Below are 45,026 nucleotides of genomic sequence, written 5' to 3' on the forward strand. Positions count from 1 at the left end.
TTACTTCTTTCCCGCTTGAAGAATACCTAATCGAACTGGGAGAGTTTTTTTAACAAACCACAAAGAACACAAAGGACACAAAGAAATAGGTAATTTTGGCGAGAAGGAACTAATTCCTATTAGAGATTAAAAACCACTAAAATCTATTAGCCATTAGCTATTAACCATTAACTATTAACCATTAACCTTTCAATTCATCCAAAAACGGCATAAACACAGACACCAAATCTGGACGACTGACAACTAAAGTAGGAAAAGAGCGATCGCTATAATCAACTCCTGATAATAATGGAAACGGTTCTGACTTGAGCGATACCCAGGTTCCGCCAGCAGCCTGAGCTATTACCCAAGCACCCGCCATATCCCAAACTTTTGGTGTCGCTTCTACACTGCCCAATACCGCCCCCGTACCCACTGTTAGAAAGTTATAGCTAGCAACACCCAACATTCTAATTTTGCAGGGAAAACCTTTTTGGATCACCGAGAGGCTGCGAGAACAGAGGTTAAAAAAGTGGTTATTGCTAGGAGCATCACTACTAGTGTAGATGGAATGGTGATTGCGAAAAGCACCTGTGGGTACTGCTAAACCCGATGAACCTTCCCAGAAGCCATAAAAAGCTTCGTCTGTTGGTGGTAAGTAAACATAACCAAATATTGGCACTCCTTGATACAGCAAACCCAAAGAAATCGCCCAAATGGGAATGCCGCGTGTAAAGTTGGTAGTGCCATCTAAAGGATCAATTACCCAGCACCATTCTGTACCAGGAAAAACCTTGTCACCCTCTTCACTCAAAATACCGTAACCGGGAAAAGTAGAAGCGATCGCATCCCGCAGTTCTTGATCCGCCCATTGATCGGCACGTGTTACCAAAGTACCATCAGCTTTCTGTAAAGCCTGCACTTGCCCAAAATCTTGCATTAACTGCTTACCCACTCTAGCGGTAGTGGATTGGGCAAATTCCAAAATTGTAGTCCAAAATTCTGTCATGTAAGGAGTAGGGACTAGGGACTAGGGACTGGGGACTAGGGACTAGGCATTAGAGGAATTTTAGATTTATTTCACATCCAATATTTCTAGCCCCCTAAATAATATCAATCTAATTCGCTTTCCAAAATAGATGCGATCGCAGCTTTGGCATTCTGCTGAAATTCTGTGATGTTAACGCGTGCTAATAGCCCCAACGCTATCAGCATACCCACAGCCTGTGTCGCAAACACTAACCCATAGGCTAATACTGGTGTTTCTAGTATGGTTTTACCCACATTTAAGACTGCACCACCAGATACCGTTGCCAGCGCCCGTGCTAGCGCCTGCGCCAATCCCCAAGCACCAATAAATGTCCCGGCGGTTTCCGCAGCCGTCAGATCCAGCATCAAACTGAGCGCTCCGGTTGTGGTAACACCAGAAGCAAAACCAAACAAGATTAAACTCCATTGCAAGAATTTGGGATTAGCAGTTGTCCCTGCCAAAATAATTATGAATAAACAAACTGCTACGCCAATGCATCCCAGCTTAGTTGTATTTTTCTTTCCCAAACGTGGGGCAATCAAAAAACCTGTCAAACTCAAGCCAAGCAGTGTACCTACACCAAAAAAAGCATTGAGAGTTGTGGTTTGAGCGATCGTCATTTTAAAGACTTCGCCGCCATAGGGTTCTAAAATTGCATCTTGCATAAACAAGCTGATACTCATAATCAGCAAAAAAGTGAAAAATATCCCTGTCTGGCGGCTAGCAGTTAACACCCGCATTGCCATGCCCAAAGTAATCTTATCTTCTCGGTCAATCACTGTGGAGCGTATACCATAGCGGGAATATTTCTTTTCCACACCGACTGTTGATAGTAAGCACAATCCAAAAGCGATCGCTGGAACAATCAAAAACAAGCGGTTGATTTGGGCTTGCACTTGCTCTAAAGGAGCATCCAAGGCAATTTGCTTGAGTAAACCGCTACTTATTATCGCTCCGATGATAATTCCTACCATCAGCATCGACCAAACAATTCCCACTAATTTTGAGCGATTATCTTCATCAGAAACGTCAACAAGCAATGCCGCAAAAGGTGTAGAACTGGCACTAATAGCAATGCCGTAGAGGGCAAACATCAAAGCTAAAAGCGCCACCCACCCTGAAGTTTGAGTTGTCCAATTTCCTGAGCGTAAGCTAAAACCAAGTTGCCAAACTACTTGAACGGCAAAGAAAGAAACGATCGCAAATAAAGCCGCACCCACCCAAACATAGCCAGTACGGTGATAACCCAACAAAGTTTTAGAGTCTGACATTTGCCCAAACCAGACTCGTACCGGAGCCACGAATTGATACATTGCGATCGTGCCAGCAGCAATCAAGGCTGGTACTTGCAATTCTTCAATCATGACTCGATTCAGCACTCCCAATGTCAGAATTGACATTATGCCTAATGCCATTTGAAATAAGCCCAGACGAAACATCACGGGCAGCTTAACCTTGGGAATAGATGAGTCAGGTACAGACTGGTTTGATTCAGAATTGGGTGACACATCGCTAGTTTCCATAGCCGCTCTCAACCAAAACAGCAAAATTACTTCACAATTATCAAGATAACTGTTAGTGAGGAGATAGGGAACAGGGGATAGGGGGACACGGAGATAAGGGGACGCAGTGACGCGGAGAGGATATTTCTCCTACTCTCCCTCTCTCCCCCTCTCCCACTCCTCTTCCTTCTACCCTCTGCCTTCTAGCGATCGCAATCTATTATGTGAAGTTAAACTAAGAAAGTAAACAAATGTAAACAAATATTTCTTGAAAGTGGAAAATATCACATTAGGACAAAACGGGCCAGTTGTGAAACCCTTGTGTATTGGTACTTGGGCTTGGGGCGATAAGCTATTTTGGAATTATGGCAATGATTATGGCCCACAAGAGTTGCAAGCTGCTTTTGATGCAGCTATTGAAGCTGGCATCACGTTTTTTGATACTGCTGAGGTATATGGATTTGGAGTCTCTGAACAATTGCTGGGGCAATTCATGCAAAAAACCGAACAGAAGATGCAGATTGCTACCAAATATGGCCCTTTTCCTTGGCGGATAACAAATCAATCTGTTGCCGATGCCTTAACAGAGAGCCTCAAGCGCTTGCAGGTTCAAAAAGTAGCCTTGTACCAAGTACATTGGCCTTTTACCTTTTTCATGAGCCAAGAAACCCTAATGAATGCCCTAGCAGATGAAGTGGAACAGGGCAGAATTGAGACAGTGGGTGTAAGTAATTACTCAGCACAGCAAATACGAGAAGCACACCAAATTTTAGCTCGTCGTGGTATACCCTTAGCTGTTAATCAAGTGCGCTATTCTTTACTGACTCGCCAAATCGAAACTAACGGCATTCTCGACACTGTCCGTGAATTGGGCATAACAATTTTGGCGTACAGCCCTTTGGCTCAAGGACTACTTACTGGCAAATACACTCCTAATAGCAGCGAAACTCCTAGTGGTGCCAGAAAAATAGATCCAAGATTTAATCAAGAGGGCTTGCAAAAAATAGAACCAGTAATATCTTTGCTACGTCAGTTAGGGGAAAAACACAAACGTACTCCTGCCCAAGTAGCTTTGAATTGGCTAATTGCCCAAGGCAACGTTATTCCTATTGCTGGAGCAAAAACAGCCCAGCAAGTACGAGATAACGCTGGCGCGCTGGGTTGGCAATTAACTGATGATGAAATCACCCAGCTAGAAAAACTTAGTCGTCCTTGGCTGAAGTAATAAGGTCAAGTCGCTACATACAACAACCATCCAAAGTCTATAGTCAACAGTCTAGTGTTTTTTCACCAATAATTAAGTTTTGGCTATGGACTATTGACTAACGACAAAATAATTACGAGGCTGATTCGCTAGCTGTAGGAGAACCTAACTTCTTCGGAGTGATTGAATGTTCACGCCGTGCCGTCCGTAATTTAGGCTTGGGAGTACCGTGTTTGTCTACATCGTTTGCACGTGTGTCTGAAGAACTCCAAGAGGAACGACGAGAGCGATTGTCGCCGTTTCCTTCGCGACGCCCATGCCGCAATTTAGGTTTGGATGAATGGTTGATTTCCTCTTCTAGAAAATCAGCTTCTGATTGTAGCCAAGCAGGGCGAGTTTGATCGTAAGCAATTTGTAATGCTGCTGCGGCGATCGCATGAGCATCATATTGCTCACTCAATTGACTAACAATGGTCAAAAATGAAGCCATCCGTTCACCAGCCAAAGCTTCTTGCACTTGAACTTGCAGTTTTTCTAACTGCCGTGCTTCTATTTGCGCCCGTGTCGGAATTGACAACACTTGCCAATTCTGACGCACGTGACGTTCAAACAATTGCTGTTTGCGCCGCTCAAATGGCTGTACTAGAGTAATTGCTGTACCTTCTTTTCCTGCACGTCCTGTACGACCGATACGGTGGACGTAAGTTTCTACACTATCAGGTAAATCAAAGTTGATCACGTGTGATAATTGGTCAACATCTAAACCCCGTGCAGCAATATCAGTAGCTACTACCCAACGCACTTGACGATTGCGGAACCGTGTCAATAACCGTTCCCGTGCCTGTTGTGACAAATCGCCGTGATATTCATCAACACTATGTCCAGCAGCTTGCAATTGGTTAGTCAGTTCAGCCGCAGTGCGTCTGGTGCGAACAAAGATGAGAGCTGACTCTGGATCTTCCATTTCCAAGATTGGCTGCAAAGCTTTGACTTTTGACCATTGGCGTGGCACTACGTAAGCTACTTGATTAATTTTGTTGGGAGCCGCTTTTGGTTGTTCAACAGTAACTGTTACAGGATCGTTGAGAAACTTATTAACCAACTGTCTAATTGACGGTGGCATCGTCGCTGAAAATAAAGCTGTCTGCCGCTCTCGTGGAGCCTGAGACAGAATTTTCTCAACATCATCAATAAAGCCCATGCTTAACATTTCATCGGCTTCATCTAACACAAACCATTTCACTCGATCTAATTTCAGGCTGCCCCGCTCTAGCAAATCAATCACCCGTCCTGGCGTACCCACAACAATGTGAACGCCACGTTTTAGTTGTAAAATTTGACGGTCAATTGATTGACCACCATAAATTGCTAAAACACGCAGTCCTTGGTTACTAATAAACTCACAGACAGCATTTTGGACTTGAATTGCCAACTCACGAGTTGGAGTCAAAATTAAGGCTTGTACCGCCTTTTGACTAACATCCAGCCGCTCCAAAATTGGCAGAGAAAAAGCTGCTGTTTTACCTGTACCAGTTTGGGATTGACCTACTACATCGCGACCAGCTAAAAGTTGTGGAATCGCTTGTGCTTGAATATTTGTTGGTGCGGTAAAACCAAGTTTTTCTAGTTGCTCAATGAGCTCTGGTGAAATGCCTAGTTCTTGAAATAAAAGGGTCATCAACTCTCCTATGTTTTAGATTGAATTTTTATCAGTTAGTAGGGGCGGATTTAAAGAGAAATTGTCGGTTTTAACTGAAAAATAATCAATGAAACCCGCCCTTATAGTGGATAGTAGTTAGTGGTAGATAACCAGCTAATAAATACTAACTACTAGCAATTCCATACAAGTCGTATGTATCAGCTTCTTTGATAGTTACTGGTACAATTGTTCCCAATCTTGCAGTTCCTTGAACGTAAACTTGCCCATCCACTTCTGGAGCAAATCTGGCAGAACGACCGACTAATTCCCCTGTTTGAGGATGTTCTTGCTCGATTAATACATCAACTACTTTGCCAACTTCCTGCTGATTTTTCTGATAAGAAATTGGCTGTTGTAATTCCATCAATACGTCTCGCCGCTCATCCTTTAATTCTTGCGGCAACTGATTGGGTAAGTTGTAAGCTGGTGTTCCTTCCTCTGCTGAAAACGCAAAAACACCAACGTGATCGAATTTATGGCGCTCTACGAACTGCAATAGATGCTCAAAATGCGCCTCTGTTTCACCAGGAAAACCGACAATAAAAGTAGTCCGTAGCACTGCTTGTGGTAGTGCTTTCTTGATGCGTTCAATAATCGCATCGTTCACCTGCCCTTGCCAAGGACGATTCATTGCCCGGAGAATCTCAGGGTGGGAATGTTGCAATGGCAGATCCAGATATGGTAGAACATTGGGCGTTTCTTGAATTGCCGCAATTACATCTGGAGTTAGGCCTGTAGGATAGGCGTAGTGCATCCGAATCCACGGTACATCTACTTTGCCCAAAACGCGGAGCAATTCGCCTAATTTAGGCTTCCCGTAGATATCTAGACCATAATTAGTCGTGATTTGGGAAATCAAAATGATTTCCTGCACTCCTTGATCCGCAAGCTGTTGTGCTTCGCCAACAATCGATTCTACCGTCCGCGATCGCTGATTTCCCCGCAGATACGGGATGATACAAAACGCACAACGATAATCACATCCTTCGGCTACCCTCAAATAGGCTACGCCTTCGGTTGTAGTACGATAACGCGGTGTATTTTCGTCACCTATGTAAGTTGGCTCGGCGCTAATCTGTTTAACGCGTTCACCTTGTTCTGCCCGCTCAATTACATCTACTATTTTGTGGTAGTCACCTGTCCCTACCACAGCCACAGCTTCGGGTAACTCCTCCAACAACTGCTCCTGGAAATGCTGCGCCATACAGCCGGTAATGACGATTTTTTTATTTGCTTCTGCCAGTTCCACCAAAATTCTGACAGATTCTTGACGAGCTGCTGCAATAAAACTACAAGTATTGACAATAACGTAATCTGCTAACTCTTCATTATTATCTACGCCATAGCCTGCTTCTACCAGCAGTCCAAGCATATGCTCTGTATCAATTCGATTCTTTTCGCAACCCAGGTGAGAAATTGCAATCGTTGGTTTGTCACCCATACTATAAAAAATTTTTTCAGTTTTGTTGTTTCGTCCAACGCTCAAACTCCAAATTCCAATTCCGGACATCTTTAAAATTGAAGAAACAGGCCTCTTCAACAATGCCCGCAAAAGTCATAAGCACTCACTGGAATGTCTAATCCCAATGAATATAAAGGATCAATAAGGATCGTGCTATGATATGTCTACAATTCTGTTTTCCAAGGGAAAAACATACGACCTTCAGGCAAAATAGACAGTTATAAGTTTTGTTAAGCAAATCGCCTTATGGTATTTTACATTACCGTGGCGCGTGCGTCGTGAATCTACTCTACCCTAAAGGGAGCCACTTTACCCTACAGGGTGTGTGGTGAGAAGTCGCTGCCATATTAGGAAAATACGCACAAAACCACGCCTTGTATGGCGGTAATGCTACCATTTTATTCAGAACCTCGTCTGACTAAATGATGACAGCTAGGTGATGAAAGGCTAGTTGCCTGTTCAACGTGAAACAGCCACCTTGTAGGAAGCGCCTTGGATTTGGGGGTTAACCATCAATGGAAACCACCAAAAACGCGACCACCTCACTGCTTGGCGTCGTGTGCGTCTTGTGAGTTGCAAACTCCTCTTGTAGCCAGTTTTTATCTTAACATATCTTATGGAAGGTTTGACGCCAATTTCCATCCCAAGGGGGAAGCAGTAAACCAACCAAATACAAAACAAATTTGAAGAGTTAGTCAAAAGTCAAGAGTCCAAAGTCCAAAATTAATATTCCAAAGGTCATAGTCTATAGGATTTTAACCATTGACTGTACCAACTTTAGATTGAAGAAAAGCCGATTTTAGATTTTTTTGGTTCATGCCCCGTCCCTAGTGGGCGGAAAAAATCCAAAATTTAAAATCCCCAAGCCCGTACCCTTATGATCGGGGTCAATCTAAAATCTAAAATCTAAAATCCAAAATTTTTTGACGAATGACGATTGATTATTGACGATTGGCTGTGGACTTTGTGTAGCTTTATTTAAAGACGTGGACTTATATCAGCTATTTAACACCCAAAAACCGATTATTGGTGTAGTTCATTTACTACCGCTACCAACCTCACCCCGTTGGGGAGGTAGCCTCAAAGTAGTGATTGATCGTGCCGAGCAGGAAGCAACAGCTTTGGCTAGTGGAGGAGTTAACGGCATCATAGTGGAAAATTTTTTCGATGCACCGTTTCCGAAGAACCAAGTTGATCCTGCTGTTGTGAGTGCAATGACTGTGGTGGTGCAGCGCATACAAAATTTGGTGACGTTGCCGATTGGAATTAATGTTTTACGTAACGATGCCAAAAGTGCAATGGCAATAGCCAGTTGTGTGAAAGCACAATTCATCCGCGTCAACGTGCTTACTGGTGCAATGGCAACCGATCAGGGTTTAATTGAAGGCGAAGCCCATCACCTGCTACGCTATCGACGGGAGTTGGGTAGTGATATCAAAATTTTCGCTGATGTTTTGGTCAAGCACGCCCGCCCTTTGAGTTCCCCAAATCTAACTGTCGCCGTACAAGATACTATTGAGCGTGGTTTAGCAGACGCTGTGATTTTGTCTGGATGGGCTACTGGCAGTCCACCAAATCTGGAAGATTTAGAATTGGCTTCACAAGCAGCAGCAGGTACGCCCGTATTTATTGGTAGTGGAGCTTCTTGGGAAAATATTGCTACATTAATGCAGGCAGCAGATGGGGCGATCGTGTCTAGTTCCTTGAAACGACAAGGTCGTCGCGAGCAACCGATTGATCCGATTCGCGTTAGTCAATTTGTGGATGCTGCACACCGTAGTTGGAACTCCAAAGGTGATAGCAAATCTATTTCTTCTATGAGCATACAATCATAAAACTGGCTAATGGCTAATTACTAATTGCGTTAGCCATTAGCAATCAGCAATCACTAATTTACCGATTCTTGCCTATGAGTCGCCGCCGTTCTATTCCTTGGATTCATCGCCGATCGCGTTTGTTAATTGCTGCGATCGCTGTTTGTGGTGCTTTAACAACAGCTTATTTGACAGTAGTAAAGTTTACTCAAAACTCTGCTGCGTGTCCTACCCAAAGTTGCGATCTTGTACTGCAAAGCGAATATGCTACTGTTTTTGGGCTGCCTTTAGCCTTATTCGGGTTTTTGGCTTATACCAGTATGGTGATTTTTGCTTTGGCTCCTTTGGCTGTTGATCCCATTAAACAGAAAGATACTCGTATCAAGGTAGAAAATTTGACTTGGTTACTGCTACTAGCAGGTGCGATCGCCATGTCGGTTTTCAGTGGTTACTTGATGTACCTGTTATTTTTCAAAATTCAAGCACTCTGTATTTACTGTCTTGGTTCAGCAATTTTCTCCCTAAGTATGTTGGTACTAACTATTATTGGTCGTACTTGGGAGGACTTAGGGCAAATCTTTTTTACTGCCGTGATTGTGGGCATGGTGACTTTGATTGGCACGTTGGGTGTTTATGCTAATGTCGGTCAAAGTAGCACTGATGTGATTCTTAACGAAAGACCCGGTCAAACAACAGAAGTCACCTTCAAACCAACCAAACAAGCTAAACCAGGAGTTGGTTGGGAAGTTACCACCACTTCTGGTGAAGCAGAAATCGCTTTAGCAAGTCATCTCTCGAAAATAGGTGCAAAGGAATATATCGCGTGGTGGTGTCCTCATTGTCACGAACAAAAACTACTTTTTGGTAAAGAGGCTTACAGCAAACTCAATTCTATAGATTGCGCTCCTGCTGATCATCCCAATCTTCAAAAAGATGAATGTAAAGCAGCTGGGATTCAGAGTTATCCCACTTGGATCATCAACGGTAAAACTCATGCAGGAGTATTAAGCTTAGAGGAGTTAGCGAAAATTTCTGGTTATACAGGGCCTAGTAACTTCAGGTATACTTTGCGTCGTTAAACAAATTAGAGATTACTTGTATAATTTTACTCTTAAGATTCGACCAGTTATACATTTACATAGCGTATAACTGGTTGACTTTTTTTGCTTCTTACTAGACAAGATTTAGTGATAATAGTAAGTTTTTTTACAAGTTTATCAGATTTAAACTTTAGTATTTATACTTAAGTTCTTATCACATCCATAACTCATTAAATTGATGCTTTCAAAGCACTCACTTTTTTAGAGTTTGCATCTCCAATCTCTTGACAGTTAGTGTTTTTAGGCTAAGAAATAGTTGCTCAACAAGTGCAACAGAAATTCATAGTTCTGGTTTGCCATTTTGACTTGCCGATTTGATGTTTCTATTAGTACTCTTTTGTTATCTCTCATCTAAATAAGTTTAGGTATAACTTATGCCAATGAGCGCAATGAATAAAAATATTACTATGCCAGATTTTGAGTGTCTTGAGATTAAAAAATGACAAAAATAAGCTTAAAAAGCGATTTATGAGTCGAAAACCCCCATTTTATAAATATGTCTTTCACTTATGGGTAATTTAGTATACGTGTGAGTAAAAAATAAGAATCTTCAGTGGAGAGTTAAGTGGTACATATAAGCTCCGAGAGGAGAGCGTTTAGGAGGCAGTATTTTCAGGACAGGTACTAGAGATGATTAAACATCTAGACAAGCGTCTGATGAAGTTATTGTTGACGCTCAAACAATACCTACGTTCCCCACACAGGGAATGTATAACTGCCTCCAGCATTGCAATTTGCGTGCTAATATTACGTTCTTTGGGATTTTTACAATCTTTAGAGTGGGCAGTTTTAGATCAATCCTTTCAATTGCGTCCAACTGAAACGCCAGAAGAACGGATTGTCATTGTAGCAATTGATGAAGCTTTTTTACGCCAATCAGGTTCTTGGCCTATTCCAGATGGCATCATTGCCGATGTTTTACAAAAATTAAACGCTTATAGTCCACGTGCTATTGGTTTAAATATTTATAGGGATTTAAAAGTAGAGCCTGGACATGAGAATTTGGTGGCAGCTTATAGATCGATGCCGAACTTAATTGGCATTGAATTACTGTCGAATACAAAAAATGTGAATGTGTCGCCTCCATTAGAACTTAGTCGGCTTAATCAAGTAGGTTTTAACAACGTACTACTTGATACTGATGGCAAAGTACGTCGTAGCTTGTTGTATTGGCACATTGAGAATCAAGCACGCGAAAGTTTTGCTCTCAAGCTAGCAAAGCTATATTTGCAGCCAGAAGGCATTGAACCTAAAAAAGCAGCAGGCAATTCTAAGTACTTGCAGTTGGGCAAAGCAGTGTTTCATCGCTTTCAACCAAATGATGGAGCTTATGTGAATGCAGATAACAGGGGCTATCAAATTTTGTCCAATTTCCCCAAATTAGCTTGCAGAAATCCATTACTAGAAATTTGCGGTTTTCGCAAAGTATCTATGCAGGCTGTATTAGCTAACGAAGTACCAGAAGAATGGATTCGCGATCGCATTGTTCTGATTGGTTCTACCGCACCCAGTCTCCAGGATTTTGTCTTAATTCCCTACTCTAACCGTTTGGTAGGTACGGTAAAGCCGATCTCAGGCATAGAACTACAAGGTTATTTTATCAGTGAGTTAATTCGTGCGGCTTTAGAAGGAAGACCGTTAATAAAAGTTTGGCCTGAGCCTGTAGAGTGGTTGTGGGTTTTTAGTTGGGCTTATATGGGTGCTGCTACAAGTTGGCGAGTACGGCGTTTTGGCAGAAGCATCTTCGGGATTGTGCTGTTTTGTTACGTGTTGGTAGGCAGTGCCTACGTGGCTTTTTTATTTAGTTGGTGGATACCGCTTGTACCTGCATTGCTGAGTTTGAGTGGTTCAGCTATTGCTATTACTTTGCAAGTTGCTCAAATGCAGGAAGAGTTGAAACGCTCTAAAGAGTTTTTACATCAAGTTATTAATACAATTGCTGATCCAATTTTTGTTAAAAATGAAAAACATCAGTTGATTGTTTTAAATGAAGCTTATTGTCAATTAATTGGTTACCCTAAACAGATGTTGCTGGAAAAATCAGACTATGATTTTTTCCCTAAACATGAGGCTGATGTATTTCGGTGGCAAGATGAGTTAGTGTTTAAGTCTCAGCAAGCTCAGGAGCATGAAGAAGAACTTACTGATGCTAGTGGTAGAACTTATCTGATCTCAACTAAGCGATCGCTCCACAAGGATGGGGCAGGTAATTTATTTTTAGTCGGTGTAATTCGCGATATTACTAAACGTAAGTTGCGAGAAGAAGAACTCAAACGTACCGCTGCTGAGTTATTTCGCTCCAATAACGAATTAAAACTACAAGAAGATCGTTTGCGTTATTTGGCATATCACGATGCTTTGACAGGTTTACCAAATCGTAAGTTTTTTGCCGAACAACTGCGTGAATCGATTGAGTGGGCAAAAAATCATAATTTATTACTTGGACTGTTATTTATTGATTTGGATGGTTTTAAGCAAGTCAACGATACTCTCGGACACGAGATTGGCGATCGCTTATTAATTACAGTGGGGCAAAGGTTAAACAACTGTTTACGCGGTAGTGATACTGTTTCCCGTTTTGGCGGTGATGAATTTACTGTGATTTTACGGGCAATTCCCAGGGTAGAAGTAGCTACTAAAGTTGCTGAAAAAATTTTAGCAACGATTACTGAGCCAATTGTCTTGGACGGTCATATCACCAAAGTATCAGCCAGTATTGGCATTAGCGTTTACCCAACTGACACTCATGATTATGAAACTCTAATCAAACAAGCCGATACTGCTATGTACAGAGCCAAACATCTCGGTAAAAATCGCTATGAATTTGCTTAATTTTTTAATTTTTCTTTGTGCAAGTAAATTTTCTAAGTAATTATATTTAATTAGTAAATATATTTTGACAGCAATCAGTTAAGTAACTGCTCACGCAAAAATATATTTATGTATCTTTTATGTATATAAATGTCATTCAGCGGTAAACTTCAGTTGATCTTGAAAAGCAATAATACTTATATATACTTAATTTACGTAATTTTACTTATATTTTCTTTATCTTAAAAAGGGTAATAGTAAATTATCATCAAATAAAAGCTGCCAAAATGGCAACGTTAAAGCATAAAAATTAGATATTTTCACTGATAAGTACCCTACGTGAGGAAATTAAGGCAATAAGACGTAATGTCTATGATTTTGGATGTAGAAAATACAGGTTTTAATACCAAAATATTAAATTTGTATTAAAATGATTCAAGTAATCAATGTTATCGTGGTTTTTCATGGAGAGCTAATACTTTCGATAGATGCAATTTTCTGCTGAAACGTAATATAAGGTTATAAAGTTGACTAAGCATAAGCAAAAGCAGCGGCTTATATAGTAAGTCGCAAACTCTGGTCTATGGGTGTACTAAGTAATTATACCAGAGAAAAATCCAGTATTGTCAAAATTTTAACTAAATAAAGTTCTTTGTCACAACCAATACTAGTTTTAGAAAGTTTGCAAAGGGTTGATTGAGGATTTATGGGGACTAGCTTGAAAATTACTTATGCTGTTTTGTGTGTTATTGGAGCTACTTTAATAATTCTCAAAAATGCTGATCGTGCTTGGACTTATGTCAGTAACAAGGAAAGTAGAAGTAGTTTAGTTAGTCTGCAAATAGATTTTCAAATCACCAAAGGCACAATTGCTAATGCTAAGTTAGATAGCGAGTATGAACCACCAAATTATGGTGGCCCTGATAGTTCTTATGGGAGTGCTACTCGTTAATTAAAGCAGTTCCAAACAAGTTTTGAAATCATCGAGTGTCATGTTTGAGCTTGGGGAAAAATTACTTAGCATAAGTTTCTACACAAACGTAATTTCCTTACAATCAGGGTATAGGGATAAAGATTTCTTTACTCCATACCTTCATGCTCTTGCACCTGTTTTCAAGTGAGATATTATGATTTGTTATTTTCAACTCACTTTACTACAGGAGATTTCCACCAATTGTGATCCTCTACGAGTGTGTGAACTTGCCAGCGAGGATCAGGATGAGGATAGTCTAACCGATAGTGTCCTCCTCGACTTTCGGTTCTAAAAGCAGCACTTTTAAGAATTAAATAAGCCACATCTAATAGATTGCGAGTTTCTGCCCACAGGCGCAAATGCCGCTCCCAATCAGGTTTTGTGAAAGTAACTGATTGTTTAGGAGCTAAAGAAAGCAAAAATTGGCTCAATTTTAAGCTGGCAAAATCTTGCTGCCAAGATTCTATAGTCGCGATCGCTGTTTCCAACCCTGATTGTTCCCGACAAATACCAGCATTTTGCCAAACTAAACGTGATATTTTCTCCCGCAGTTTTTCTAAGTATTTTTGCTGAGTTTGCCACTCACTCTCAGACAGGGCAAAGGTTAATGATTGAGGCTGAAATTCTGACTTTTGTTGTTCATTCTCGCTTCTTGGCAATTCATGTTTGAGATGTGCCATCTGTGCACCAAACACAATGCATTCGAGTAAAGAATTACTTGCCAGACGATTTGCACCATGTACTCCAGTACTAGCAGTTTCTCCTACAGCGTACAAACCAGGAATATTTGTGCGATTCATCAGATCAGTAAGAATACCACCCATCCAGTAATGGGCAGCAGGGGCGACAGGAATTGGTTCACAGAAGACATCTATACCCCAGTGCTTACAGACTTTAATAATATTGGGAAAGCGATGGCGAATTTGATCAGGAGGAATGGGACGCATATCCAACCATACGTGAGCAGTAGCTAAATCGGTAGCAGTGCGTTGCAAATGACTAAAAATTGCTCGACTCACCACATCTCTGGGAGCCAGTTCACCATCGGGGTGATAGTCAAAGGCAAAACGTCGCCCTTGATTATCTACAAGATGTGCTCCCTCGCCACGTACAGCCTCACTAATTAAAAAGCGGTCAGCCCCAGGTTTAGTTAAAGCTGTAGGATGGAATTGCACAAACTCTAAATCTCTTAGAATTGCCCCAGCTCGCCATGCGATCGCTACCCCATCTCCTGTACTCACATCTGGGTTAGTAGTTTGGGCAAATACTTGCCCGCCGCCACCTGTTGCCAGTACGATAGCATCACTTTTGATCCATCTAATTTGATTTTGATAGAACAAGCTAATTCCTTGAGCATGCCCAGTTTGCGGATGTAACCATAAACTCAACGCCAAAGCTTGTTGAATCACTTGAATATTTTGGCGGCGCAATACTTGAGCAGTCAGAGTAGTTATTACTTCCCTGCCCGTGGTGTCAGCGGCGTGAAGAACGCGGTGTTTGGAGTGGGCAGCTTCTAATGTTAAAGCTAACTCGTTGTTGTGACGGTCAAAAGCTACTCCTAAATTTACTAAAGATTGAATGCCGCGAGGAGCATGTTCGGCAAGGAATTCAACGACTGAGCGATCGCACAAACCCGCGCCCGCTGTGATTGTATCTTCAACGTGTAGTTTCGGTGAATCGTCTGGGGCGATCGCCGCAGCAATGCCACCCTGCGCCCAATCACTAGCCGATAGAGAAACGGTTTTTTTAGTAATCAAACCTACTCGCAAAGATTCAGGCAAACACAGCGCTGTATACAATCCAGCAGCGCCAGCGCCGACAATTAAAACATCAAATTGGTTAGGGATATTTATTTGCTGCAAGGTATGGAGTAGTAGATGAGAAAATTTAAAAATTAACTATAAAAAGATGAAGAATGATAACTACTTCATTCCTCATCCTATCTAATAGGAAGACGCCTAGAGGGCGTCTACAAAATTTAGTATTGTCGTATTTTTTTGCTTCCCATCCCACTCCCCTCTGAAAAGGAGTGGGTTGATGATTAAGAAATTAACTGCTATTGCGGTTCTCTATCTATAGATACCGTTGTTATAGCGGTCAAATCCTTCGGTATATACAGTTTCTACCGGGTTAACGGTAAATTTATCTAAATTAGCTTCCAGGATTTGTTTTTGGCGATCGCTCAATCCTTTAATCTTTAACACATCCTCTACGTTATCGTAAGGAGCATTTTGGATGATCTTGCCTGCCAAGGTGGGATACAATCCTGGATATTTCTGAAAAGCTCGAACATTAGTATTGTTCAAATCAATTTTTTGACCATACACATCTGCCAGCTTGGCGTCTGCGGGGTTCCGCAAAGTTCTTGTTCCCTCAACTGCCAGAACTGAGACTGATGGTAAAGCAAAACTGTTAAGGTTGGTAGCTTTGGCAATCTGAGGGTTACCCAGCCATACCAAGCATCCTAAAAACAACAAACTAAAAACTGTTAATAAACGCACCAATCCTCTCACGATTTTTTTACCTCTTTCATCAAACCGGAATAAAAGCTTTAAGCTAAGAGCGTCCAACTCAAAGATTTCAACGCTACAGACACCTATTTTGTAGGGTAGTAAGAAGTTTTGAAGTCAACTCAGCTATCAAGATGATAGCTTTTAGGTGTTTCTTTTTAATTCATCCTACCCCAAGGCTGTAGTATAGGCTACAGTCTGGCAAAGTGCTGCTTTTAAGGCATCTATATTTTTATTGTTTATCTTTAGAGTTGATAGCTGACTAGCTTAATCAACACAGCAGTCATTAGAAACTAATATACAGCGTATTAATGTCCACAATATTTGCTATTACTGGATCTGATCGAAGTTTTGCCAAAAAAAATTTTAGATTTTTTTAACTGATTTGAGCCAAAAGTCCTATCAATCTAACTTTTAATGGGATATCTTTGGGTATTTTATCTTTTTTCTAGCTTTACGCTTATTTACAAAAAATTTGGCGGGTTGCTTCCTCTACTCAGTGTTGGTAACAGCCCACCAATATGCACTTCCATCCCAAAATTCACGAAATCGCACCTTTGCCAGATCTAAAGGGGTGATTGAGCGGAAAACTAGTTATGGTTTCTGGGTTGCGATCGCGAGCTTTGCACCTTCAACCTGTCGTACCCGATCCATGACTGCCACAACCTGCCCATGATTTACTTTCTCATCGGCATTAATAATCACCAGTGCTTCTTTGTTAGAGCCTACCAAAGTCCGCAATTGCTCTGTCAATGTTTCGATTGTTGTTGATTGACGATTAAGGCTAATTTGTCCTTTATCATCAAGGGTTATAGTGATTTTAGTCGGAACTTGTGCTCGTTGAGATGTTGTTGCTTTCGGTAAATTTACTGGTAACCCATCACTTCGGGTTAAAAACAGTGTTGACATGATAAAAAACGTCAAAATCGCAAATATAACATCAATCATCGGTACAATGTTAATCTGCGGTGGCATTTCTGCTTCATCTTGTAGACGCATAAACCATTTCTCCTCGTTCATAGCGACGACGGTAGAGTAGTTCTAACTGTCCGCCGTATTCTTGAATTAATGCCATCTGCCGTTGATATAGTCCCCGAAAAGTATTTGCAAATAAGAGTGTAAATATTGCCACCACCAATCCCGCTGCTGTAGAGACCAGAGCTTCACTAATACCACTAGTCACACCTGCTGTTTGTTGCCCTCCTACATCACCAAGATTTAGAGAAGAAAAGGAAGTAATCAACCCTAGAACAGTTCCCAATAGTCCAAGTAGCGGTGCTAGAGAGACAATCGTGTCAAAAATATTACTAAATCGTTTGAGAGAAGGTATTTCTGCTTGTGCTTCACTTTCTAACGCCAAACGAAATTCTTCTGGAGTCGGTTGCTCTAGCTCCAAAGCTGCAAGAAAAATCCGGGCGATCGGTAAGTCAGCATTCTTCTTTAGCTTGTCGAAAGCACCAACGATGTTATCTAGACGATAAAGATTTAATACTTCTTTTACCACGCGGTTTTGGCGATGAGTGATGCGATACCAAAAACGAAAACGTTCAATAATCAGGGCAACTGCCAACACGGAAAAAGCCAGCAGAGGCCACATAACTATGCCACCTGCTGTAAATAGTCTACTAATCATGTGTTGTTCCTAAACTAAATCAATAACCCAAATTTAAGAGTATCAGGTTATTTCAATCAAATGATAGATTTTCTCAAAAACAATATGATAAATAGAATATAATGTCAAGTTCTATATAGTTTTTATGACAAACTTTATTAAAATTTAGATATTATCTACCGTTATCAGTATTGATTTATCGCCTTACATAAGCATTCTTGTACCCTAAATTATCACATATACACTGCTACTAATTCCTGCTTGACTTTGATCTACAAGCATTTTAACCTGATAAAGTTAGTGATAATAGGTAGCAACAGAATTATGAGTGTTTCTAGTGTCGCTGGTCTACAGCGAGAGAAAGAAGCTAAAGCTCTGAAGTCTTTTTTGACTTTCAGCATAGTTGGCTCACTAATGCTACATATCGGTGTCTTAGCCTCTGGTATTGTGAATCTGTTGACTAGAGTGCCAGACTTGGAAGAAGAACCCATTGAATTGACTTTCGTTGAGCCGGAGACACCGGAAACACCAGAACCACCAAAAGAGCCTGTTAGAGAGACAAAAGTTACACCCATCCAGCCTCCTGTCAAAGTACAAACTCCACTTGAACCACCTGTTAAGCCAGTACCCCAACCAATTACTCCTGCACAAAGACCAGTATCACAACCAGTAAGACAAGATCCACCTGTTGCTAAAGCTCCACAGCAACCAGTTGAACCAGCAAAACCAACTGTCACTACACCTCAGCAAACTACTGCTACCAACACGACTCCTGTTCTGACGCAGCCTAGCAATAATGAATTGAGTGCACAGTTGAGAGGTATCAGAGACTCTAGAAGTGTTCAAGAAAGTGTTGGAGTTTCAGAGAAACCAGTAGCTACTAGCCCAAGCTCTACGGTTACTTTTGGTACGAGAACTGGAAGTGGTGAACGTAGAAAGCGCGAGACATTCGCTACCGCACCAACACCTCCAAGAATACCTACTGAATCCAATCGTGGTTCTGGCGATGGTCGTGCGGCTTGCCGTGAATGCAACACCAAATATCCAGAACAAGCCAGGCGACGAGGTGTTGAAGGTAGGGTTGAAGTTGCTGTTGATACAGATGATAAAGGTAATGTCACAAATGTTCGGTTAACCAGATCGAGTGGAAATCGTCAATTAGATGAAGCTCATCTCAGACAAGCACGTGATTGGAAATTAAAACCCTCAGAAGCTGGTAGACAAGGAGTGACAATTGGAACTGAATATGCAATTCAAGGTTCACGACGTTACCGTAATGTTCAAGAACAGAAGAAAAGAAGACAAATAGAACAGAGAAATCGGGAAAACGTAGCAGCGCAACAACGCAGACAGCGTTTGGAAGCAACATCAGGTAGCAATACAGACGTTCCTACTTCTAGTAGGAGGCGGCGAAGATTGGAAGCTCCTGCACAACAAACTGCTGCTCCCAGAAATACAGAATCTGGATTTAATCGTCTTCCACAACGTCAAAATGTAGGAACTACTTCCCCAACTAGGACGCAAACAACTACACCAGCTCGTCAGCGTTTAAGAGAATCTCTACGTCAGACACCACAAAATAATGTGGAGAGGAATTCCGCTAGTACTTCGCAACCAAACCAAATTCGACGGCGGCGACGGCAGCAAGGATCATCATCAAGCAATAGCAGTGCAAATAGGTTACGGGATGCTCTACGCCGTAACAATCAGCCATCTGCACCTGCCTCTACAACACCAACTACTCCCAATAATGGTGGGGGATAAATAGCACACTCAACAGTATAAAGTCACCGTGTGGTCAAGCGATCGCTTAACACAGAGTGTTAACAACCGTTCTTTTAGAGCAATTTCCCTGTCATCTCCAGTGACAGGGAATACTTTTATTCTAGAAAACCCCTTGGTAACATACGAGCGATCGCACAGTGGTATCAGGGTTTAGGGGTGTAGGAGAAACAAACCTCTTTCATTTTTGGCGGGTGAAACTTGTTTCATAGGGACTGCCTACCTACGCTCTTGCGCGCAGCGACTTGGTGCAAGTAGCCACTACCAACGGATACGCCGTACCTACCCTACCCTGCGGGAACCCCTTTCGGGGAACGGGAACAGCTTCGCTGAACGGAAGCCGCTAGCTAACGCAACGCCTGACGGCGAACGCGTCTACCGCGTCTACGTGTCTACTGCCTCCAGCATAGCTGTCTTGTTTATTAAGAGTGTGAGGAAAAGAAATGAAAAACCTGCAATTCATTAATTCTTTATGGCTAGCTAGTGTAGTATTTGTACTTTTGACACCAGGAGTATCGGCAGGTGAAGCAAAACACTCATCGGTTTACAATTCAGATATTCATCTATTACGGGAATTAAATCTTCCCCTGCCCAGGGCTGCACTTTTGCTTGCACAACAATCAACTCAGGCAGAAACAGTCAAAGTTACAGGGGTAAAATTGAATTCAACCGATACAGGCTTTGACGTGATCTTAAAAACCACAGAAGGCGCAAAACTACAAATTAATACTAACAGTAAAGGAAATACCTACATCGCTGAAATTCCCAATACACAGTTACAGGGGAATGCCTTTCGCCAAGCAAAACCAGTAGAGGGAATAACCGAGGTAACCGTAACAAATCAAGATGACAATTCTATCCGAGTTATGGTGCTTGGTTCAGCAGGTGCTCCCAAGATTGAATTATTTGACAGTGATAAGGGTTTAATTTTTGCAGTGACACCACTTGTATTGCCTGTGGAGCCACAACAGCCGAAGCCCCATTCCACCTACAGCACCTAACATGAGGGGTGCTAAAACAGGGGGAATCTTCCAAATTTCTGAGCGACAAAGCGTTTGGAAGAATTTCTTCAGGAGATGGTGCTTCGGTTTTGAGTTAGCGATCGCCCAGCGTGTGCAAATTGCGGTAAGCGGAGCTATGCCGTTAGGCTTATCGCTATGAATTTTGTCGGTTGTTCTTAAGAGGAGCTTAAATGACATAACTCACTTTTTGCAGACAAATATGGTGTGTTTGGACATTATTCTAGGGTTTTTCAACTAAATATTTAAATAAATCATTAATCACAGCATTCATTGCTAAAACATCAAAAGCGTACCAATGGTCAGAGTCTACAAGATAGACCTGATTTTTTTGAACCACATTCAATTTTTGCCACAGAGGATTTTGTTGCAGCTTTTCTAAAGCCTCTTTAGCAGCTTTTCCTCCCCGATATGAAAGGAACAAAACATCACCATCAATATCAGATAAATTCTCGTAAGAAATGTTGTCTTTCGTGAAGAAGTCTCCATTTTGTGATATTGGTCTTTGCAGTCCAATGTCGTTTAAAACTTTACCAGTAGGATGTTTTGTCCCATATGTGTAGATTCCATAAGTTTGATCTACAGTGGCAACTGATACCTGAAGTTGATTGCGGCGATTCTCCTTCGGAGAGGCTGCGCCAACGCCTAATGCTTGTTTAAGTTGTTCAATACGTTGCCAGTAGTCTTTAATTAACTGTTTACTCTCCTGTTCTTTATTTAAAATTTGAGCAACATCTTCCAAATGTTTTTGCCAGGGAGGAGGGGGACTAGGATTATCCAACACAACAGTAGGTGCAATATCAGATAGCTGCTTATAGATATTTTTAAACCGAGTAGTAGATAGAATTAAATCGGGTTTTAATAACAAAATCTTTTCTAAATTTGGCTGAAATCCAATATTTTCTACTCCATCTGTTTTGCCTTGAAGATGTTCTGGGAAAGAATCGCCTGCATACCATGCAGTCGTAATAGGTTTGATATCTAATGCTAGGGCGCTACGGAAAGTACCCATCCATAGAGTCACAACTCGTTGAGGGTTGCGAGGAATGCAAGTTTTGCCCATCATATGTTGTACTACTCGGCAGTCTTGCTTCGGTTGTTTTGGGCTTGTAACACTAAAGTTAAAGTTAATATTTCTGCTACAAGCCGAAGTCAGTGTAAATGTTAAAACTCCTAATAACAATAGATTTATAAAGCGACGTAAAGAAGTTTTTACAGATATCTGACTTCTCAAAACTCCCATGAAATTGTCCCTTGTACTGTCAATGGTTCAGCTGCATAAACAGATGTTCTAGATGTAGCAAATTCATAATAATTACGGTCAAACAAATTTCGGATATTGATCCCAACCCTAAATCCATCCCGTTTATAGAATATCGAGGCATCAGTTCGTAGGTAACTTGGCACAGAAAAACTATTTGCTAAATCTCCCTGTGTCTCTCCTTTATAAAATAAACCCAAGCCAAAACCCAAGCCTTTCAAGTCACCTGATTGAATTTCATAAGTTGTCCACAGGTTAAAGCTGTTTTCTGGTGCATTGTTCAAGCGATTATTGACAGGAAATGTATTATCTTTGGTGATTATGGCATCGTTATAGGCATAGCCTGCAAAAATATTCCACCCTGGTAAAATTTCGCCCCCAATGCTTAGTTCTACGCCTCGGCTGCGTTGCTCACCTGTTTGAATTGAAAAACCTTGATTAACAGGATCGGTCGTCAAGACATTTGAGCGTGTTAAGTCATAGAAAGCAAGCGTAGCAGAAAGCCTGTTGCTTAAATCTGCCTTGACTCCAACTTCATACTGCGTACCGCGTTCGGGTTGGAATGTACTGCCATCAAAAGCAATTCCAGTCACAGGAGTAAAGGAAGTACTGTAGTTGGCATAAAGTGATATCGGCTCAATGGGTTGATAGACAATGCCTACACGTGGACTGAATGCACTGTCTGAGACACTTGTTTCTGTATTTGTCAGAAAATTGTTGTCTGTCCGCTTAAAGGTATCAAACCGCCCACCTAGTAGTAACTTCAGATTGTCCGTCAACGCAATCTGATCCTGAACATAAATACCCAATGCATCTGTTACGAAGGCGGTATCAAATCTGGGGAAAGCAGCACCGAGCGCCTGACGACCATACACTGGGTTAAATATATCTATTGGTGCAATTGACCTACCAATTCCCTCAAAGATGGGTGTCTCAAATCTACTGAGGTCAACTCCAAATATCACCTGATGCTCAATCGAGCCAGTTGAGAATTTGCCAATCAGGTCTGTTGTAAAGTTATATCCCTGTTGAAGGAATGTTCTTTCAGTATATTGACGATTCAGAGTTCTATTATCAGCTTGAAGGCTCGTACCGAATATTTCATCTATAGTGGCATAGTAAGAGGAAAATCGAAATTCATTTCGCAACCATAAATTGTCGTTAAACTGATGCTCTAATTTGTAGCCAATTCTAGCTGTTTCTACATCAAAAGGTTTAGCGGAAGGTTCACCAATGTTACGGTTTATTGGTAATCGGCCATTCGGATTTGGCAGTACCGATCCTTGTGCTGGTACACCCAAGAAGGCTTCAATTTCTGATGAGGAATACTCTCCTTCCAGCGTCAATTTTGTCTGATCACTGATTGCGTAACTGAGAACAGGTGCGATAAAAAATCTTTTGGCATCAACAAAATCGATAAAACTACCGATGTTTTGGTAGGCTATATTTAGTCGAGATAAAACAGTCTTGGAATCGTTTAATGGCCCAGACAGATCAATTGCGCCTCGGTAAAAACTATAATTTCCAATTGTGGCATCAATCCTATAGAAGGGATCGCGCAGTGGTTGTTTGGTAATTAGATTAACAGTACCTCCAGGATTAGCACGACCAAATAGTACCGAAGCAGGGCCTTTCAATACTTCTACTTGTTCGATGTTAGAGAAGTCAATTTGACGTGTGCCGACAGGATCGGGCAAACCATTTCTGAGCACATTTCCTGAGTCATCCCTAGCAGTAAAGCCGCGAATGACTAAAAAAGTTCCATTAACAAAGTAAGGAGCAGTAGCTTGATTCACCCCTGGAACATTTCTAACTGCCTCTTCTAGACGGTTAACATTTTGATCTTCCAGCACTTGTCGCGGCACAACCTGAATAGATTGGGGAATATCACGGAGGGGCGTATCGGTTTTTGTAGCTGTGGTTGCATTCGGTAGGCGATAGCCATCCTGCTCACCCGTCACTACCAACTCAATCGGCTCATCATCCTGTGCTGAAGGTGTCTCTGTTTGAGGTGCCTCTTCCCCTTCCTCTGGTGGTGCCGTAGGCGGGGTGGGGTTTTCTTGCTGTGGCTGTTGTGCGGAAGTTGCAGCAGTTGTAATCCCAAAAATCAAACCCTCATCTGGACTGTCAAATAACTCAACAGTTGGCACACCCGCCTCACCTGTCACTGTCACCCGGATAGTATTGGCATCCAAATTTGTGACTACTATCTCAGTAATTCCCGCAACTGGCTTTTGGGAACGGAATATAAACGCATCGCCACTTGGCAGTCGCAACTGGGCGTTAGGAATATCAGCAATAAAGTTATTGCCCTGGCTGCGATTGGTGATTTGTAGTTGTTCTGCACCAGTGGTTTGTAGAATCACCTCCACGCCTTTATCTGTGGGATTGGCTTTTACTCCCGTCACCTGCACAATATCCTCCGAAACAGGAGGGTTAGCTGGTGATTGTACCAGTAATTTGGCGTTGGTGCTGGGATGCTTAACTTCACTTAGTTGCCGAATTTTTCGAGTTAGCAGAGGTCTTAAATTTTCCTGACTTTGAACTTCCTGCTTTTCTTCAGGCCTTGGTTTAATTTCTGCCCATCCAGGTTGAATAGCAACAGCACTCAAGCATCCTGATAGAATAACTAAAAACCACAGTCGAACACTACCAGACAACCACCAACGTTTCATCACAACTCCTCATACACCAGCTTCTTGCAGAACTTTACTGATTAATACGCATTGCAGTAATGACCCCTCCCCAACTCTCCCCTTAACAAGGTGGAGGGTGCCGTCAGGCGGGTGGAGTACTTCAACTTGACTACTGCAAATAGTTTCTAATTCAATGAAGCTGAGTATAGAGAATTGTTAGCAACTAAGTCTATACCAAAAACGGCATCATAGCTCTGAAACAGACTTTTTACCCGATAAACATTCACTTGGTGTAATCATAAACTTACGCTTAAAGGTTTCAGCAAAGCGTCCTTGATGCGAATAACCAACTCGATGAGCAACCTCAGCAATAGTTATATTTCCCTGACGTAATAACTGTTCTGCCCATTCCATGCGTTTCTCTGTCAGGTAGCGAAATACTGTTGTCCCAAACAGTTCCCGAAAGCCGCGTCGAAGAGTGCGATCACTCACTCCAACAATTTGCGTCAATTCCAGCAATGACGGTGGATTCTCCAAATTTGTCAATAAAATTTCCCTAGCCAGATGAATCCGAGCGATAGTATCTGCCTTCAGTCGCGGCGCTGGTTGCAATCCATCTTGAGCCGATAATATGGGAGCTAACTGCAACGCTATTAGTTCCAACACCTTACCCTGTAAATACATTCGCTTCGTCATCCCTTGGTAGGGACAGTTGATAATCTGCTGTGCTGTTCCCCTAATAGCTGTTGTCATTTCCGGGTAGAGTAAAGTTTGCCAGTCATTACCCTTTGCTAACGAACGCAACTGTTTAGGAATTTCTCCCTCTTCATCAGGGAAAAAAGTTGCCAGCAAGTCTGGAGACATCTCGATGTCAATACCCAAACGTTGAGATTTGAGAGACTTTAAAAGCATTTTTCTTTGAACACCGCTACCAGAAATGCACGTATATCCTTCCCCCAACTGTCCCCCGTATTCGTCTGTGGTTCTTCCAGAAAGGAGGACACAAAATTGCAGTGGGTGATCCCATTCAGTAATTTGAGTAACTACATCATCGTAAAATTCATAGTCCGAAATCGAAAGTAAGAGTTCTGGATGCACCTCAATATCCCGTACATACCCCTTACCTAGTTGTCTTGGTACTTCACGGATAATTTCAAATGACTCTCGTTTTAGTGGTTGTGGGCTGTTTTCTTTAGCTTCTGCCCACAGTTCCCACTCCTCTTTCATCGTCAGGGTAATGGTCATAACTGGATGAGATTTAAAAATTAATGATATTTATTCTCAATAATTTTACCGTGAATACTTGTACTAGAGCAAATTAAGTATAGATTTCCTTACTGGGCTGGAGCAGTTGCAGTGAGTTCTAATCCCATTCGACAGCAGAGGAGTTCAGTCATTTTCAGATGAATAGACAACACAATACTGTAAGGGCAGGTTTTGTTTCAATCTCTAGCTCATACCAAGTTGCGTTCAAACATATTAGTTTTGGTAGGCAGGGGGCAGAGGGAGAAATACTACCTCAGAATTGCAACTTAGTATCAAACCGAAAGGAGATCTGCTAAACCCGCCCCTACAAAAAATTGTGGTTCAAATGAATGAAATTTGCTGTCAGCAAAAAGCGATCGCTATATTCAAAACAACAATTAAGCTGCCTGAGCAATCAACTGATTAGCAATTTGCTGTGCTTGGTTGATAGGAATGGCGAATCCCAATCCTTGAGCACCTTGAATGATGGCAGTATTAATGCCGATTACCTGTCCATTTTGATTCAATAAAGGGCCACCAGAATTACCAGGGTTAATTGCTGCATCTGTTTGAATAAAACCGATTCCGCGTCCGCCAAATGCACGACTAGAGCGTTCTGTTCCACTGATAATACCTACTGTCACGGTATTATCTAAACCGAGAGGATTACCGATCGCGATCGCCCATTCTCCAGGTTTAAGGCGATCAGAATTACCAACGCTGACGGTAGGTAGATTGTTAGCTTGAATTTGTACAACCGCCACATCTGTGGTTCTATCTGCACCTAACACCCTACCTGTAAAGCTACGGCCGTCTTTTAAAGTTACTCTTACCGTATCTGCACCAGAAACTACGTGAGCGTTAGTCAAAATTAAACCATTTGACTGAATAATAAATCCAGAACCGGTTCCCCGTGCGACTCGCCTACCGTATTGGGTGTACCGACTCGATACTGTACGCGTGGAGTCGATGCGAACTACTGCCGATCCACTTCTTTCTACCGCAGCAGCAATAAAGTTCGTATCAGTACTTACCAGCTGGGTTGTTGGCTGTTCAGAAAGTACTGCCTTTGTAGGCATTAAATGTGCTCCAAATAGAGCTGTCATCGCCCCAACAGACACTAAAGACAAATTAGTTAGCGACTTTTTCAAGGAGATATTAGTAGACATTGCAGATTTCTAAATCAAAGAATGAATAGCAATACAATCAGCAAAAGACGACTCCGTTTTCCTCACCTGATATCTGTCTTGAAAGGCAGAGGGCAGGAGGCAGTAGCCGCTGCGCGCAAGAGCGTAGGTAGGCAGAAGGAGTGAGATTTTCATCTCCTCGTTGTGTGATTTATCACATGACAGTCTTGTACCCTGTTGATGAAGGTACCCCCGCCAACGGTTACAAACCGTTGTCTAATAGCTAATAGATATTTCCTGTTTTCGATGTAGTCCATTTGAATGGACTTTCGCTATGAGGCTGGGATTTACAACCCCAGACGGACACGGCTTTTACCGACTTGTGTGTACACCGTAGGTTATGGAGAAAGCCAGAGGCTCTAATGCTCGCAACCAGGTTGAACATGGTAACGAGGGATTTGAGGCTTTGTCTGGTGGCTGTTGGTAGGAGTACAAGATATGAATCACCCACAAATTTAGTTAGCTTGCAGCAAACGCTTTACAATATCCAAGGCTACTTGCGCAGTTTCATTGAGCAATTTGGGATCTACTGTTTTATCATTCGGTGTGTGGTAATTTGGTTCCTGACCGCGATAGAAAAACAGAACTGGTACACCTTTTTTTGCAAAAGGTGCATGATCGCTACCAGCATAAGAACCCAAAACTTTCATATCTGGCTTAACGTTTTTGGCAAAGGCGGTTAGGGATGATGTACCACCAATGCCAAGTTCCTCGTTCACGCCCACCATGTCAAAGTTCAGCATTCCTTTCAGCCCAGAGAGAAACTCTGGTTTAGCAGTGTTCACAAAAGCTCGCGAGCCATGCAGCCCATCTTCTTCGCCATCAAAGGCGACGAACCAGGCTTGACGACCAATACTTGTGTTAGATAAATTACGCGCTAGTGCCAGTACAACTGCTGTTCCAGAGGCGTTATCGTTTGCCCCTGGAGAACCAGGCACTGAATCATAATGCGCACTCAGTATAATATTTGGCTTAGTTACACCTGGTAGATGAGCAATAACATTACGCCCGGTGACAACCTGCTGTTGAGCATTAACATTTAAGCTGATATTAACTGGGGTAGTTTGTGCTTGTTCTAGCAAGGGTTTACCGCGCTCACTCGAAAGTGCGAGTACGGGAATTTTCGGCGGTTCTCCCAACATACCACCATCTAAATCACCTGGTTTATTGTTGACTATTACTAAGCCAACCGCTCCAGCAGCAGTGGCATTGTCGGCTTTTTCAGAAAAGCGGATTTCACCACGCCGAACAATAGCGATCGCACCTTTGACATTCACTTGCTCAAAGTCACTAGTTCGCCCGACATTAGGAACTGCCACTATTGGTGCATTAAGCTTGCCAGGGATCGTATGATTGAGTGCCTTACCCTCAATCGTTGCACCGTTTACAGTCAAGTTTGAGCCTGAGTCTACAAACTTTTGATAATTAAAAGTTTGTACTTCAGTGACATAACCAGCCTTGCGGTATTCCTCAATTAGGTAGGCGCTTGCCTTCTCCATGACTGGCGTACCAGCAACTCGCGCACCCATATTAACCAAAGCTTCGACATCTGCATAAGTAGTATTGATGCGATCGCTTTGTTTTGCCTCGGCTTTTGGCAGAGGTTCAACAACTTTATTGAGACGATTGGGTTGTAAAGCGCAAGCTGTGGGTAGTGAAACTACAATAGCTATCAGCGCTGCCTTTAACCAAGAATTTGTTTGGTTTGTTTTCAAGGGAGTCATTAATGCTAACTTGGATAAGTCATATATTTATTCGCTCCTGTTATTTTTAGTGTGATAGCTAAGAATGACAAAAAAATGTCAACTGTAGCACAACAGTTAACAGTATCGTTTACCACATGAACTCCGACTCATAACAAATAATTGATAGCTTCATAGCAGACGCTCTCTAGCAAGATAGTAAATATTGCTGCATATAGAGAGCGTCTCAAGGTAATTATTGAGTGTAAAAATATACTATTGTATTGGCAACGCGAAGTAAGTTAATACTTTACCCGTTCCCTATTCTCTGTTCCCTTGAAATAATATGGATGATTCAAAGTTCTTTCTAATATTTGGTTCTATATTTGGTGGTATAGGTGTTATATTTGCTGTCATAGGCATTATCTTTGGGGTTAATACTCATTCTTTTGTTGGTACAGCAGTATCAACACAAGGAACTGTAGTTGATTTAGAGCTACGTTCATCAACTGATAGTAAAGGTCGCTCTTCTTCTGTTTACTATCCGGTGGTTAGATTTGCTCCAAGTTCTGGTGAAAAAACAATATTTAAATCGAATACGGGCAGTAATCCACCAGCATTTACTAAAGGTCAACAGGTAGAAGTTCTATACAATCCTCAAAAGCCAAATTCTGCCATGATTAATTCTTGGTTAGAACTGTGGTTTTTAACTGCGATGTTTACTGGTATGGGATCAATTTTTGTGCTAATTGGAGGAGTTGCATTAGTTAAATCTTTTCCTCATCTGTTGAATTTTAAGTATAAATAAGACAGAAGTTGGAAGGAATTTGATTTTCTATTCTACTTGTCCTCAATTATTTCCTACACTATAAACTTTTTTAGCAAAGAACACTGCACCCAATTATGCCTTTTAACTTTGCTTACCAACTGCTTGAGCGAGTCCAAACTCATCGTGTTCGCACTCCTACTATTTTGCAAATGGAAGCAGTAGAATGCGGTGCTGCTTCCCTCGGTATTATTCTCAGCTATTATGGCCGCATTGTACCTTTAGCGAAACTCCGAGAAGAGTGTGGTGTTTCGCGAGACGGAAGCAAAGCGTTTAATATCCTCAAAGTCGCTAAGAATTATGGCTTAGATGCAAAAGGTTTAAAAGTACCTTTTGAAAATCTTATCAATGTTCCTCCTCCCTATATCGTCTTTTGGAATTTCAATCATTTTCTTGTCTTAGAAGGGTTCGGTAAAAAACGCGTTGATCTCAACGATCCAGCAACAGGACGCAGAAGTGTTTCTCTAGAAGAGTTTGACCGTGCATACACTGGCGTCATCTTAGCTATGGAGCCAGGAGCAGACTTTCAAAAGGGAGGCAAAAAAAGTAATATTATCTCTGCCTTGTTGGCTCGCTTACAAAACTCATGGGGTACTATCCTATTTTGCCTGTTTGCAGGTTTACTGCTGACAATTCCCCGATTAGCTGTGCCAGAATTCTCTCAAATTTTTGTTGATGAAATTTTAGTTCAAGAGCGTCAAGAATGGTTACGTCCCCTGTTATTAGGGATGATTCTAACCGCTGTTTTACGGGCTTTACTTGCCAAAGTGCGACTTATCTATCTGCGGCGATTAATGGTGAAATTATCAGTTACTATGTCAGGAAAATTTCTCTGGCATATTTTACGCTTGCCTGTGGGATTTTATGCCCAACGTTATGCAGGAGAAATCAGCAGTCGAGTTCCAATCAATGACATAGTTGCAGACATACTCTCAGGGCGTTTGGCAACAACGGTAATTGATGCGGTGATGATGGTTTTTTACCTGCTGATTATGATTCAGTACAACTTGATGTTGAGTGCGATCGCTGTCGGTTTTGCCGCTATCAATATCCTTGCTCTACAATTTATTTCTCAAACTCGTATTGATACAAATCTGCGTTTAGCCCAAGAACAAGGTAAAGTTTATGGAGTAACTGTTAGTGGTATTCAGACTATAGAAACCATCAAAGCATCTGGGTTAGAGTCTGATTTATTTTCTCGATTTGCCGGTTATTATGCCAAAGCACTGAATGTTCAGCAACAATTAGGCTTACAAACTCAAATTCTCACTACATTACCTATAATTTTGACGAGCCTAACAACAGCTTCTATTTTAGTTGTTGGTGGTTTAGAGGTCATGAATGCCAATCTCAGCATTGGGATGCTAGTTGCTTACCAAAGCTTAACGCTGAGTTTTTTAGAGCCAATTAACAGCTTGGTAAATTTTGGCAGTACTATGCAAGAGTTAAAAGCTGACTTAAACCGCCTTGATGATGTTCTGCAAAACCCGGTTAATACGGAAGCACAGAAGAAAGAGGACACGGAGAGGGGAGGACACGGGGACACGGGGAATATTTTTGGTGATTTCTCCGCGTCTTTGCGTCTTGTTGTCTCTGCGTCTTCTTCCTACTCCCCTAAGTTAGAAGGCTATATTGAGTTACGAAATGTCACCTTTGGCTATAGCCGTTTAGAACCTCCTCTCATTGAAAATTTAAGCTTGAGTATTCAACCAGGACAAAGAGTGGCATTAGTAGGCAAGAGTGGTTCTGGTAAGTCTACAATTACTAAATTAATTTGCGGTCTTTATGAACCTTGGGACGGGGAAATTTACTTTGATGGTATTCCTTGCAAGCAAATCCCGCGTTCTGTATTGGCAAATTCTTTGGCAATGGTTGAGCAGGATATCTTTTTATTTGCTGGAACAGTGCAGGACAATATCACTCTTTGGGACTCAACAGTGCCAAATGCAGATTTCATTCAGGCTTGCCAAGATGCGGCGATCGAAGATTTAATCCTATCAATGCCTCGAAGGTATGACGCCGAATTAATTGAGGGAGGGATGAATATTAGTGGTGGGCAACGCCAGCGCCTAGAAATTGCCCGTGCTTTAGTTAAAAATCCGACGGTGTTAGTACTCGATGAAGCTACCAGCGCCCTCGATCCCGAAACAGAATTAACAATTGATCAAAATTTGCGACGACGTGGTTGCGCGTGTATCATCATTGCCCATCGACTCAGTACAATCCGTGATAGTCATGAAATTATTGTGCTAGAAGCAGGCAAAGTCGTCCAAAGAGGTACTCATAAACAATTGTGGCAACAAAACGGAATATATACTCGTTTAATGAAAACAAAAGAGGCTTAAATACGTTGTTAGTCATTAAGTAAGAGCTTCAATACATCATTTTCCAATCGGAAACTACTACTTTGAATTGGGTAAAACCCGCTTTGTTTATAGCCGCGAGGTCATTTTCTAAGATTCTAAAATAGAAGTAAGTCACAAAAATAACTTTTATTTATATGAAAATCCAGTCGTCAGTGCTAGTCCATTTAGGATTTGGCAAGTATGTGCGTTCCGATCAAGTCACGGCAGTAATACCGATTGACGAAGATAGAGGGCCAGGACGACGCACTTTTGTTCATCTTCAAGGGCAAGTTGATCCAATTATTGCCTCAAGAGCGGAGGATACGATTGTGCGCGATCTAGTACAAGAACCGCGTGAAGTGACACAAGCACGTCAACAACAGGAAATTCTTCAAGATTTATTGGTAGATTTGGGCAATGTTAATTCTACTGTGCGTAGAATTAGTCGTGATGAAGGTGGTTTAGATCTCGATTTGCTGGAGCGGCGCATTCGTCAAATTTTAGACAATGAAGCCAATCTTAAAGCCACCGCATAGTCCGTGAATTGCCTGTAAAGAAGTGAAAACTTAGCAAGATAAACACGGTGAATCTAAATAGTAGATCCGCGATGCCTACGGCAAAGACTTCTTTTCATACAGACAACAAAGATTCGTCAAAGCTAGAAGCATCTCAGCCTCGTTTGTGGATGCCAGAGCGCGTCGTATTTACAAAGGCTGCTTTGGCAGAGCCTTACGGTCAAAAGATATTACAGCGTGTACAGTCCCTCAACTTACCCGTTGAAGAGTTACCGCGAAATCGCCTGACTGGTTTGCGTGGTGAAGGCGATCGCGATACCTACAATATTGCCAAGCGCACCCTTGCTGTCGTCACTGCACCACCTAGTCACTTTAAACTAAGCCCCATTCCACCTTCTGCGGATTGGCAGTTTCACATTGCCGAAGGATGCCCAGGACATTGTCAATACTGCTATCTAGCTGGAAGTTTGTCGGGGCCACCTGTGATTCGTGTCTTTGCCAACTTACCGCAGATATTAGAGAACTTAGCAGCATACGAACGACCTAGTCAAACAACGACCTTTGAGGTTAGCTGCTATACCGATCCACTCGGTATTGAGCATTTAACCGGAAGTCTAACTGAGTGTATTCGCTACTTTGGTACTCGTCAAGAAGCTCATCTACGCTGGGTGTCTAAGTTTAATAATGTGAATGATTTACTAGAGTTGCCGCACAATAGTCATACTCGTTGCCGAATGAGTGTAAATGCTGCACCTATTTCCAACAGATTTGAAGGCGGTACTGCATCGGTGGCAGCTAGACTTAGCGCATTGCGTCAGTTAGCTTTACCACGAGAGCGCGGTGGTGGTGGGTACCCAGTGGGAATAGTCATTGCGCCAATTATGCCTATAGATGATTGGCAAATGCATTACAGCCGTTTGTTTAACCAAATTAGCGAAGCATTAGATTTTGAGTGCGATCTTACTTTTGAGTTAATCTCACACCGTTTCACACCTGGCTCAAAAGAGGTGTTGCAAACTTGGTATCCGCAATCAAAGCTAGACATGGACGAGTCAAAGCGTAGCATCAAGCGAAATAAGTTTGGCGGAACAAAGTATGTATATGATTCTGACACTATGAAGATGTTACGCCGCTTTTTTGAAGCCGAAATTAAACAGTACTTCAACAATGCAAAATTGCTTTATTGGACTTAGAAATTTATTATTTACCAGGCTAAGTCCTCTCTCTTCCACTTGTCTATTCTCTTTGCAAACCAAGCTCATCCCACTATTAAAATAATTCAACCCCAAATTCCAGAGGACGTCCTCGTACGAGGCTAAAAGCTTGCTGTGGGGACACCTCTGGCTTTCTCAGAAACCAATACTCTGTAGCATCAGAACCATAATTAAAACCCACAATCACCACATATTCATTGTCTGGATCATAATTATCAATTAAGGTAAAAAATTGTGCGTATTCTATTGGTTGCTGTTTAGCAGCCTGTGAAAGTTTTGCCATGTTCCATGCTTCACTACCTTTGGCAACGTAGTGAACTGAATTCCCTAAATGTGACACTCCTTCAGTAATTGAAAAGTTGTTACCACCAGAATGCTGGATATTTACAACTTTATGTAAGTAAAGATAGCCTCTACCCAAGTTTTGAAAAAACTTCCATGCCTGAGCACTAAATAATATTTCACATTGTTCGATAATATTGTGCGCAATTTTAACTCTAATTTCTTTTTCTGGTGTCATTTGATTTCTCATGATAGTGGTGACAGTTAGTGCAAAGTTTCAATTTCTAAATTTTCTTTTAAGCGCTCTAATTGTTTCCACAGTTCCTCTATTTGTTGGTATGCCTCCTCAGAATTTATTTTGCCATTGGTTTCTAAAGCACAAATATAACCAACTCGCTGGGAAAACTTCTGCAAAAAGGTGTTAAATTGCAAATTTTCTGGCTTGACTTCACCATGATAATTACTATACGTGTATAAAAAATCATCCTTATGTGTCATCCAGTTTTTCACACTATTATCTTTTTTAAAGAGAATAGAAGAACAAGTAACACAAGGTGTATCTATTCTTCCATAACTTTCCCAGGAGGGATAAATATAGTTTTTTAACCAACAAGTAAGTTCCCAAGAGTATTTATTAGAGATTTCATTTAGTAATAGTAAAGAGGTTTTTTTTGATAAAAAATCAATGTTTTCTCCATCTATTTCTAAAGGAAATGCTAGAGTTTTTAGTATAGATTCATATTTATTCCATATCTGACTTTCTTCTTGATAAAAACAATAATTAATAAGAGAAAAGCCTGCAATACTCAAATCTACTCCATTAGAGGCAAAGACAAAACTCTCGCCGTTTTTATCTGTTTTATAATCATCAGGTAGCCAAAAATCTACACAAAAGAATTGGTAGTTGGTAGATGTAATCATGATGAATATTTAAAGAATTTCTTGTCAACAAACAATCTCTAGCACTAATCTATAAAGTCAATAAAACCGTAATGAAAATACATTAGTGCTTAGAGCAAAAGTATGTTAGTAACAACATATTTGCTTTTGTTGATTTTTAAAATATGTCTCAAGGTAGATAAACAATTATTTCTTAGGTGGAGTGCTAAAAGTTTATGTATGAAAATCTTATTTCAAGATATTTTGACATTTTTCTTATTTTTTATTTATAAATTTCTTATTTTTGATTCCATTTTTATTTAGGTTATGTTTAGTTTAAAAACTCTAATTTCTATATTTTTTATTAATGGTAATCCCTCAACTTTTCTAATACTGACGATTTGTAAGCAGATCTAGGCTAACAAGTAAGCTTTCTAGCTTGGGTATCTAACTTAATCTATCCGTATATGTATGAAATACCTGCTCACCACAAACGCGTAGAGGATTGTGGAAGTAAGCAGATGTAACACTATCACCTAAATGCTTTTGAGTAAGTCATTCCAAGTCTAAGCATTATTGCATAAGTTTTGATTTTTTTTGTGCCTAGCATATTAATGTACTGCTTATAGTACAATTGAACTATGCAGAAAGAACCTGTTTACAGAATTGGGCAAAAAGTCTATGTGAGTGAACCCAAGATGCCACAGTATGGCAAGTGGGTTATCGTTCGCGGCACTAGTGATGGACACAGGTTAGGTATATTTTTAGTTTGCAGAGATGACAAAGGAAATAAATTGCTGCTGCGAGAGTCGGAAGTTTCTAGTTCCCAGCCTGTGAATGGGTATGCCTGAGATCCTGTTAACAACTAACGCCTATAGTGTCAAATGTTGCATAAAAGTTGTATGTAACTTTACAAGTTATTAATTTTCTGGAATTCTTATTTTTAACCTCATTGATATGCTTACCTTTCGCCAGTGGATATGTTGCCCTGGCGGTTTTTCTTTTTATACCTTGTCATCATCAATAGACCTCCTGAAAACCCAGTCCTGGGCCATTGGTCACAAGTTAAGGTTGTGAGGCAGTTGTCAAGGGGATTTGAGAAGGTGGCTGAAAGAAAAATTCAGGTGTGCCTCGTTGTTGCTCAGGGAAGGGAGCAACGATGAGCTTCATGTTTGGTTTTCGTTGTCGTTTAACAATGCCTAAATCTTGATTTTCTGGTGCAGCAAAGTATTTGATAGGGTCAGTTGCCTTACCTTTTTGATGAGCAACATAAAAATGATAAAGATCCAAATTTTTTCAAATTTTGACTTAGTGAATTGAACACTTTGGGGGACTTTTCGCCTACTTCTTCTTTGCCAATAATCTTGTAATTTTGGGACTAAATCTTTAAAAACTCTTTCAAATAATTGCGCTGGGAATGTCAGAAATCTCTGCGATATTGCTTGTTGGCTCACCTCAAGAGGTTTACACCACACAAAACCTTCTCGCGCTAACATTCTGGTTAATTCTGTGGTTCCCGCCACGTCTGGCCACAGTAGAGTTAGCACTGCCGCTACCATTAATGGTAAGTTGAGAATCCTGTCTCTTAATCCCAGTTGACGGTAGTAATTTTCTTGTGAAGTGATTGCTGGTGTAAGTAACTGCTCAAGTTGAGAAGCAATTACTTCGTCTTCCATCATTGGGCGTTGCTTCTTTTTAGCATGAGCTCGATTGGTTTTACGACTGCTACTCATGGTTTTTTACAATCGCTCAATTACTTGTATTAATTGAGTTTGCCATGATTTTGAACAGAGCAAATCATTCTCTCAGACCCGTATGAGCATGATAATCAAAAACAGGAGTAGTGGAGAGGGCGAGCTTCCCTCGCCCTCTCCACCTTCATTACAATTATCATTCTTATGCACCTATATTTATTCTCAAAGACTTATTGACAAAATTCTTTCTCTTCTAACTTGTTCCGAATGGTCCTGGGCAGCGATTATACCTATATACCTAACGGTCATTGTGGTATATTCTCCAACAAAACTCGCTTTGAAGCTACTATGTCTACTATTTGAACTAAACAAAGTGGTCGAGCAATTGGGCAGCTTGGATAATCAAATCAGTAGTGACAATGACAAGTTGTCTAGGGTTGCATAAAAGTTGTATTTAACTTTATAAAAATATAATTTTCTGGAAATCTTATTGTTAGTTCAGCAAACCCATGTTGAGCTATCGAATCCACTTGTGCCAGTGTTGTTCTCCACACTGGCTTTCTTTTTACATTTCCGTGTAACTTTGAATTCAGGGTGCTGATTACAAATTTTTTTCTGATTTTTATAAATGTTTGGTTGCTTGCAATAGTGCATTCAAAAAATTTCTTCTCTCTAAATATAAGTACCTAAACAAAATTAATTACACATTTTTTACTGTTCCCTGTTCCCCATTCCTCCTCATCCTTACGGGAAGACGCTAGCTAACGCAACGCCTGACGGCGAACGCGTCTACAGAGTTCTCTCTGTTCTCTTGCCTCCACCCATAACTTTAATTTTGCCTAACTACTTAGTTAACGTGTTAGCATAACAGCGGTGCGTTACACTGCACCCTGTGCATATACAAATTTCATAGATAATGTCAGAAGATAGTGTCAGAAATATTAACTCAGAATAGCTTTGCTTATGGTTTAAAAGTTATTACTTCAAACGATTTAGATTTAGCAGAGATTCTCAATTCTTGTGGTTTACCACCTTTTTGGGTGCGCGAACCAGGCTTTGCCACGCTGATTCAAATTATTCTAGAACAACAGGTTTCTCTCGCATCAGCTAAAGCAGTTTTTGAGCGTTTGCAGCAAACTATATCACCAATTACTCCAGAGGGATTTCTGACTCTGGATGATGTTCAAATTAAAAAAATCGGATTTAGCAGGCAAAAAGCTCTTTATGGGCGCCTACTATCACAATCTATTATTACAGGGCAGCTTGATTTAGATACCCTCAATCAAATGCATGATGAGGATGTACGTTCTGTTCTCAAAAAAATAAAAGGTATTGGAGACTGGACAGTTGATATATATTTACTCATGGCATTGCGGCGAGCGGATAGTTTACCAAGAGGAGATTTAGGATTAGCACTGGCAATTCAGAAGGTAAAACGCTTAGAAAATCGTCCTTCACCAAGAGAAATAGAAGTTATCGCCGAGAAGTGGCAGCCTTGGAGAGCAGTAGCTACGCGTTTGTTATGGCATTATTATTTGAGCGATCGCTTCCCGCTCCGCAAGTAAAAATGATAGTGGCACAATTGGTGATGAAGTTATTAAGTTTTAGTAAGGAGCGAACTCTTGTTCGCCCCATCAGCCTTCTGAAATCTTGCCTGAAAATTTGAATCACAATTAAACTTCAACAGTACACAATTTGATTACCATGACTACAAACTTCTAATAAACCTGCCACTCAACAGGAACTTGTTCTACAGGAACGGCATTAGCAATAGTACCATTCATCAACCAAATAGTGTTCTCGCCAGTTTGTTCGTCACGCCAGAAGATATCTGACTTGCCATCGTTATCAACATCACCAACACTAGCTTTCCATGATGAATTAGTTGGAGGTAGAAAAGCTTCGGTACCAATGGATGTACCATCCATCAACCAAGCTGTGTTCTCACCAGTTGTCTGATTGTGCCAAAAGATATCTGTTCTGCCATCTCCATTAAAATCTCCAACAGAAGATTTCCACGAAGAATCCAATTTCGGTAAAGAACCTGCGCTAATAAAGATACCATTCATCAACCAAACAGTATTTTCATCTGTTTGATTGTTGTGCCAGAGTAAATCTGTTCTGCCATCACCGTTAAAATCACCAACAGTCAAATCCCAAGATCCCTCCATTTTAGTCAGAGCATACTCCGATCTATTCGTACCATCCATAAACCAAATTAGATTTTCACCTGTAATTTGGTTACGCCAAAAGATGTCATTTTTACCATCACCGTTGAAATCGACAACATTATAATTCCAAGGTGAGTCAGTTCTCGGTAGAAAAGCCGCAGTAGTAATATTTGTACCGTCCATCAACCAAGTGGCGTTTTCACCTGTTTGATTGTTATGCCAAAAAACATCACTTCTGCCATCTCCATTAAAATCTGCAATTGCAAAGTTCCATGCAGGATTGATGGTTTGTAAATTCACAGCAGAAGCAATATTTATGCCATCCATTAGCCAGATGCCTGTTTCACCATTATTTCTATTGCGCCAGAAGATATCTGTTTTGCCATCACGGTTGAAATCGGCGTAGGCAAAATCCCAGGCTGCGTCCACTTGAGGCAGCAAAGCCCCAATAGGAGTTGTTCCATCCATTAGCCAAACAGCAGTTTCACCTGTTTGTTGGTTACGCCAAAATTTGTCAGCCTTACCATCGCCATTAAAATCAGCCACAACTGCCGCATTACTGAATATGGGATTAGGATTGGCATTTTTTGCCGTGATCGCGTCTTGCTGTTCATCTTGGCTTAATGACAATGAGCTTCTGAAGCTTAAATCAGAATTTGAATTAGTTGTAGGCTCAAACAGGTTCGTTGAGAGTTGAGCATAGTTTAATGGATTCGTATTTACAGGCAAACTTATGGAAGTATCAGAGGAAGTCATATTGTTTGTCATCAGTATTCATAATGTTTCTACCTTTTTTTGATTATTATTTTTGTAAAAAATTAACATATAGTATTTGTTCATGTGTTTATGTAAGTAACAATTTAAATTCGACTTTTTCAGAGAAACTAGTATCTTTAAACACAAAAATAGACAAACTATAAAAACGATATCTTCAGCAAAATATTGTATACAAATAGTTGAGCAAAATTAAAGTTATGCTTGGAAGCAAGAGAACAGGGTTGGCAGAACAGGAAACAGCAAAAAAATGTGTAATTAATTTGTTGAAGTACTTATAAAATTTTTGCATGACAAAAATAAGTTGTATTCATTTAAATCTAAAAAAAGATATAGTTGAACACAACTTTTTATGACGCTATTTCTTGTGAATTCAGCGGGTAGTAAATGCACTTCTATGTTTAGACAATCCCAATAGATAAGGTGGTTACGGCTAGTTATTACTTTCTTAAAGTCTCGAATTCTTACATAGCCGTAACACAACGCCAGGTGCTTTATGCCGGGGAACCCTTACTTACAGAAGCCGCCTACTCTCCGAGAAGCCAGGCTACGCCTGTCTACCGGGCGTCTACGCCAGTCGCCTGTGGAGGAGCCACTGCGGTGGACGGGTTTCCCGGCATAAAGCAAGTGGTGTTGGAAACCCTACCAAGAGCGCTGGCTCACCACCGTACTGGCTCCCCTACTAAATCTACTTAACTAGAAGGCATTAACCGTGATTTGCATCACTATTAAGCTTTAGGAAGGGTACCATCGTACCATTCACCTGAAACTGAAGGTAGAAGCGAAGGTTGGGGATTTGTAGTACCATCCATAATGACAATGGCATTCTGACCTGAGTTGGGATCACGCCAGAACATATCTGTTTTGCCATCACCATCATAATCACCAAGACTAGGTGTCCAGCTTGCGGTAGGTGCATCCGCAGCGGTTTCAGTGACAACATTGCCATCACTGATTATCCATACTTTACCTTGACCAGTTTGCTGGTTGTACCACAAGACATCGGTTACTCCATCGCCGTTAAAGTCACCAATCATTGGTTTAGAACCTTCAACTGTAGCCAGAGGAGTATCACTAGCAATACTTGTGCCATTCATTAACCACAATTTGCTTTCACCCGTTGCCTTGTTGTGCCAGAGAATATCGGTTTGGAAATCGCTGTTGAAATAGCCAACGCTAGCTTCCCAATTTGAGTCAAGAGTTGGTAGAAACTCTCCGCTGGTGATACTTGTGCCATCCATTTGCCAAACGGCATTTTCACCTGTAGCGTTATTTCGCCATAATACATCAGTCTTGCCGTCTCCATTGACATCAACAATGGTAGCTGCCCAATTTGTATCGACTGTTTGCACAAGATCTGCTGAAGCAATCTGTGTACCGTTCATCTGCCAAAGAGCATTCTCTCCGGTGGCATTATTCCGCCAGAGAATGTCGGTATTGCGATCGCCATTAAAATCTCCTATTAGGGGCGTCCAGCCATTAGTTGCTTGTAAATCAGCTTGTGAGGCAACTAAGCCATTCATCACCCAAATTTGGTTTTCACCTGTCTGAGTATTGTGCCACAACAAGTCAGTTTTGTTATCGCCGTTGAAGTCAGCAATTTTAAGATCCCAATCTGCACCCTTAGTTATGTTATTACCATTAGCATCCTTGACAACATCAGTAGCACCAACTTCTCTGCCGTTCATTAACCAAATAGCAACCTCACCTGTTTGAGAATTACGCCATATCCTGTCGTTCTTACCATCACCGTCAAAATCGGCGGAAATTGCAGCACTGGTTAACGCAGGATTAGGATTCTTCGGAGCAGTAGGTAATGCTGAAGATGAGGAAGAAGATTGATAGTAAGACTGAGTTTCTAACTTTTGATTATCCGGTACGTTAATAACTGTACTTTGAGGATTTGTGTCCAATGTGCTTTTTGTAGGAGCTTGCATCGACATGGCGTGTGTTTATGACAAGTGGTAATAAACTTTTTAACTGTTTTTTTCTTTTTAATTCAAGTGTTATTTAATAACAAAAACATCTTCTTTATGTTTTCTTAATATTTATAATATTTCTGCTAAAAAATTAGTTTTAGCTAACTAAATTTTGAAAATTTTCAAGTGCAATTTAAGAGAAAGTATGAGATTTAACTATTTAATTTTGATAATTGTTAGTTAGATAAACATTCTCAATTATTCAACTGTTTTTATATGGATGTTAAAAGTGATAGGACTTACGCAAAATTTCTCTCAAATCTTCTTGACTCCTTGTTCTCAGCGTACTCTGTGGTTTATTATTCCATAACTCGTGCGTAAGTCCTGAGTGAAATTAAGATGCAGACAAGGGAACGGGGAATGAAGAGGACACGGGAACGCGGGGAATGTTTTTAATAGTTTCTCCGTGTCTACGCGTCGTTCCCTAGCCCCTAGCTTGCGATCGCTGTAGCAAAAGTAATATTTGTAGTATATATTACATAAAGAATTATAGATGACACAATAGATCGTAAAAACAGTAAAACATTATGCAGACAGAGTATCGGCAGCGTCGGGAAGTGTTGATGTCAAAAATTGGTCATGGTGTTGCGATTTTTCGGAGTGCGCCAATGGCAGTCATGCACAATGATGTCGAATACAATTTTCGCCAGGACAGTGATTTCTTTTATTTAACTGGGTTTAATGAAGCCCAAGCAGTCGCAGTTCTCTCACCCCATCACCCAGAACATCGATTTGTGTTGTTTGTGCAGCCCAAAGACAGGGAACAGGAAATTTGGAGCGGATATCGATGTGGGGTAGAAGCGGCAAAAGAAATCTATGGTGCGGATGAAGCTTACCCGATCGCAGAATTAGATGAAAAGTTGCCGCAGTATCTAGAAAAATCAAATCGTATTTACTACCATTTGGGACGCGATCGCGCTTTTAACGAAAAAATCCTCAATCATTGGCAAACCTTAATGCGGACTTATCCCAAGCGCGGCACAGGGCCGATTGCGATTGAAGATACTGGCCCCATCCTTCATAGTATGCGGCTAATTAAAACAGAAGTTGAGTTGGAGTTGATGCGTAAAGCTGCTGAGATTGCCGTGGAAGCACACAATTATGCCATGAAATTTACTGCACCAGGACTTTACGAGTACGAAGTGCAGGCAGAAATAGAACATATTTTTAGAAAGCGGGGTGCGATGGGGCCAGCTTATCCTTCTATTGTCGCCTCTGGTGCTAATGCCTGCGTGCTGCACTACGTTGAGAACAATCGGCAAATGCAGGATAACGAATTACTGCTGATTGACGCTGGCTGTGCCTACAATTATTACAACTCAGATATTACCCGTACATTTCCAGTCGGGGGTAAATTTACCGCAGAACAAAAGACACTGTATGAGCTAGTTTTAGAAGCCCAAAAACAAGCGATCGCCCAAGTACAGCCAGGCAAACCCTATAACTTAGTTCACGATACTGCCGTGCGCGTTCTAACAGAAGGCTTGGTAGAACTTGGCATCCTCAAAGGCGAAATTGACAAGTTAATTGAAGAAGAAAAATACAAGCCATTTTATATGCATCGCACCGGGCATTGGTTAGGCTTAGATGTGCATGATGTCGGAGTGTACCAACATGGCGACGATAACCCGCAAATTTTGCAACCAGGGCAAGTCCTAACAGTAGAACCAGGACTTTATATTGTTCCAGATACTAAGCCTGCGGAAGATCAACCAGAAATTGATGAGCGTTGGGTTGGTATTGGTATTCGCATTGAGGATGATGTTTTGGTTACACCCACAGGGCATGAGGTTTTGACTGCCGGGGTTCCCAAAGAAGTCGAGCAAGTAGAAAGATAAACTATTTTATCCCACCCTGACCCATGAGAGATTATAGATCCCCCACTTTTTTTAAAAGTGGGGGATCTGAACACCTGCGAGAACAAACTCAAGCTTTCTCCTTAACTTTAGCAAGAGCATCTTCCGCCGCTGCCTTCTCCGCAACTTTCTTGCTGCGCCCCCTGCCAACTCCGTACACTTTTTCACCCACAAATACTTTAGCGATAAATTCAGGTGCGTGAGAAGAACCTCCTACTTGCTCTGTTACATATTTGGGAGGAGTTGGAGTAATATTGCGTTGCACCCATTCTTGAAAGCGATTTTTTGAGTCTACATTGGCACGAACCTCAACCACATCTTCTGGAACAGCATCAAACAAAGGTTCGACAACAGCACGAACAGCCTCAATATCAGAATTATTGTCTAGATAATAAGCACCAACAACTGCTTCAAAAGTACTGCTAAGTAAATTGGGATTACTAAAGCCTCCATCGAGAATTGCACCTTTACCCAACCGCATTTGCAAATCTAAACCTACCTCAATTGCAAATTTTGCCAATTGCTTCTCATCTACTAGTGCCGATCGCCTTCGAGTTAATTCATCTTCTCCCTTTTCTGGGAAACGACGATAAAGATACTCGCCACTTAAGAAATTGAGCACAGCATCACCGAGAAATTCCAGGCGTTCATTGTGTTCCCCTGCTTGGGGATTTTCATTGACATAGGAACGGTGTGTTAATGCACGGTGTAGGAGTGTTTGATCCCGAAATTGCAAAATTTCATGCATTTCGGGCAATTTCTCTTTCATATCTTTATTATCGAAAAATTTCAATATCAATATTGTTTGAAAAAAGTTAGTCTAATATCACGTTATTGAAAAGGAGATCTCCTATGAACCACACAGCAAGCGATCGCGTGCGTTGGACTACCACAGATATAAACCTCCTACCTGAAAACGAGGGTACGCATTATGAAATTATAGACGGAGAATTATTCATGACCAGAGCGCCCCACTGGAAACATCAACGTACTTGCTTAAATATCACTTTAGAACTTGAGGTTTGGTCGCGTTCAAGTGGTTTGGGACAAGCAAGTATCACTCCTGGCATTTTGTTTTCGGAAACTGATAATGTTATCCCAGATGTAGTATGGGCTAGTCATGAACGTTTAGCAGTTTTGCTTGATGAAGCGGGACATTTAACAGGCGCACCGGATTTAGTGGTAGAAGTGTTATCTCCTGGTGTGGAAAATGAACGTCGGGATAGAGAAGCGAAACTCAAGCTTTACGCTTCACGGGGAGTAAAGGAATATTGGATTGTAGATTGGCGATTGCAACAAGTTGAAGTTTATCGGCGGGAAAATGCAAGGTTAACATTAATTGCAACACTGCTAAATAATGATGAATTGAGTTCTCCTTTGTTGCCTGGTTTTAATTGTGCTGTGAGTCGGTTTTTTGTATAAATTACTGTCTGACATCCAGATGAAAGTAAAAGCTTTAAATCTTTTAATACACTTCACTTGTGCGATCGCCCGATCTGGGTGGGAAAAATAACAACAAATGGTTTTCTGACTCATTTCCAAAGCAAAGTAACCATTTACCCACTCAAATAACCACAAAAAATTTATCATGGCTTATCAAAACATCAACGCCACCCTTTCAGAAAAAGATATCCAAGAAATCAAAGCAGCACTTCAGACAATTCAACAAAAGCTGCCTTTTCTGATTACCTTAAGTAGTCAAGAAAGACGCAAGTTATTCAAAATGGGCGATAAAAGCCTTGCCTTTGTTAACAATAGTCTCACCGCTGCTCAGTCTAACCGCGACATTCTACCAGCCAGTTTCGATGTAGAGGAATTTGTGCGGGATTATCAACTCGCCAATTCCCTCACAGAGCTTTTACTGGGATTGCGTCAACTGACAGAAAAAGTAGATGTACGCTCTTGGCAGTCGGTAGTGAAGCGATGAGCAGCAGTTTAACAGTTTATGATTACGTAAAGACGGCTGCTAAAAAGACTCCTGGA

The 45,026-nt window shown here is 41.2% G+C and carries 35 protein-coding genes and 2 pseudogenes; 18 read left to right on the top strand and 19 right to left on the bottom strand.

Annotation, left to right across the window (positions count from 1 at the left end):
* Positions 1-181: 181 nt before the first annotated feature.
* Together U2718_RS09755 and U2718_RS09760 are read right to left on the bottom strand one after the other, a co-directional pair.
* The gene (locus tag U2718_RS09755; RefSeq protein ID WP_341998197.1) at positions 182-988 is read right to left on the bottom strand and encodes an inositol monophosphatase family protein; all 807 of its coding nucleotides are present in this window, start codon (positions 986-988) and stop codon (positions 182-184) included.
* Between the two features lie 104 nt (positions 989-1,092).
* Positions 1,093-2,532: a BCD family MFS transporter gene (locus U2718_RS09760; RefSeq protein WP_341998198.1), complete on the bottom strand. Its 1,440-nt coding sequence runs from the start codon at positions 2,530-2,532 to the stop codon at positions 1,093-1,095.
* A 253-nt stretch (positions 2,533-2,785) separates the two neighbouring features.
* Here U2718_RS09760 and U2718_RS09765 point away from each other — a divergent pair, with 253 nt between their 5' ends.
* Positions 2,786-3,736, top strand: coding sequence for an aldo/keto reductase (locus U2718_RS09765; RefSeq protein ID WP_341998200.1), 951 nt, complete (start codon positions 2,786-2,788; stop codon positions 3,734-3,736).
* Positions 3,737-3,848: 112 nt separating this feature from the next.
* Here U2718_RS09765 and U2718_RS09770 read toward each other — a convergent pair whose 3' ends face one another.
* Positions 3,849-5,393 carry a DEAD/DEAH box helicase gene (locus tag U2718_RS09770; protein WP_341998202.1) on the bottom strand — a complete coding sequence of 515 codons (1,545 nt, stop codon included), beginning with the start codon at positions 5,391-5,393 and terminating at the stop codon, positions 3,849-3,851.
* Positions 5,394-5,538: 145 nt separating this feature from the next.
* Complete coding sequence (gene rimO, locus U2718_RS09775; RefSeq protein WP_341998250.1) at positions 5,539-6,855, bottom strand: 30S ribosomal protein S12 methylthiotransferase RimO; 1,317 nt, start codon at positions 6,853-6,855, stop codon at positions 5,539-5,541.
* A 1,007-nt stretch (positions 6,856-7,862) separates the two neighbouring features.
* Between rimO and btpA the strand changes: the two genes are divergently transcribed.
* The 4 genes from btpA to U2718_RS09795 all read left to right on the top strand — a co-directional run bounded on the left by btpA (position 7,863) and on the right by U2718_RS09795 (position 13,553).
* Positions 7,863-8,711, top strand: coding sequence for a photosystem I biogenesis protein BtpA (gene btpA / locus U2718_RS09780; RefSeq protein ID WP_341998251.1), 849 nt, complete (start codon positions 7,863-7,865; stop codon positions 8,709-8,711).
* Positions 8,712-8,785: 74 nt separating this feature from the next.
* Positions 8,786-9,769 carry a vitamin K epoxide reductase family protein gene (locus U2718_RS09785; protein ID WP_341998206.1) on the top strand — a complete coding sequence of 328 codons (984 nt, stop codon included), beginning with the start codon at positions 8,786-8,788 and terminating at the stop codon, positions 9,767-9,769.
* Positions 9,770-10,420: 651 nt separating this feature from the next.
* Positions 10,421-12,622: a CHASE2 domain-containing protein gene (locus U2718_RS09790; protein WP_341998208.1), complete on the top strand. Its 2,202-nt coding sequence runs from the start codon at positions 10,421-10,423 to the stop codon at positions 12,620-12,622.
* A 685-nt stretch (positions 12,623-13,307) separates the two neighbouring features.
* Positions 13,308-13,553, top strand: a complete 246-nt coding sequence (locus U2718_RS09795) for a hypothetical protein (protein WP_341998210.1) — start codon at positions 13,308-13,310, stop codon at positions 13,551-13,553.
* A gap of 194 nt (positions 13,554-13,747) precedes the next feature.
* Here the strand turns inward: U2718_RS09795 and nadB are convergent, their stop codons facing one another.
* The 4 genes from nadB to U2718_RS09815 form a co-directional block, all read right to left on the bottom strand.
* Positions 13,748-15,436 (bottom strand): L-aspartate oxidase, encoded by a 1,689-nt coding sequence (nadB, locus tag U2718_RS09800; RefSeq protein WP_341998211.1) that lies wholly within the window; start codon positions 15,434-15,436, stop codon positions 13,748-13,750.
* Between the two features lie 207 nt (positions 15,437-15,643).
* Entirely contained in the window at positions 15,644-16,087 is a 444-nt protein-coding gene (psbU, locus tag U2718_RS09805; protein ID WP_341998212.1) for a photosystem II complex extrinsic protein PsbU, read from the bottom strand.
* Between the two features lie 591 nt (positions 16,088-16,678).
* Positions 16,679-17,083 (bottom strand): ExbD/TolR family protein, encoded by a 405-nt coding sequence (locus U2718_RS09810; protein ID WP_289793946.1) that lies wholly within the window; start codon positions 17,081-17,083, stop codon positions 16,679-16,681.
* A complete protein-coding gene (locus tag U2718_RS09815) occupies positions 17,067-17,717 on the bottom strand; it encodes a MotA/TolQ/ExbB proton channel family protein (protein ID WP_341998214.1) in 651 nt (216 codons plus the stop codon). Before U2718_RS09815 ends, U2718_RS09810 begins: the two co-directional genes overlap by 17 nt.
* A 303-nt stretch (positions 17,718-18,020) precedes the next feature.
* On the opposite strand from U2718_RS09815, the gene U2718_RS09820 reads away from it, so the two are divergent.
* The 3 genes from U2718_RS09820 to U2718_RS09830 all read left to right on the top strand — a co-directional run bounded on the left by U2718_RS09820 (position 18,021) and on the right by U2718_RS09830 (position 20,639).
* Complete coding sequence (locus U2718_RS09820) at positions 18,021-19,460, top strand: energy transducer TonB (RefSeq protein ID WP_341998216.1); 1,440 nt, start codon at positions 18,021-18,023, stop codon at positions 19,458-19,460.
* Between the two features lie 461 nt (positions 19,461-19,921).
* On the top strand, positions 19,922-20,479 hold the full coding sequence (locus U2718_RS09825) for an AMIN domain-containing protein (RefSeq protein WP_341998218.1): 558 nt from the start codon (positions 19,922-19,924) through the stop codon (positions 20,477-20,479).
* Position 20,480: 1 nt separating this feature from the next.
* On the top strand, positions 20,481-20,639 hold the full coding sequence (locus tag U2718_RS09830; protein ID WP_341998220.1) for a hypothetical protein: 159 nt from the start codon (positions 20,481-20,483) through the stop codon (positions 20,637-20,639).
* Between the two features lie 81 nt (positions 20,640-20,720).
* On the opposite strand, the gene U2718_RS09835 is transcribed toward U2718_RS09830, so the two are convergent.
* The 5 genes from U2718_RS09835 to U2718_RS09855 all read right to left on the bottom strand — a co-directional run bounded on the left by U2718_RS09835 (position 20,721) and on the right by U2718_RS09855 (position 28,550).
* A complete protein-coding gene (locus tag U2718_RS09835) occupies positions 20,721-21,740 on the bottom strand; it encodes an iron-siderophore ABC transporter substrate-binding protein (protein WP_341998222.1) in 1,020 nt (339 codons plus the stop codon).
* The gene (locus tag U2718_RS09840; RefSeq protein WP_341998224.1) at positions 21,728-24,433 is read right to left on the bottom strand and encodes a TonB-dependent receptor; all 2,706 of its coding nucleotides are present in this window, start codon (positions 24,431-24,433) and stop codon (positions 21,728-21,730) included. The genes U2718_RS09835 and U2718_RS09840 overlap by 13 nt, the downstream gene beginning before the upstream one ends.
* Before the next feature lie 207 nt (positions 24,434-24,640).
* Complete coding sequence (locus tag U2718_RS09845; protein ID WP_341998226.1) at positions 24,641-25,639, bottom strand: AraC family transcriptional regulator; 999 nt, start codon at positions 25,637-25,639, stop codon at positions 24,641-24,643.
* Between the two features lie 398 nt (positions 25,640-26,037).
* Complete coding sequence (locus U2718_RS09850; RefSeq protein ID WP_341998228.1) at positions 26,038-26,808, bottom strand: trypsin-like peptidase domain-containing protein; 771 nt, start codon at positions 26,806-26,808, stop codon at positions 26,038-26,040.
* A gap of 473 nt (positions 26,809-27,281) precedes the next feature.
* The gene (locus U2718_RS09855; RefSeq protein WP_341998229.1) at positions 27,282-28,550 is read right to left on the bottom strand and encodes a M28 family peptidase; all 1,269 of its coding nucleotides are present in this window, start codon (positions 28,548-28,550) and stop codon (positions 27,282-27,284) included.
* Positions 28,551-28,854: 304 nt separating this feature from the next.
* Between U2718_RS09855 and U2718_RS09860 the strand changes: the two genes are divergently transcribed.
* The 4 genes from U2718_RS09860 to U2718_RS09875 all read left to right on the top strand — a co-directional run bounded on the left by U2718_RS09860 (position 28,855) and on the right by U2718_RS09875 (position 33,387).
* Positions 28,855-29,316, top strand: a complete 462-nt coding sequence (locus U2718_RS09860; protein ID WP_341998231.1) for a DUF3592 domain-containing protein — start codon at positions 28,855-28,857, stop codon at positions 29,314-29,316.
* A 95-nt stretch (positions 29,317-29,411) separates the two neighbouring features.
* A complete protein-coding gene (locus tag U2718_RS09865; RefSeq protein WP_341998233.1) occupies positions 29,412-31,679 on the top strand; it encodes an NHLP family bacteriocin export ABC transporter peptidase/permease/ATPase subunit in 2,268 nt (755 codons plus the stop codon).
* 155 nt (positions 31,680-31,834) lie between these two features.
* Positions 31,835-32,215 (top strand): hypothetical protein, encoded by a 381-nt coding sequence (locus U2718_RS09870; protein ID WP_341998234.1) that lies wholly within the window; start codon positions 31,835-31,837, stop codon positions 32,213-32,215.
* A gap of 149 nt (positions 32,216-32,364) precedes the next feature.
* Positions 32,365-33,387, top strand: a complete 1,023-nt coding sequence (locus U2718_RS09875; RefSeq protein ID WP_341998253.1) for a spore photoproduct lyase family protein — start codon at positions 32,365-32,367, stop codon at positions 33,385-33,387.
* 76 nt (positions 33,388-33,463) lie between these two features.
* Here the strand turns inward: U2718_RS09875 and U2718_RS09880 are convergent, their stop codons facing one another.
* The gene (locus tag U2718_RS09880) at positions 33,464-33,928 is read right to left on the bottom strand and encodes a hypothetical protein (RefSeq protein WP_411813257.1); all 465 of its coding nucleotides are present in this window, start codon (positions 33,926-33,928) and stop codon (positions 33,464-33,466) included.
* Between the two features lie 26 nt (positions 33,929-33,954).
* Complete coding sequence (locus U2718_RS09885) at positions 33,955-34,611, bottom strand: hypothetical protein (RefSeq protein WP_341998236.1); 657 nt, start codon at positions 34,609-34,611, stop codon at positions 33,955-33,957.
* 599 nt (positions 34,612-35,210) lie between these two features.
* Between U2718_RS09885 and U2718_RS09890 the strand changes: the two genes are divergently transcribed.
* Positions 35,211-35,420 carry a hypothetical protein gene (locus U2718_RS09890; RefSeq protein ID WP_341998238.1) on the top strand — a complete coding sequence of 70 codons (210 nt, stop codon included), beginning with the start codon at positions 35,211-35,213 and terminating at the stop codon, positions 35,418-35,420.
* 214 nt (positions 35,421-35,634) lie between these two features.
* Here the strand turns inward: U2718_RS09890 and U2718_RS09895 are convergent.
* Positions 35,635-36,248, bottom strand: a pseudogene (locus U2718_RS09895) (hypothetical protein).
* Positions 36,249-37,192: 944 nt separating this feature from the next.
* On the opposite strand from U2718_RS09895, the gene U2718_RS09900 reads away from it, so the two are divergent.
* Complete coding sequence (locus tag U2718_RS09900) at positions 37,193-37,828, top strand: DNA-3-methyladenine glycosylase 2 family protein (RefSeq protein WP_341998240.1); 636 nt, start codon at positions 37,193-37,195, stop codon at positions 37,826-37,828.
* Between the two features lie 153 nt (positions 37,829-37,981).
* Here the strand turns inward: U2718_RS09900 and U2718_RS09905 are convergent, their stop codons facing one another.
* Positions 37,982-39,190, bottom strand: coding sequence for a VCBS repeat-containing protein (locus U2718_RS09905; protein WP_341998256.1), 1,209 nt, complete (start codon positions 39,188-39,190; stop codon positions 37,982-37,984).
* Between the two features lie 441 nt (positions 39,191-39,631).
* Between U2718_RS09905 and U2718_RS09910 the strand changes: the two genes are divergently transcribed.
* Positions 39,632-39,904: a hypothetical protein gene (locus tag U2718_RS09910; RefSeq protein WP_341998242.1), complete on the top strand. Its 273-nt coding sequence runs from the start codon at positions 39,632-39,634 to the stop codon at positions 39,902-39,904.
* Between the two features lie 32 nt (positions 39,905-39,936).
* Here the strand turns inward: U2718_RS09910 and U2718_RS09915 are convergent, their stop codons facing one another.
* Positions 39,937-41,151: a VCBS repeat-containing protein gene (locus tag U2718_RS09915; protein ID WP_341998244.1), complete on the bottom strand. Its 1,215-nt coding sequence runs from the start codon at positions 41,149-41,151 to the stop codon at positions 39,937-39,939.
* A gap of 563 nt (positions 41,152-41,714) precedes the next feature.
* Here U2718_RS09915 and U2718_RS09920 point away from each other — a divergent pair.
* The gene (locus U2718_RS09920) at positions 41,715-43,025 is read left to right on the top strand and encodes an aminopeptidase P N-terminal domain-containing protein (protein ID WP_341998245.1); all 1,311 of its coding nucleotides are present in this window, start codon (positions 41,715-41,717) and stop codon (positions 43,023-43,025) included.
* An 88-nt stretch (positions 43,026-43,113) separates the two neighbouring features.
* On the opposite strand, the gene rnc is transcribed toward U2718_RS09920, so the two are convergent.
* Positions 43,114-43,791, bottom strand: a complete 678-nt coding sequence (rnc, locus tag U2718_RS09925) for a ribonuclease III (RefSeq protein ID WP_341998257.1) — start codon at positions 43,789-43,791, stop codon at positions 43,114-43,116.
* A 104-nt stretch (positions 43,792-43,895) separates the two neighbouring features.
* Between rnc and U2718_RS09930 the strand changes: the two genes are divergently transcribed.
* The gene (locus U2718_RS09930; protein WP_341998248.1) at positions 43,896-44,465 is read left to right on the top strand and encodes a Uma2 family endonuclease; all 570 of its coding nucleotides are present in this window, start codon (positions 43,896-43,898) and stop codon (positions 44,463-44,465) included.
* A 166-nt stretch (positions 44,466-44,631) separates the two neighbouring features.
* Positions 44,632-45,026 (top strand): annotated as a pseudogene (locus U2718_RS09935) (hypothetical protein); the annotation flags it as partial.

It is taken from the genome of Chlorogloeopsis sp. ULAP02, assembly GCF_038404745.2.
In the GTDB taxonomy this organism is placed as follows: Bacteria; Cyanobacteriota; Cyanobacteriia; order Cyanobacteriales; family Nostocaceae; genus Chlorogloeopsis.

Excerpts from the sequence above, each read along its gene's own strand:
- U2718_RS09755 (WP_341998197.1), bottom strand. The coding sequence starts at position 988 with ATGACAGAATTTTGGACTACAATTTTGGAATTTGCCCAATCCACTACC.
- U2718_RS09760 (WP_341998198.1), bottom strand. The coding sequence starts at position 2,532 with ATGGAAACTAGCGATGTGTCACCCAATTCTGAATCAAACCAGTCTGTA.
- U2718_RS09770 (WP_341998202.1), bottom strand. The coding sequence starts at position 5,393 with ATGACCCTTTTATTTCAAGAACTAGGCATTTCACCAGAGCTCATTGAG.
- rimO (WP_341998250.1), bottom strand. The coding sequence starts at position 6,855 with ATGGGTGACAAACCAACGATTGCAATTTCTCACCTGGGTTGCGAAAAG.
- U2718_RS09785 (WP_341998206.1), top strand. The coding sequence starts at position 8,786 with ATGAGTCGCCGCCGTTCTATTCCTTGGATTCATCGCCGATCGCGTTTG.
- U2718_RS09790 (WP_341998208.1), top strand. The coding sequence starts at position 10,421 with ATGATTAAACATCTAGACAAGCGTCTGATGAAGTTATTGTTGACGCTC.
- U2718_RS09795 (WP_341998210.1), top strand. The coding sequence starts at position 13,308 with ATGGGGACTAGCTTGAAAATTACTTATGCTGTTTTGTGTGTTATTGGA.
- U2718_RS09810 (WP_289793946.1), bottom strand. The coding sequence starts at position 17,083 with ATGCGTCTACAAGATGAAGCAGAAATGCCACCGCAGATTAACATTGTA.
- U2718_RS09815 (WP_341998214.1), bottom strand. The coding sequence starts at position 17,717 with ATGATTAGTAGACTATTTACAGCAGGTGGCATAGTTATGTGGCCTCTG.
- U2718_RS09820 (WP_341998216.1), top strand. The coding sequence starts at position 18,021 with ATGAGTGTTTCTAGTGTCGCTGGTCTACAGCGAGAGAAAGAAGCTAAA.
- U2718_RS09825 (WP_341998218.1), top strand. The coding sequence starts at position 19,922 with ATGAAAAACCTGCAATTCATTAATTCTTTATGGCTAGCTAGTGTAGTA.
- U2718_RS09830 (WP_341998220.1), top strand. The coding sequence starts at position 20,481 with ATGAGGGGTGCTAAAACAGGGGGAATCTTCCAAATTTCTGAGCGACAA.
- U2718_RS09835 (WP_341998222.1), bottom strand. The coding sequence starts at position 21,740 with ATGGGAGTTTTGAGAAGTCAGATATCTGTAAAAACTTCTTTACGTCGC.
- U2718_RS09840 (WP_341998224.1), bottom strand. The coding sequence starts at position 24,433 with ATGAAACGTTGGTGGTTGTCTGGTAGTGTTCGACTGTGGTTTTTAGTT.
- U2718_RS09845 (WP_341998226.1), bottom strand. The coding sequence starts at position 25,639 with ATGACCATTACCCTGACGATGAAAGAGGAGTGGGAACTGTGGGCAGAA.
- U2718_RS09850 (WP_341998228.1), bottom strand. The coding sequence starts at position 26,808 with ATGTCTACTAATATCTCCTTGAAAAAGTCGCTAACTAATTTGTCTTTA.
- U2718_RS09855 (WP_341998229.1), bottom strand. The coding sequence starts at position 28,550 with ATGACTCCCTTGAAAACAAACCAAACAAATTCTTGGTTAAAGGCAGCG.
- U2718_RS09860 (WP_341998231.1), top strand. The coding sequence starts at position 28,855 with ATGGATGATTCAAAGTTCTTTCTAATATTTGGTTCTATATTTGGTGGT.
- U2718_RS09865 (WP_341998233.1), top strand. The coding sequence starts at position 29,412 with ATGCCTTTTAACTTTGCTTACCAACTGCTTGAGCGAGTCCAAACTCAT.
- U2718_RS09870 (WP_341998234.1), top strand. The coding sequence starts at position 31,835 with ATGAAAATCCAGTCGTCAGTGCTAGTCCATTTAGGATTTGGCAAGTAT.
- U2718_RS09875 (WP_341998253.1), top strand. The coding sequence starts at position 32,365 with ATGCCAGAGCGCGTCGTATTTACAAAGGCTGCTTTGGCAGAGCCTTAC.
- U2718_RS09880 (WP_411813257.1), bottom strand. The coding sequence starts at position 33,928 with ATGACACCAGAAAAAGAAATTAGAGTTAAAATTGCGCACAATATTATC.
- U2718_RS09885 (WP_341998236.1), bottom strand. The coding sequence starts at position 34,611 with ATGATTACATCTACCAACTACCAATTCTTTTGTGTAGATTTTTGGCTA.
- U2718_RS09890 (WP_341998238.1), top strand. The coding sequence starts at position 35,211 with ATGCAGAAAGAACCTGTTTACAGAATTGGGCAAAAAGTCTATGTGAGT.
- U2718_RS09905 (WP_341998256.1), bottom strand. The coding sequence starts at position 39,190 with ATGACTTCCTCTGATACTTCCATAAGTTTGCCTGTAAATACGAATCCA.
- U2718_RS09915 (WP_341998244.1), bottom strand. The coding sequence starts at position 41,151 with ATGTCGATGCAAGCTCCTACAAAAAGCACATTGGACACAAATCCTCAA.
- U2718_RS09920 (WP_341998245.1), top strand. The coding sequence starts at position 41,715 with ATGCAGACAGAGTATCGGCAGCGTCGGGAAGTGTTGATGTCAAAAATT.
- rnc (WP_341998257.1), bottom strand. The coding sequence starts at position 43,791 with ATGCATGAAATTTTGCAATTTCGGGATCAAACACTCCTACACCGTGCA.
- U2718_RS09930 (WP_341998248.1), top strand. The coding sequence starts at position 43,896 with ATGAACCACACAGCAAGCGATCGCGTGCGTTGGACTACCACAGATATA.